The 55,958-nt window shown below is 59.7% G+C and carries 54 protein-coding genes and 1 pseudogene (1 of these 55 running past the window's edge); 31 read left to right on the top strand and 24 right to left on the bottom strand.

Features of this window, described 5'->3' with window-relative positions:
* The 9 genes from C5L12_RS10035 to dnaE all read left to right on the top strand — a co-directional run.
* Window positions 1–65, top strand: partial view of a ribonuclease J gene (locus C5L12_RS10035; RefSeq protein ID WP_105371909.1) — the end only. Its footprint begins 1,603 nt before the window's first position; the window shows 65 of its 1,668 coding nt (coding positions 1,604–1,668); its start codon lies beyond the left edge, outside the window; the stop codon is at window positions 63–65.
* Between the two features lie 24 nt (window positions 66–89).
* Window positions 90–494 carry a methylmalonyl-CoA epimerase gene (gene mce / locus C5L12_RS10030; protein WP_105371908.1) on the top strand — a complete coding sequence of 135 codons (405 nt, stop codon included), beginning with the start codon at window positions 90–92 and terminating at the stop codon, window positions 492–494.
* Between the two features lie 161 nt (window positions 495–655).
* The gene (locus tag C5L12_RS10025; protein WP_105371907.1) at window positions 656–925 is read left to right on the top strand and encodes a DUF1467 family protein; all 270 of its coding nucleotides are present in this window, start codon (window positions 656–658) and stop codon (window positions 923–925) included.
* 524 nt (window positions 926–1,449) lie between these two features.
* Window positions 1,450–2,775, top strand: a complete 1,326-nt coding sequence (proS, locus tag C5L12_RS10020) for a proline--tRNA ligase (protein WP_105371906.1) — start codon at window positions 1,450–1,452, stop codon at window positions 2,773–2,775.
* A gap of 80 nt (window positions 2,776–2,855) precedes the next feature.
* Window positions 2,856–4,163: a lipoprotein-releasing ABC transporter permease subunit gene (locus C5L12_RS10015; protein WP_105371905.1), complete on the top strand. Its 1,308-nt coding sequence runs from the start codon at window positions 2,856–2,858 to the stop codon at window positions 4,161–4,163.
* 11 nt (window positions 4,164–4,174) lie between these two features.
* Window positions 4,175–4,858: an ABC transporter ATP-binding protein gene (locus C5L12_RS10010; RefSeq protein ID WP_162712514.1), complete on the top strand. Its 684-nt coding sequence runs from the start codon at window positions 4,175–4,177 to the stop codon at window positions 4,856–4,858.
* A gap of 126 nt (window positions 4,859–4,984) precedes the next feature.
* Complete coding sequence (locus C5L12_RS10005; RefSeq protein ID WP_105371903.1) at window positions 4,985–5,803, top strand: DUF1206 domain-containing protein; 819 nt, start codon at window positions 4,985–4,987, stop codon at window positions 5,801–5,803.
* A gap of 76 nt (window positions 5,804–5,879) precedes the next feature.
* A complete protein-coding gene (locus C5L12_RS10000; protein ID WP_245422825.1) occupies window positions 5,880–6,551 on the top strand; it encodes a phosphatase PAP2 family protein in 672 nt (223 codons plus the stop codon).
* A 336-nt stretch (window positions 6,552–6,887) separates the two neighbouring features.
* Complete coding sequence (gene dnaE / locus C5L12_RS09995) at window positions 6,888–10,385, top strand: DNA polymerase III subunit alpha (RefSeq protein ID WP_105371901.1); 3,498 nt, start codon at window positions 6,888–6,890, stop codon at window positions 10,383–10,385.
* Window positions 10,386–10,389: 4 nt separating this feature from the next.
* Here the strand turns inward: dnaE and C5L12_RS09990 are convergent, their stop codons facing one another.
* The gene (locus C5L12_RS09990; RefSeq protein ID WP_105371900.1) at window positions 10,390–11,739 is read right to left on the bottom strand and encodes a L,D-transpeptidase family protein; all 1,350 of its coding nucleotides are present in this window, start codon (window positions 11,737–11,739) and stop codon (window positions 10,390–10,392) included.
* A 109-nt stretch (window positions 11,740–11,848) separates the two neighbouring features.
* Entirely contained in the window at window positions 11,849–13,141 is a 1,293-nt protein-coding gene (locus C5L12_RS09985) for a DNA polymerase IV (RefSeq protein ID WP_105371899.1), read from the bottom strand.
* A gap of 77 nt (window positions 13,142–13,218) precedes the next feature.
* Between C5L12_RS09985 and C5L12_RS09980 the strand changes: the two genes are divergently transcribed.
* Complete coding sequence (locus C5L12_RS09980) at window positions 13,219–13,800, top strand: GNAT family N-acetyltransferase (protein ID WP_105371898.1); 582 nt, start codon at window positions 13,219–13,221, stop codon at window positions 13,798–13,800.
* A 157-nt stretch (window positions 13,801–13,957) separates the two neighbouring features.
* Here the strand turns inward: C5L12_RS09980 and C5L12_RS09975 are convergent, their stop codons facing one another.
* A complete protein-coding gene (locus tag C5L12_RS09975; RefSeq protein ID WP_105371897.1) occupies window positions 13,958–14,266 on the bottom strand; it encodes a DUF3572 domain-containing protein in 309 nt (102 codons plus the stop codon).
* A 130-nt stretch (window positions 14,267–14,396) separates the two neighbouring features.
* Between C5L12_RS09975 and C5L12_RS09970 the strand changes: the two genes are divergently transcribed.
* Both C5L12_RS09970 and C5L12_RS09965 read left to right on the top strand, forming a co-directional pair.
* A complete protein-coding gene (locus tag C5L12_RS09970) occupies window positions 14,397–14,768 on the top strand; it encodes a response regulator (RefSeq protein WP_085423079.1) in 372 nt (123 codons plus the stop codon).
* A gap of 16 nt (window positions 14,769–14,784) precedes the next feature.
* Window positions 14,785–16,155: a PleD family two-component system response regulator gene (locus tag C5L12_RS09965; protein ID WP_105372059.1), complete on the top strand. Its 1,371-nt coding sequence runs from the start codon at window positions 14,785–14,787 to the stop codon at window positions 16,153–16,155.
* Between the two features lie 770 nt (window positions 16,156–16,925).
* On the opposite strand, the gene rpmG is transcribed toward C5L12_RS09965, so the two are convergent.
* The 6 genes from rpmG to topA form a co-directional block, all read right to left on the bottom strand.
* Window positions 16,926–17,093 carry a 50S ribosomal protein L33 gene (gene rpmG / locus C5L12_RS09955; RefSeq protein WP_003547442.1) on the bottom strand — a complete coding sequence of 56 codons (168 nt, stop codon included), beginning with the start codon at window positions 17,091–17,093 and terminating at the stop codon, window positions 16,926–16,928.
* Window positions 17,094–17,183: 90 nt separating this feature from the next.
* Complete coding sequence (locus C5L12_RS09950; protein WP_105371895.1) at window positions 17,184–18,368, bottom strand: MFS transporter; 1,185 nt, start codon at window positions 18,366–18,368, stop codon at window positions 17,184–17,186.
* Between the two features lie 10 nt (window positions 18,369–18,378).
* On the bottom strand, window positions 18,379–19,041 hold the full coding sequence (locus C5L12_RS09945) for an NUDIX domain-containing protein (RefSeq protein WP_425350775.1): 663 nt from the start codon (window positions 19,039–19,041) through the stop codon (window positions 18,379–18,381).
* 20 nt (window positions 19,042–19,061) lie between these two features.
* Window positions 19,062–19,514 (bottom strand): DUF983 domain-containing protein, encoded by a 453-nt coding sequence (locus tag C5L12_RS09940; RefSeq protein ID WP_105371893.1) that lies wholly within the window; start codon window positions 19,512–19,514, stop codon window positions 19,062–19,064.
* Between the two features lie 2 nt (window positions 19,515–19,516).
* A complete protein-coding gene (rnr, locus tag C5L12_RS09935; RefSeq protein WP_105371892.1) occupies window positions 19,517–21,883 on the bottom strand; it encodes a ribonuclease R in 2,367 nt (788 codons plus the stop codon).
* Complete coding sequence (topA, locus tag C5L12_RS09930) at window positions 21,880–24,537, bottom strand: type I DNA topoisomerase (protein WP_105371891.1); 2,658 nt, start codon at window positions 24,535–24,537, stop codon at window positions 21,880–21,882. The genes rnr and topA overlap by 4 nt, the downstream gene beginning before the upstream one ends.
* Before the next feature lie 242 nt (window positions 24,538–24,779).
* Between topA and C5L12_RS09925 the strand changes: the two genes are divergently transcribed.
* Entirely contained in the window at window positions 24,780–25,013 is a 234-nt protein-coding gene (locus C5L12_RS09925) for a hypothetical protein (RefSeq protein WP_425350767.1), read from the top strand.
* Here C5L12_RS09925 and dprA read toward each other — a convergent pair.
* From dprA to C5L12_RS09905, 4 genes and pseudogenes are all read right to left on the bottom strand, one after another.
* Window positions 24,966–26,108 (bottom strand): annotated as a pseudogene (dprA, locus tag C5L12_RS09920) (DNA-processing protein DprA). The gene C5L12_RS09925 and the pseudogene dprA sit on opposite strands and share 48 nt — an antisense overlap.
* Before the next feature lie 4 nt (window positions 26,109–26,112).
* On the bottom strand, window positions 26,113–26,730 hold the full coding sequence (gene plsY / locus C5L12_RS09915) for a glycerol-3-phosphate 1-O-acyltransferase PlsY (RefSeq protein ID WP_105371889.1): 618 nt from the start codon (window positions 26,728–26,730) through the stop codon (window positions 26,113–26,115).
* Between the two features lie 13 nt (window positions 26,731–26,743).
* Complete coding sequence (locus C5L12_RS09910; protein WP_105371888.1) at window positions 26,744–28,030, bottom strand: dihydroorotase; 1,287 nt, start codon at window positions 28,028–28,030, stop codon at window positions 26,744–26,746.
* On the bottom strand, window positions 28,027–28,968 hold the full coding sequence (locus C5L12_RS09905; protein WP_105371887.1) for an aspartate carbamoyltransferase catalytic subunit: 942 nt from the start codon (window positions 28,966–28,968) through the stop codon (window positions 28,027–28,029). The genes C5L12_RS09910 and C5L12_RS09905 overlap by 4 nt, the downstream gene beginning before the upstream one ends.
* Before the next feature lie 199 nt (window positions 28,969–29,167).
* Here C5L12_RS09905 and C5L12_RS09900 point away from each other — a divergent pair, with 199 nt between their 5' ends.
* The gene (locus C5L12_RS09900; protein ID WP_105371886.1) at window positions 29,168–30,820 is read left to right on the top strand and encodes an acyl-CoA dehydrogenase family protein; all 1,653 of its coding nucleotides are present in this window, start codon (window positions 29,168–29,170) and stop codon (window positions 30,818–30,820) included.
* Here the strand turns inward: C5L12_RS09900 and C5L12_RS09895 are convergent.
* Window positions 30,802–31,737: an AEC family transporter gene (locus tag C5L12_RS09895; protein ID WP_105371885.1), complete on the bottom strand. Its 936-nt coding sequence runs from the start codon at window positions 31,735–31,737 to the stop codon at window positions 30,802–30,804. The two genes, C5L12_RS09900 and C5L12_RS09895, sit on opposite strands and share 19 nt — an antisense overlap.
* Window positions 31,738–31,920: 183 nt before the next feature.
* On the opposite strand from C5L12_RS09895, the gene C5L12_RS09890 reads away from it, so the two are divergent.
* From C5L12_RS09890 to C5L12_RS09885, 3 genes are all read left to right on the top strand, one after another.
* Window positions 31,921–32,565: a TetR/AcrR family transcriptional regulator gene (locus C5L12_RS09890; RefSeq protein WP_105371884.1), complete on the top strand. Its 645-nt coding sequence runs from the start codon at window positions 31,921–31,923 to the stop codon at window positions 32,563–32,565.
* Between the two features lie 127 nt (window positions 32,566–32,692).
* Complete coding sequence (locus tag C5L12_RS28395) at window positions 32,693–32,863, top strand: hypothetical protein (RefSeq protein ID WP_165924139.1); 171 nt, start codon at window positions 32,693–32,695, stop codon at window positions 32,861–32,863.
* Window positions 32,860–33,189 carry a DUF6105 family protein gene (locus C5L12_RS09885; RefSeq protein WP_105371883.1) on the top strand — a complete coding sequence of 110 codons (330 nt, stop codon included), beginning with the start codon at window positions 32,860–32,862 and terminating at the stop codon, window positions 33,187–33,189. The genes C5L12_RS28395 and C5L12_RS09885 overlap by 4 nt, the downstream gene beginning before the upstream one ends.
* On the opposite strand, the gene ruvX is transcribed toward C5L12_RS09885, so the two are convergent.
* The gene (gene ruvX, locus C5L12_RS09880) at window positions 33,129–33,620 is read right to left on the bottom strand and encodes a Holliday junction resolvase RuvX (protein WP_105371882.1); all 492 of its coding nucleotides are present in this window, start codon (window positions 33,618–33,620) and stop codon (window positions 33,129–33,131) included. The two genes, C5L12_RS09885 and ruvX, sit on opposite strands and share 61 nt — an antisense overlap.
* 116 nt (window positions 33,621–33,736) lie before the next feature.
* Here ruvX and C5L12_RS09875 point away from each other — a divergent pair, with 116 nt between their 5' ends.
* The 5 genes from C5L12_RS09875 to C5L12_RS09855 all read left to right on the top strand — a co-directional run bounded on the left by C5L12_RS09875 (window position 33,737) and on the right by C5L12_RS09855 (window position 37,153).
* Window positions 33,737–34,441, top strand: a complete 705-nt coding sequence (locus C5L12_RS09875; protein ID WP_105371881.1) for a metal-dependent hydrolase — start codon at window positions 33,737–33,739, stop codon at window positions 34,439–34,441.
* Window positions 34,442–34,553: 112 nt separating this feature from the next.
* Window positions 34,554–34,841: an Asp-tRNA(Asn)/Glu-tRNA(Gln) amidotransferase subunit GatC gene (gene gatC / locus C5L12_RS09870; RefSeq protein WP_105371880.1), complete on the top strand. Its 288-nt coding sequence runs from the start codon at window positions 34,554–34,556 to the stop codon at window positions 34,839–34,841.
* 55 nt (window positions 34,842–34,896) lie between these two features.
* Window positions 34,897–36,378, top strand: a complete 1,482-nt coding sequence (gatA, locus tag C5L12_RS09865; protein WP_105371879.1) for an Asp-tRNA(Asn)/Glu-tRNA(Gln) amidotransferase subunit GatA — start codon at window positions 34,897–34,899, stop codon at window positions 36,376–36,378.
* 20 nt (window positions 36,379–36,398) lie between these two features.
* Entirely contained in the window at window positions 36,399–36,869 is a 471-nt protein-coding gene (locus tag C5L12_RS09860; protein WP_105371878.1) for a GNAT family N-acetyltransferase, read from the top strand.
* Window positions 36,870–36,886: 17 nt separating this feature from the next.
* On the top strand, window positions 36,887–37,153 hold the full coding sequence (locus C5L12_RS09855; RefSeq protein WP_105371877.1) for a hypothetical protein: 267 nt from the start codon (window positions 36,887–36,889) through the stop codon (window positions 37,151–37,153).
* Between the two features lie 33 nt (window positions 37,154–37,186).
* Here C5L12_RS09855 and C5L12_RS09850 read toward each other — a convergent pair whose 3' ends face one another.
* Entirely contained in the window at window positions 37,187–37,582 is a 396-nt protein-coding gene (locus C5L12_RS09850) for a hypothetical protein (RefSeq protein ID WP_205839328.1), read from the bottom strand.
* Window positions 37,583–37,807: 225 nt separating this feature from the next.
* Window positions 37,808–38,065: a YjhX family toxin gene (locus C5L12_RS09845; protein ID WP_105371876.1), complete on the bottom strand. Its 258-nt coding sequence runs from the start codon at window positions 38,063–38,065 to the stop codon at window positions 37,808–37,810.
* A 282-nt stretch (window positions 38,066–38,347) separates the two neighbouring features.
* On the opposite strand from C5L12_RS09845, the gene C5L12_RS09840 reads away from it, so the two are divergent.
* The 3 genes from C5L12_RS09840 to C5L12_RS09830 all read left to right on the top strand — a co-directional run bounded on the left by C5L12_RS09840 (window position 38,348) and on the right by C5L12_RS09830 (window position 40,936).
* Window positions 38,348–38,857 carry a GNAT family N-acetyltransferase gene (locus C5L12_RS09840; protein WP_105371875.1) on the top strand — a complete coding sequence of 170 codons (510 nt, stop codon included), beginning with the start codon at window positions 38,348–38,350 and terminating at the stop codon, window positions 38,855–38,857.
* A 68-nt stretch (window positions 38,858–38,925) separates the two neighbouring features.
* Window positions 38,926–40,428: an Asp-tRNA(Asn)/Glu-tRNA(Gln) amidotransferase subunit GatB gene (gatB, locus tag C5L12_RS09835; protein ID WP_105371874.1), complete on the top strand. Its 1,503-nt coding sequence runs from the start codon at window positions 38,926–38,928 to the stop codon at window positions 40,426–40,428.
* Between the two features lie 4 nt (window positions 40,429–40,432).
* Window positions 40,433–40,936, top strand: coding sequence for a GNAT family N-acetyltransferase (locus C5L12_RS09830; protein WP_105371873.1), 504 nt, complete (start codon window positions 40,433–40,435; stop codon window positions 40,934–40,936).
* Window positions 40,937–40,945: 9 nt separating this feature from the next.
* Here C5L12_RS09830 and C5L12_RS09825 read toward each other — a convergent pair whose 3' ends face one another.
* On the bottom strand, window positions 40,946–41,374 hold the full coding sequence (locus C5L12_RS09825; protein ID WP_105371872.1) for a hypothetical protein: 429 nt from the start codon (window positions 41,372–41,374) through the stop codon (window positions 40,946–40,948).
* A 62-nt stretch (window positions 41,375–41,436) separates the two neighbouring features.
* Here C5L12_RS09825 and C5L12_RS09820 point away from each other — a divergent pair, with 62 nt between their 5' ends.
* From C5L12_RS09820 to C5L12_RS09810, 3 genes are all read left to right on the top strand, one after another.
* Window positions 41,437–41,901: a GNAT family N-acetyltransferase gene (locus tag C5L12_RS09820; RefSeq protein ID WP_112800495.1), complete on the top strand. Its 465-nt coding sequence runs from the start codon at window positions 41,437–41,439 to the stop codon at window positions 41,899–41,901.
* A gap of 105 nt (window positions 41,902–42,006) precedes the next feature.
* Window positions 42,007–42,405, top strand: coding sequence for an NADH:ubiquinone oxidoreductase subunit NDUFA12 (locus C5L12_RS09815; protein ID WP_105371870.1), 399 nt, complete (start codon window positions 42,007–42,009; stop codon window positions 42,403–42,405).
* 75 nt (window positions 42,406–42,480) lie between these two features.
* Window positions 42,481–42,900: a DUF2155 domain-containing protein gene (locus C5L12_RS09810; protein WP_105371869.1), complete on the top strand. Its 420-nt coding sequence runs from the start codon at window positions 42,481–42,483 to the stop codon at window positions 42,898–42,900.
* Between the two features lie 3 nt (window positions 42,901–42,903).
* On the opposite strand, the gene aat is transcribed toward C5L12_RS09810, so the two are convergent.
* The 6 genes from aat to C5L12_RS09780 all read right to left on the bottom strand — a co-directional run bounded on the left by aat (window position 42,904) and on the right by C5L12_RS09780 (window position 49,953).
* Window positions 42,904–43,521: a leucyl/phenylalanyl-tRNA--protein transferase gene (aat, locus tag C5L12_RS09805; protein ID WP_105371868.1), complete on the bottom strand. Its 618-nt coding sequence runs from the start codon at window positions 43,519–43,521 to the stop codon at window positions 42,904–42,906.
* Window positions 43,522–43,533: 12 nt separating this feature from the next.
* Window positions 43,534–44,880 carry an acetyl-CoA carboxylase biotin carboxylase subunit gene (gene accC, locus C5L12_RS09800; RefSeq protein ID WP_105371867.1) on the bottom strand — a complete coding sequence of 449 codons (1,347 nt, stop codon included), beginning with the start codon at window positions 44,878–44,880 and terminating at the stop codon, window positions 43,534–43,536.
* Between the two features lie 10 nt (window positions 44,881–44,890).
* Window positions 44,891–45,355, bottom strand: a complete 465-nt coding sequence (gene accB / locus C5L12_RS09795; protein ID WP_105371866.1) for an acetyl-CoA carboxylase biotin carboxyl carrier protein — start codon at window positions 45,353–45,355, stop codon at window positions 44,891–44,893.
* A 28-nt stretch (window positions 45,356–45,383) separates the two neighbouring features.
* The gene (aroQ, locus tag C5L12_RS09790; RefSeq protein WP_105371865.1) at window positions 45,384–45,821 is read right to left on the bottom strand and encodes a type II 3-dehydroquinate dehydratase; all 438 of its coding nucleotides are present in this window, start codon (window positions 45,819–45,821) and stop codon (window positions 45,384–45,386) included.
* A gap of 133 nt (window positions 45,822–45,954) precedes the next feature.
* Window positions 45,955–46,716, bottom strand: coding sequence for a DsbA family protein (locus C5L12_RS09785; RefSeq protein ID WP_105371864.1), 762 nt, complete (start codon window positions 46,714–46,716; stop codon window positions 45,955–45,957).
* A 306-nt stretch (window positions 46,717–47,022) separates the two neighbouring features.
* A complete protein-coding gene (locus tag C5L12_RS09780; RefSeq protein WP_105371863.1) occupies window positions 47,023–49,953 on the bottom strand; it encodes an Rne/Rng family ribonuclease in 2,931 nt (976 codons plus the stop codon).
* Window positions 49,954–50,580: 627 nt separating this feature from the next.
* Between C5L12_RS09780 and C5L12_RS09775 the strand changes: the two genes are divergently transcribed.
* The 3 genes from C5L12_RS09775 (at window position 50,581) to prfB (ending at window position 55,777) form a co-directional block, all read left to right on the top strand.
* The gene (locus tag C5L12_RS09775) at window positions 50,581–51,825 is read left to right on the top strand and encodes an N-acetylmuramoyl-L-alanine amidase (RefSeq protein WP_425350774.1); all 1,245 of its coding nucleotides are present in this window, start codon (window positions 50,581–50,583) and stop codon (window positions 51,823–51,825) included.
* Between the two features lie 255 nt (window positions 51,826–52,080).
* Window positions 52,081–54,537, top strand: coding sequence for a penicillin-binding protein 1A (locus tag C5L12_RS09770; protein WP_105371862.1), 2,457 nt, complete (start codon window positions 52,081–52,083; stop codon window positions 54,535–54,537).
* Between the two features lie 108 nt (window positions 54,538–54,645).
* Window positions 54,646–55,777, top strand: a protein-coding gene (gene prfB, locus C5L12_RS09765) for a peptide chain release factor 2 (RefSeq protein ID WP_170109076.1) whose coding sequence is annotated in 2 segments (ribosomal slippage) — window positions 54,646–54,714 and window positions 54,716–55,777 — 1,131 coding nt in all. Because the reading frame shifts where the segments join, the coding sequence is not laid out codon by codon here.
* Window positions 55,778–55,958 lie beyond the last annotated feature (181 nt).

Genomic DNA, 55,958 nt, shown 5'->3' with positions numbered 1-55,958 from the left:
GCGCCGCCGCCAACGAAACATGGGGCAAGAAGCCGGTCGTCACGGTATTCGTCACGCGGCTTTAAAGGTCAGGCCGGAAGGAAGAGATCATGCTGGGACGCGTCAATCACATAGCCATCGCGGTGCCGGACCTATTTGCCGCCACCGCGACCTATCGCGACACTTTGGGGGCGCGCGTGTCCCAGTCCCAGGCTCTTCCGGAACACGGCGTCACGGTGGTCTTCGTGGAGCTTGAAAATACCAAGGTCGAGCTTCTCGAGCCACTTGGCGCGGACTCACCCATTGCCGCTTTTTTGGAGAAAAACCCGGCGGGTGGCATGCACCACATCTGTTATGAAGTGGACGATATCCTGGCTGCGCGCGACCGGCTGAAGGCAGGGGGCGCGCGTGTGCTTGGTGACGGCAATCCGAGAACCGGTGCACACGGAAAGCCGGTCATCTTCCTTCATCCCAAGGATTTTAACGGCACCCTCGTCGAACTCGAAGAGGTCTGAACTAGTACCAAGAATCCGGAAATCACAGTTCCTTTCCGCGAGTTAAGCGCCGACCCGGATTCACTTTCGCAAGCTGCGACATCCCGTCCGCCGCCGCCGTTTGAGCTTCACAAGCTTTCGTCCTATAACGCCGCCTGTTTCTTAAACTCGGGAAAGAGATCATGTCCCTGCTGACGGTCGCGGCCATCTATTTCATTCTTTGGTGGACCGTCCTCTTCATGGTCCTGCCACTTGGCTACCGCAGTCAGCAGGAAGACGGCGAAGTGACTGTCGGAACGGTCGAGAGTGCTCCTACCAAATTCCGCGGCGGTCGGGTCGTGATACTCACAACTCTGATCTCCGCTGTGCTTTACGCTGCCTATTATCTGGCTTCGACCTGGTTCGGTTTCGGGATCACCAATATTCCGAACATCGTGCCAAGCTTCGAATAGAAACTAGCGCACGAAGCATGTCATATTCCTGTTACGTTTCGTATGCATAGCGGGCGCGTCAATCGCGCCGCAGAGGCGGCTTTGGGATTTAAAGGCAAAAAAAAACAAGGCGGTTAAGCCTTGTTTCAAGTTTCGCGTGATCCTTAACCGTTGCCGGGGCAGCGAACAAGCGCGCCTAAGATCTGATCCTCCCAAGACTTGACCGCGAAATGGCAAGAATTTGAACTCCTTGCCTCTTTTGTGAGCTGAACCTAGCTCAACGGTTGGGCTTTGTCACTCGATTTTTTTGTATTTTTGACACACTTCAATAAAATTTTTTCGTTGACACAAATGTCGCGGACTTGCCATGAAATCCCCACTTTTTCGCGGTCTTCAAGCGCGGCCTCGAATCGTCGGCTTTCTCGCGATTCCTGCGGGAGCGGGTTCCCATCCTCCTCTGAAACCGCTATGTAGCCGCGCGATATCCTTACAAAATGGCCTGATTCCTCGACCGAGAAATCGGCCCGGCAACCTCGGAAATCTCGATGCGCCTTTCCCGCTATTTTATGCCCATTCTGAAGGAAAATCCCAAGGAAGCGGAAATTGTCTCCCACCGGCTGATGCTGCGCGCGGGCATGATCCGCCAGCAGAGCCAGGGCATCTATTCGTGGCTGCCGCTCGGCAAGAGGGTTCTAGACAAGGTCAACGCCATCATTCGCGAGGAGCAGAACCGCTCCGGTGCGATCGAGCTTTTGATGCCGACGCTGCAGTCAGCCGAACTCTGGCAGGAAAGCGGTCGTTACGACGCCTACGGCAAGGAAATGCTGCGCATCAAGGACCGCCAGGATCGGCCGATGCTTTATGGTCCGACCAACGAGGAAATGGTCACGGACATCTTTCGGTCCTATGTCAAATCCTACAAGAACCTGCCGCTCAACCTCTATCACATCCAGTTGAAGTTCCGCGACGAGATCCGTCCGCGGTTTGGCACCATGCGGTCCCGCGAGTTCCTGATGAAGGATGCCTATTCCTTTGATCTGACGAAGGAAGCTGCCGAACATTCCTATCGCAAGATGTTTGCCGCCTACCTGCGCACGTTCTCGCGGTTGGGGTTGCGCGCCATTCCGATGCGCGCCGATACCGGCCCGATCGGCGGCAACCTTTCTCATGAATTCATCATCCTGGCCGAGACCGGCGAGTCGGAAGTATTTTCCCACAAGGATTTCGTAAATTTCGAAATTCCCGGTGCGGAAACCGATTTTGACGATGTCGCAGGCCTGCAGGCGATCTTCGACAAGTGGACGTCGGTTTATGCTGCGACCTCCGAGATGCATGACGAGGCAGCGTTCAATGCCATCCCCGAAGGCGACCGGCTTTCCGCCCGGGGTATCGAAGTCGGCCATATCTTCTATTTCGGCACCAAATATTCAGAGCCCATGGGCGCCAAGGTGCAAGGTCCGGACGGCAAGGAACACCTTGTTCACATGGGTTCCTATGGTATCGGACCGACCCGCCTTGTTCCCGCCATCATCGAAGCATCGCATGACGAGAACGGAATCATCTGGCCGGCATCGGTGGCGCCCTTTGACGTCGTGGTGATCAACATGAAGCCGGGCGACGACGCCTGCGATCGTCTCTCCGAAACCGTTCACAGCGGGCTGACGACGATTGGCAAGGACGTACTTCATGACGATACCGACGAGCGCGCCGGGACCAAGTTCGCCACGGCCGATTTGATCGGCGTGCCGTTCCAGGTGATTGTCGGTCCGCGCTCCGCCGGCAACGGCGAGGTGGAGCTTAAGAACCGCAAGACGGGCGAGCGCGAAGTGCTTACCCTCGAAGCGGCCATGAACAAGCTCGCCAGGGCCTGATACGGCGATTTGCCGGAGCAGTTCCAGATCATCTGTCTGGAACTGTCAAAGACAGAGACTGGGCTGGTTGAGGAGACGGCATGGCGAGCGTCGCGACGAATGGTGAAGCGGAAAAGGCGGGGCGCTCCCCTTCGGCAGGCCCCTTCTCGGCCTTCGAGCGCATGGTCGCCTGGCGTTACCTCCGCTCTCGGCGACGCGAGGCGTTTATATCCGTCATTGCTGGTTTCTCCTTCGTCGGCATCATGCTCGGTGTTGCAACGCTCATTATCGTCATGGCGGTGATGAACGGTTTCCGCACCGAGCTCATTTCCCGCATCCTTGGCATCAACGGCCATATGATCGTCCAGCCGATCGACGGTCCTTTTAACGATTACGCCGAGCTGACGCGGAAATTCGCGGCCGTCCCTGGGGTGAAGATGGCTCTGCCCCTGGTGGAGGGGCAGACACTCGCTTCGGGTCGCGGCGGTGCAGGGTCTGGAGCCCTGGTTCGCGGCGTCCGTCCGGAAGATCTTGAAAAGCTGGCCGAGGTCGCCGGAAACGTAAAATCCGGCGACATGGTGGGCTTTGCCTCGGGGCAGGGCGTGCTTGTTGGTTCAAGGCTCGCGGCGCAGCTCGGCCTGAGTGCAGGCGATCAGATCACACTTATTTCGCCCGAGGGAGACGTCACTCCCATGGGCGTCAATCCGCGCGTGAAATCCTATCCCGTATCCGGCATCTTCGAGATTGGCATGTCGGAATACGATGCGACGATCATCTATATGCCGCTTGAGGAGTCGCAGCTCTATTTCAACGCCGATGGCATCGTGCAATCGATCGAGCTCTTCGTCGACAATCCGGATAATGTCGATGCATTGCGCCCGCTGGTGGAAGCAGCCGCCGGACGACAGATATTCATCACCGACTGGCGCCAGCGCAATCAGACCTTCTTCTCCGCGCTCCAGGTAGAGCGGAACGTGATGTTCATGATCCTGACTCTGATCGTGCTGGTGGCAGCGCTCAACATCATCTCCGGTCTCATCATGCTCGTGAAGGACAAGGGCAGCGATATCGCGATCCTGCGCACCATGGGCGCGGGGGCCGGCGCAATCATGCGGATCTTCTTCATGACCGGGGCTGCGATCGGCATCGTCGGTACGATCGCAGGCGTGGTGCTCGGCGTCGTCGTCTGTCTCAACGTCGAGTCGATCCGGCAGTTCTTCTCGTGGTTGTCTGGCACCGTGCTCTTCGATCCGGAGCTTTATTTCTTGAGCCAGCTGCCGGCCGAGATGAGCTTTAGCGAAACCCTGTCGGTCGTGATCATGGCGTTGGTGCTCTCCTTCATCGCGACGATCTTCCCTGCATGGCGGGCTTCGAAGCTCGATCCAGTCCAGGCCCTTCGGTACGAATAGGACCCGCATCCTTGGCACGTAAACCCGTCCTGCAACTCTCTGGCGTCGAACGTATTTACGGCCAGGGCGAGACCACGCTTTCGATCCTCAAGGGGGCTGACTTCGAGCTTAGAAGCGGAGAGACCGTTGCCCTGGTTGCACCGTCCGGCACCGGTAAATCGACCCTGCTGCATCTTGCCGGTCTGCTGGAACATCCAGACGGTGGCGAAGTCTTCATCGCCGGCCAGCCCTGCAACGATCTGAGCGACGACGAACGCACAGCCATCCGGCGCAACCAGATCGGCTTCGTCTACCAGTTCCATCATCTTCTGCCTGAATTCTCGGCTTTGGAAAACATCATGATGCCGCAGCTCATTGCGGGTCTTGCCAAGACCGAGGCCAAGGAGCGGGCAAGCCAGCTCCTCGACTACATGCGCATAGGCCACCGGGCCGACCACCGTCCGGCGGAGCTTTCCGGCGGCGAGCAGCAGCGCGTGGCAATCGCACGAGCCGTGGCGAACGCGCCGCGCGTGCTGTTGGCAGACGAGCCGACGGGCAATCTCGATCCGAAGACGGCATCATACGTTTTCGAGGCGCTTGAAGCACTGGTGCGCCAATCAGGTCTGGCTGCCCTGATCGCCACTCACAATCATGATCTTGCTCAACGCATGGACCGCCGCGTGACGATCCAAGGCGGCAAAGTCGTGGAAATGTGACGAACCTCCGGTCGATCCGGAGGTCTTTTGTCGACCCTCGCCGGACCGTTGACCTCACCACTTCCTGACGGCCGGGTGGAACAGGGATCGCATACATGCGTTGCATCTGCCTCATGGAGGAGCCGGATGCTGAAGGAAGCGAAGTTCGAACGGCTGGCACGCTTTGGTTATGCTGCTCGCGGTATCGTTTATGTTCTCATTGGTGGCATGGCGCTGTTGACGAGCTTTGGCGGCGGGGAGCCCGACAGCAAGTCTGCTCTGCAGCTCGTACTGGAGCAGCCGCTCGGTGCGATCTGGCTGGCGCTGATCGGCATCGGGCTGATTGGTTTCGTCCTGTGGCGGTTGGTGCAGGCAGTCTTCAACACCGACCGGCACGCCTCCGATGCCAAAGGTTATGCGGTACGAGCCGCGCTTTTCGTCAGTGCAGCCACCTATGCCAGTTTGGCGTTTTATGCCCTGGGGCAGGCATTGCAGGTGGGGCTTGGCGGCAGCCAGTCGGGCGACGAAAAAAGCTGGGCTGCATGGTTGATACAGCAGCCCTTCGGTCCCTATCTGGTGGGGATGGTGGCGATTGCCATCATCGCGGCCGGAGTGGCACAGATCGTAAAGGGAATGAGAAAGAGTTATTTGAAATATTTCGGCGCGGATTGGGAGCGGAGGTCGCTCCTGAACGGCATCTGCATGTATGGACTCGTGGCGCGGGGTGCGGTTTTTCTGATCCTCGGCGGATTTTTCCTTTATGCAGCATTCGCGGTTGACCCGTCGCAAGCGGGAAGCCTGGCAGACGCGCTCGCCTGGATACGCCAGCTGCCATTCGGTTCCATTTTGTATGCCTTGGTGGCTCTTGGTCTTTTCGCCTTCGGCGCCTATGGCCTGATCGAGGCCCGCTTCAGGAACATCGCATCGCCGACGCTTTCCGACGCGCGTCATGCGCTCCCGGTCTGAGACCAGCACAAGGTACAACAGGAAGGAGAACATGGTCTTCCATTCTCGGATGAGACAGAGAATCGTCGAAAGGTTCATGACCTTCGAGCCAATCGGTTTGATGATGTTCGCATTTCTGGCGGGCGGTCTATTTCTCTTCTTCAACCTGACAAGCGAGGTCGTTGAAGGCGATACACGTGCGTTTGACGAGCGTATTCTGCTCGCCCTGAGGACGACAACCGACCTGTCGATACCGGTGGGTCCCTATTGGCTCAGCCATGCCTTCGATGACATCACCGCGCTCGGCGGCACCACGGTGCTCTCGCTGATGACTATCATGGGGACCACTTACCTTCTGCTCGCCAGGCAAAGGGCGATCGCGATCTTCATGTTCCTGTCGATCCTCGGCGGATGGCTGGTCAGCAACGCCTTGAAGCTTGGCGTCGCGAGACCGAGGCCGGATATCGTGCCTCATCTGATCGAAGTTCACGACCTCAGTTTTCCGAGCGGTCACGCCATGCTTTCCGCCGTTACCTATCTGACGCTCGGAGCACTCCTGTCGCGAGCGCAGCAGTATCGCTCCACCCGCATCTTCCTGATCGCCGCCGCTATATTTCTTACTCTCCTAATCGGCTTCAGCCGGATTTATCTGGGCGTCCACTACCCCACCGATGTGCTGGGCGGCTGGTGCGGCGGTGCCACATGGGCTGTCGGTTGCTGGATGATCGCCCGCCGCTTCATTTCTGCAAAGCCGTCCGCAAACGCCTGATTGGCCGCGCAAGCGTGCGAAAGGGGCGCATATACCAGCCTCTTAACTATAATTTAAAATCCGCAATTCCCGTTTTGTTCCTCTGTTGACTCTCAAACAAAATGAGAACAAATTGAAAACATAAAGGAACAAGGGAGACGACGATGACTGACCTTCTTCGTGACATTGCCGCATTTGCTTCCATCGCCACCTTCGTGGCCAGCCTTTCCATGATCGTCATGGCAATGTGACATCCGGGCCTGTCTCCGAAAGACGTTGAGCAAGGAAATCCGATCTGGACTCTCTGGACGCCGCACTGGAAAATGACCCGATTCAGGAAATGGGTATGGCGCGGACATGGCAGATTTGACGCAGATGGGATCGGGTGCCGAAGGGCAAGGGGATTCCCCGCAATTTGTGCACCTTCGGGTTCATTCTGCCTATTCGCTCCTTGAAGGAGCGCTGCCTCTTAAGAAGATACTCTCCAAGGCGATAGCGGACAATCAGCCCGCGATCGCCATCACCGACACGAACAATCTCTTCGTTGCACTGGAATTTGCCCAGAAGGCAATCGGCGACGGGTTACAGCCGATCATCGGCTGCCAACTGTCGATCGATATGGAAGATCAGTCGGATGAACGGCGAAACAGCCACCAGCAACTCGCCAAGCTGCCGGCGATCGTCGTGCTGGCGGCAAATGCCGTCGGCTACGAACGTCTCGTTGACCTCATCAGCCGCGCCTATCTCAGCGGTGAGGGGCATCACTCCACCCATATCTGCCGCTCCTGGTTGGAGGAGGGCGGCACCGAGGGCCTCATCGCCCTGACCGGCGCCGGTACCGGCCCGGTGGACGTAGTCCTGAAAGAAGGCAACGCAACGCTTGCCGAAGCAAGGCTGCTCAAGCTCAAGGAGATATTCGGCGACCGGCTGTATGTCGAACTGCAGCGCCACGGCGCCTACGACCGGCGCCACGAGCACAAGGTCGTGACGCTTGCCTACGACCATGACCTGCCGCTGGTCGCCACGAACGAAGCCTTCTTTCCGTCCAAAGCCGACTACGACGCCCATGACGCGCTGATGGCGGTTGCTCACAATGCCATCGTTTCCGACGACAGCCGTTTCCGCCTGACACCGGACCACTATCTGAAAAGCCGTGCCGAAATGTCCGCGCTGTTTGCCGACCTGCCGGAGGCGCTGGAAAACACCGTCGAAATTGCCAGGCGTTGTTCGTTCGTTCTGAAGACACGCAACCCAATCCTGCCGCGCTTTACTGGCGCCACCGACGATCCGGCAGAAGCCGAACGTGCCGAGGCGGACGAACTTCGTCGTCAATCGATCGAAGGTCTGGAAGAGCGTGTAGCCACGCTGGGTATGACACGCGGCTTCACCGAACAAGATTATCGGGAGCGACTGGATTTCGAGCTCAGCGTCATCGAGAAGATGAAGTTTCCAGGCTACTTCCTGATTGTTGCCGACTTCATCAAATGGGCGAAACAGCAGGGCATTCCGGTTGGGCCTGGCCGCGGTTCGGGTGCGGGCTCGCTTGTCGCCTATGCGCTGACCATCACCGACGTCGATCCGCTGCGCTTCTCGCTTCTGTTCGAACGCTTCCTCAATCCCGATCGCGTCTCGATGCCGGACTTCGACATCGACTTCTGCCAGGATCGCCGAGAAGAGGTGATCCGCTACGTGCAGCAGAAATACGGCCGTGAGCAGGTGGCGCAGATCATCACCTTCGGCTCGCTGCAGGCGCGTGCCGCCCTTCGCGACGTCGGCCGCGTGCTGGAAATGCCCTATGGGCAGGTCGACAAGATCTGCAAGCTGGTGCCGAACAACCCGGCCAATCCGACGCCGCTTTCCAAGGCGATTGAAGAGGAGCCGAAGCTGCGGGAGGAGGCCGAGAAGGAACCGGTCGTCGCCCGCCTGCTGGACATCGCGCAGAAGATCGAGGGCCTTTACCGTCACGCTTCGACGCATGCTGCCGGCATCGTTATCGGCGACCGGCCGTTGTCCAAGCTCGTGCCTATGTATCGAGACCCGCGCTCGGATATGCCGGTGACCCAATTCAACATGAAGTGGGTGGAGCAGGCGGGTCTCGTAAAGTTCGACTTCCTCGGCCTGAAGACCCTGACGGTGCTGAAAACGGCGGTGGATTTCTGCAGGAAACGGGGCATCGAAGTCGAGCTGGAAAAGATCCCGCTCGACGATCAGAAGACTTACGAGATGCTGTCGCGCGGCGAGACGGTCGGCGTATTCCAGGTGGAAAGTGCCGGCATGCGCAAGGCGCTGATCGGTATGCGGCCGGACTGCATCGAGGATATCATCGCACTTGTGGCGCTCTACCGTCCGGGACCGATGGAGAATATCCCGACCTATAACGCCCGTAAGCATGGCGAGGAGGAGATCGAATCGATCCATCCGATGATCGATTATCTGCTCAAGGAGACGCAGGGCGTCATCGTCTACCAGGAGCAGGTCATGCAGATCGCCCAGGTCCTGTCAGGCTATTCGCTCGGCGAGGCCGACCTTCTGCGCCGGGCCATGGGTAAGAAGATCAAGGAGGAAATGGACAAGCAGCGTGCCCGTTTCGTCGACGGTGCGGTGAAGAACGGCGTTTCCAAGCCGCAGGCCGACAATATCTTCGATCTCCTGGCCAAGTTCGCCAATTACGGCTTCAACAAGTCGCATGCTGCCGCTTACGCGATTGTCTCTTACCAGACCGCCTATATGAAGGCGCATTTCCCCGTCGAGTTCCTTGCCGCATCGATGACCTACGATATGGCAAACAGCGAGAAGCTGAACGACTTCCGCCAGGATGCCGGTCGGCTCGGGATTACCGTCGTTCCGCCGTCCGTCCAGACCTCCTTTCGGCATTTCGAGACGGGTGAGAACAAGATCTACTACGCACTCGCGGCTCTCAAGGGCGTGGGCGAAGCGGCCGTTGACCATATTACCGCGGTACGCGGCGATCGGCCGTTCAAGAGCATCGAGGACTTTTGCCTTCGCATCGATCCAAAACAGATCAACCGGCGCGTGATGGAGAGCCTCATCTCCGCCGGTGCGTTTGACTGCTTTGGAACAGACCGTGCCGAACTCATCGGCGGTCTTGATCGCATCATCGGTTATGCGCAGCGCGCGCAGGAGGAGAAGGTTAGCGGCCAGTCCGATTTCTTCGGATCCTCAGCGAGTGCCGGCCCGGAGAAGCTCATCCTGCCGCAGTTCAATCCCTGGACGCCATCGGAAAAGCTGATGCGCGAGTATCAGGTCCTGGGCTTCTATCTGTCGGCTCACCCTCTTGATTCTTACGCCGCCGTGCTCGCCAAGATGCGTGTCCAGACATTCGCGGAATTTTCCGCTGCCGTGAAGAAGGGTGCGACGGCCGGCCGCCTGGCCGGCACGGTAACGAGCAAGCAGGAGCGTAAGACGCGCACCGGCAACAAGATGGGCATTGTCGCTTTTTCAGATTCGTCAGGCCAGTTCGAAGCCGTGCTGTTTTCGGAAGGATTGGCGCAGTATCGAGATCTCCTCGAGCCGGGCAAATCCCTGGTGATTACCGTGCAGGCGGAAGAGCGGCCGGAAGGCATCGGGTTGCGGATTCAGACGGCCCAGTCTCTTGAAGAGAAGTCGGTGCAGATGCAGAAGGCGCTGCGTGTCTATGTCCGGGATTCCGGTCCGTTGAAGGCGGTTGCACGGCACCTCAACGCCAGGGGCGACGGCCTCGTCTCCTTCGTCGTCATCAAGGATGATGGCAAGCGGGAGATCGAGGTGGAGTTGACGGAGAAATATCGCATTTCCCCCGAGATAGCCGCAGCGCTCAGAACAGCGCCGGGCGTTCTCGACGTGGAATTGGTTTAGGCCTTCAATACAGCCCGATCCCGCGGGGCTTCAAGGCAGCGGATGTCTGACGCACCGGGCGGACCTTCGTAACGGATGCCTGGGCCGCTGCTTGGCGCTGCGGATGGGTGACAGTGACGAAATCCGTCCCCTTGCCGGTCTCCGGCCCGATACCCTGGTCGTTGATCGTTACCGATGTGCCGTCGGTCATAAGCGTCTCGATCCGGTCGCGAATATCGGCGGGGATCTCGATCCGATCGAGCGCGCTGGCAGCGGTTGCCGGTGCGGAGCGATCTACGGTGACAGTGATGCCGAGCCGCCGCTCGGTCGCCTCGCCGAGTTGATTCGGCAGCGTCAGAGCGGTCCATTCGGCCGTTTCGGCGTTACGCTCCACCTTGTCCACCGTGAAGAAATGGGTGCCGAGCGCGATTTCGGGATTCTTGATGCCGACAGGTGCTTCGAACAGCGGCTCAAAATTCCGCCGAACCATGATCTGACCTGCCGGCGGCTGGGGTTTGCCGGCCGTTTCGTAAAGGGCGGTCAGAAAGTCAGGTGTCAGCAACGGCCCCTTTTGGGAAAGCCCCTTCCAGCGCTTGAATCCGGCAATGGCTTGTCGGGTAAGCGGCCCTGAATACCCGTCCGATCCGCCTGTCTCGAAACCCAGATCCTGAAGCAGCAGCTGGGCATCCATCAGCGTCTCCCGTTCACCTCGACGGGTGATCAGGATCCGGAGCGGTGCAGCGTCAGGGTCTGTGGCGGCGATTGCAGGGGCAGGGGCTGGATGGGGGGTGGCAGGATTGCCCGGCACGATGTTCATGGCCACTTCGACGGGCCTATCGCCCGCGCGGATCGCAGAGGCGCGCAGCTCCACGTCGGACATCAAGGGACCAGTCGGAAGGGGTTTGAGGGGGCGGAACAGACCGGCATGGTCTATCCGCTCGGGCTCGACCGGCGCGTCGGTGATGATCACATGCGCGCCCTGCTCGGTCATCTGGAAGAGGGATTTCGCAAATGCGCCTGGCATGCGAACGCAGCCATGCGAGGCCGGATAATTGGGCACGCTATTGGATTCGTGAAGCGCAATGCCCGACCATGTCAGCCGCTGCATCCACGGCATCGGCGCATTCGAATAGAGATTCGACTCGTGATACTTGCGCTTTTCGAGGATCGAGAAGATCCCGCTCGGTGTCGTATGTCCGGCCTTGCCGGTCGACACCTTGGAGGTGGTCACGACGTCGGCTCCGTCATAGACGACCAACTGCTGCTTGTCCTTGGAAACGATGATCTGAAGTGTGCGGGCGCCTTCCGCCAAAGCCGGATGCGACAGCATGGTCGCAGACAAGAGCCCAATTCCGAACGCAATACGACGCAGCATGTCTCGACCCTATACGCAATACACAGGCGGCATATTAGCTAACGAGGTTTAACGAAGATTTTCCGCGGGTCGAAAAGTTCGAATGTGGTGGTTGAAAACGGATCACATTTCATTGATCCCGACGGCGGTCTCCGAAGGTGTAACCGGTCTCCACCGCCGCCTTGCCGAACTTGTCGCGCAGCTTGTCCATCGCCGCCTCCGCTGCGGCGCGGCGGCCGGATTGGCGGTCGACGAGGTCCGGCGGATCGGCAAGGGCCGGATCGGTGAGGTCGGTGACCCCGATTCCGATCAATCGAAACTTGGTACCGTCGGTTTCTCTTTCCATCAAGGAGAGGCCTGTGCGGAAGATCCGATCCGCAAGCTGCGTCGGATCCTCGAGCCGCCGATTGCGCGTCCTGCCCTTGAAGTCGGCAGTCTTCATCTTCAGGACGACGGTTTGCCCGGCGATTCCATGTTTCTTAAGGCGTGTGGAGACCTTTTCCGAAAGCCGGCGCAGGATCGGCACGAGTTCATCGTGGCTCGAAATATCGTCAAAGAACGTCGTCTCGGCAGAGACGCTCTTTGCGGCCTCGTTGGGATGCACCTCGCGGTCGTCTATGCCTCGCGCCAGGCGATAAAGGCGCTGCCCCATGCTCCCGTACCGGCGCATCAGGTCGCTTTCCTCCATACTCTGAAGTTGGCCGATGGTGCGGATGCCGTCGGCCTCCAGGGTGGCATTGAACGCCTTGCCAACCCCCCAGATGGTCGTCACCGGCCGGGTCTTGAGAAATTCCAGGGCTTCTTCCCGGCCGATGACGGAAAACCCGCGAGGCTTGTCGAGATCGGAAGCGACCTTGGCGAGAAACTTGCAATAGGAAAGACCGATCGAGATGGTAATGCCGAGTTCGCTCTGCACCCGCGTAGCGAGCCTGGCGAGCGTGCGGGCCGGCGGATCGTGATGCAGCCGCTGCGTTCCAGCCAGTTCGAGAAAGGCTTCATCGATGGAAAGTGGCTGAACCAATGGCGTCAGATCCATCATCATCTGCCGCACCTGGCGCCCCACCTGGACATATTTCTCCATATTCGGCCGGATGACGATCGCATCCGGGCACAGTTCCAGCGCCTTGAACATCGGCATGGCAGAGCGAACGCCGTTGATCCGCGCGATATAGCAGGCAGTCGAGACGACGCCTCGCTTGCCTCCGCCGATGATCACCGGCTTGTCCGCAAGGTCTGGATTATCGCGTTTTTCGATCGTCGCATAAAAGGCATCGCAATCGATATGCGCCAGCGTCAGCCCATAGAGTTCCTTGTGATATAGGAGGCGGGGGCTGCCGCAACTGCGGCACCGGCGCGTTTGCGCCTTCTGCTCCGCAAGGCAGTCGCGACAGAAGCCGGATGTCGTATCAGGCGTGGGCGTCATGGCAGAGAACAAAGGTTGAACACCGCGACGTTAAGGCCTAAGCTCGCGAGTCACAAGGGGCGGTGTGGAGGTTTGGCGTGGATATCGATCTTCATTTCGAGCCTGTGGCAGCGGAGCGCTGGGAGGATTTCGAAATGCTCTTCGGCCCGCAGGGTGCCTTCTGCCACTGTTGGTGCGTCGCTCTGCGCCTGCCGCATGCGGTGCGCACCAAGATGCAGCCGCAAGAGCGGAAGGATCATATCCACAACCGCATAAATGCTGGTCCGCCGCCCGGCATTCTGGCCTACGCGGATGGCGGGCCGGTCGCCTGGGTACAGGTCGGACCGCGCCATGATGTGCCGCAGTTCAATTCGCCGCGTACTGTCTCGCGCCCGCTGGACGAGGCGGATGCAACCGATCCCTCTGTCTGGGTGGTCAGCTGTTTTTTTCTGACGCCGAAGCTCAGGGGCAAAGGGCTGAGCCACCGCCTGCTGTCGGGTGCCATCGACTATGCGCGCGGGATGGGAGCGCGGTTCGTCGATGCCTGTCCGATCGATCATGTTAAGCAGTCGAGATCGGTGACGCTGTGCATCGGCTCGACGGCGATCTTCGACGCCGCCGGCTTCGAAGTGGTAGCCCGCCGCAAGGATGGCCGGCCGCTGATGCGGCTGGAGCTTTGACGTCGGGCGGCCTCGGAACGGATGTAGGTCCGCACGAGTTTACCGCATGACATCCGTCGATCGCTCGCCCAGCGCCTTCCAGCAGGTTTCGGAGCGGGACGATTGCAGCGGTGAGTCGAGCATCTTATGGAGAGGAGGGACGCAAGCGGTTGGTCATTCAGTATTCGCTGGAATCGAGGCTGGTCCCGGCGTAGTGCTGCCAGGCCGCCGCCACGGTTTCCGGCCTGGTATCCGTTGCCTGGCAGAACGCAAGCAATGTGGGCTCGTGCCCCATCAGGAAGTCGATCATGCCCGCAAGAAAGCCCGGATCGTTGACAGCATGGCGCATTTGATTGGGCTGCAGGCCCGATAAAGCAAGGAAGCGCCCGAGCATCTCCGGCTCGTTGGCGAGCCAGCCGAGCACAGCGGCAGCCGTTTCCTCCGCATTGGCCGCGCTGGTGTTGGTTCTTGTCGGTTCGCGCCGCATCGTCTGAAGGTTACCTTTTCTTCAACCAAATCGTCTTACTATGCCTAAAATAAGGCCTGTGGAATCGACCGTTGGCAGAGCTTATATACAGAAGGCACGCTTGCAAGGCGGGATTAAGGAACGGATCGCTATGCCCAAACGGGTCATGATCGTCGAGGACAACGAGCTGAACATGAAGCTCTTCCGCGACCTGATCGAAGCATCGGGATACGATACCATCCAGACCCGCAATGGCATGGAGGCACTCGACCTTGCCCGCAAGCATCGGCCGGACCTTATCCTCATGGACATCCAGCTCCCGGAAGTTTCGGGTCTCGAAGTCACCAAGTGGCTGAAGGAGGATGATGAGCTTCATATTATCCCTGTGATCGCCGTAACTGCCTTCGCGATGAAGGGGGACGAAGAACGCATTCGTCAGGGCGGCTGCGAAGCCTATGTCTCCAAGCCGATTTCGGTCCCGAAATTCATAGAGACGATCAAGACTTATCTGGGTGACGCGTGAAATCGGATCGGATGGCATGACCGCACGCCTGTTGGTAGTCGACGATGTTCCTGCAAATGTGAAGCTGCTCGAAGCGCGGCTGCTCGCCGAGTATTTCGATGTGCTGACGGCAGATGACGGGTACAAGGCGCTTGCGATCTGTGAAAGCACCCATGTCGATCTGATCCTGCTCGACATCATGATGCCCGGCATCGATGGTTTCGAGGTCTGCGAGCGGCTGAAGGCCAATCCGCGGACTGCCCATATTCCGGTCGTCATGGTCACTGCGCTCGACCAGCCTTCCGATAGGGTCCGGGGCTTAAAAGCCGGCGCCGACGATTTCCTGACCAAGCCGGTCAATGACCTGCAGCTCATTTCCCGCGTAAAAAGCCTGGTAAGATTGAAAGCACTGACGGACGAGCTGCGTATCCGTGCCGACACCGCCCACAATATCGTGCTTGAAGATGTATTGAAGGGGGTAGACGGTCGTGAGGAGCCTGCCCAGGTCCTGCTGGTCGATGGACGTGCAAGCTCTCAGGAGCGGATCGTCAAGGCATTGAAGCCGATTGCCGAAGTCATCGCCATGTCCGACCCGCAGGCGGCACTCTTCGAAGCCGCGGAAAATCCGGTCGACCTGGTCATCGTCAACGCCAATTTCGACGAATACGATCCATTGCGTCTCTGCTCGCAGCTTCGCTCACTGGAGCGTACCCGCTTCCTCCCGCTATTGCTGGTGACGGAGCTGGGGGCCGACGACCTGATCGTTCGGGCGCTGGATCTGGGCGTCAATGACTATATCGTACGGCCGCTTGACCCGAACGAGCTGATCGCCCGCGTCCTGACGCAGATCAAGCGCAAGCGCTATAACGATCGCCTGAGGATGAGCGTCCGCCAGACGATCGAACTTGCTGTAACCGACGGGCTGACCGGCCTCAATAACCGCCGCTATCTCGACAACCACCTGAAGGTGTTGTTCAACCGCGCCGCGGCGCGGGGCCGGCCACTCTCCGTTTGCATCACCGACATCGATCGCTTCAAGTCCGTCAACGATACCTACGGGCATGATGCCGGAGACGAGGTGCTGAGAGAGTTTGCTGCGCGCATACGCTCTACTGTGAGGGGAGCCGATCTTGCCTGCCGGTACGGCGGCGAGGAATTTGTGGTCGTGATGCCCGATACCGATGCCGTGGCCGCGACCGCTATCGCCGAGCGCCTGCGCGGCATCATCGAAAGCCAACCGTTCTCTCTGAAGAGTGCGGGGGCTGCCCTCAACGTCACTGCGTCGCTCGGAATCGCGTGCAACACGTATGGAGCCGAAACTCCGGAACAACTCTTGAAGCAGGCCGATCGGGCGCTCTACGAAGCCAAGAACGGCGGGCGCAACCGAGTGGTCGCCGCCGCAGCATAAGAGAATCATTTAATTCTAAAATATGTATTTGAACGCCTATGGATTTTCGATTTCGGCAATCACTGCTGTTCATCCCTCATTATTTGCCCCTCGCGTAGGGTTTTTGGGGATTAAAGTTTGCCCAGAAAAAGACCTTGCTAGGAAGACCATAAATCTTCTGATTGAACAGCTTTGAGAAGTCTTAAGCTGTATCGCCCATCCGTTTCCAAAGTGGAATGAAACTAGCGGGCTGACGCAGCTTCACGTTTTTTGCGCGGCGCAGAAAAAACACTCTGACGCTAAAGCTTATTCTTGGAAAGGCCGATAGTTTTTCGAAAATTACCTGACTAGAAAAGGTTGATTTTCATCAATTGTTGATGGGCTTCTCCAGGAAGTCAGATGACGCGGAGATGTTCCAGCGTGAATTTTAACCAACAAGGTATGTGGATTGAACGCCGAGTTAAGAATCTGTTGATTTTCTTTTCGTTTTGAGCAATTTTGGCCGCAACCGAAACTATGGGTTCCCTAAAGGGATCGTCATACCCCATGATGTTCAGGTCCGCCGCATCTCCTGGGTCGTGGGGTCGGTCGACTGGCAGGCATACCAAAGCGGTTCCTCGTGCCGTGATTGCAAGCTGGTCGACCCCCATTTAAAAGCGCCGCTTCCATGTCATGGGAGCGGCGCTTTTCTTTTATGCGAGTGCGTCGAGTAGCGAAGGCCGAACCTTGGCCAAAAGAAAAGGCGCCTGAAGCCTGACGGCCGGCGCCTTCTGACAACCTCGGATCAAGGTTTACTTGATCTTGGTTTCCTTGAATTCAACGTGCTTCTTGGCAACCGGGTCGTACTTGGTCTTTGTCATCTTGTCCGTCATCGTGCGGCTGTTCTTCGTCGTGACGTAGAAGAAACCGGTGTCAGCCGTCGACAGCAGCTTGATCTTGATGGTCGTAGCTTTCGCCATGGTCGTTCTGCCTCTAAAAAAATGAAGCCGTGGACGCGGGTGAGCTCCACGGCAAAATCTGGCGCGAAATTACAAATCGCGCCCGAAAAGTCAACCTCGTTTTGATCGGAAAAGTAAGCGGCAGCCCGAAACCACCACATAGAAGCCGAAGAAACCGGCCAGTGCCCACGCAAAACCGTCATTGCCGCCGACGTCCATCGCGGCCCCGATGCTCTGCGGTCCCGCAACCGTACCCACCGCGTAGCAGAAGATAAAGGCCGCATTGGCGGCTGCAAGATCCGGGCCGCTCAGCCTTGCGCCCAAGTGCGCCAGGCCCACCGTATAGAGCCCAGACACACAGCCGCCCCAGAAAAACAGGACGACGGCCATCAGGATCCAGTTCTCGATCAGCAAGGGGAGCGCCAGCGAGCCTGCAACTCCCAGCGCGGCCATGGCGGTCAGAAGCGGTCGGCGGTCACGCATTTTATCGGAAATCAGGCCAAGGGGAATTTGAAAGGCCATGTTGCCGATTCCCATTACCGTGAGAAGGATCGCGGCCTGCTGCTCGCTCAATTGCTCGCGAAGCGCATAGATTGGGAAGAGAGAGAGGCCGCCTGCCGAAACTGCCCCGAAAGCGAAGACGGCTGCGGTCGCGGTAGGCACCAGAAAAATATAGTGGAAGAAATGCCGGTCGGGTTTGGTGTCGAGCACCGGGCTTTCGTGCCGGGCGATGAAGATCGGGATCACCGCGAGCATGATGATGCCGGCACCCACCAGGAAGGGCAGGATCCCATCGCTGCCGAGCGCCGAGAAGAGCAAGGGGCCGCTCGCAAAGCCGATGGCCAGGACAGTTGCATAGATCCCCAGCACAAGCCCGCGTCGCCGCGGAGGTGCGGCCTCGTTGATCCAGAATTCCGATAGGATGAAGAGGGTGGTGGTCGCGCCATGAAACGTAAATCGAAGCGGGAACCACATCCAGAAGGCGTCGGCGTAATAAAAGCCGATGGCGCTCAATGCCGCCAGGACGACGGCGAATATCATGGTCCTTGCGACGCCGTAGTCATGCGCGAGTTTGGTCGTGACGGGGGCGGCAAGCATTGAAGCGACGCCCGCCATGGCCGCGTTGAGCCCGATCAGCGTTGAGGGAATGCCGCGCTTCTCCAGGATAATGCTGAGGAGCGGCAGACCGAGCCCGATGGCAATCCCCACTGCGCTGATGGCGGCGATAGCGGCGATGAGCGACGGCCAATGGATCCGCTCGACATGGCCGTTGGCGTCGGTCGTCGGCTGGGGCATTCGATATTCCTTACAGTCGGCTGCGGACGAATCGTCCATGGCGCATGAAGTAGAAGGACACCGGATTTCCGAACGACAAAGAGGGATCGGCTATCATGAGATTTTTCACGTCCTCCAAGACCGTCTTCGTAATGGCCGGGAGTTTCAGACCGGAAAGGTCGGCGATGTCAAGCCAGCGCACGTCCTGAAGTTCGCTGGAATCTCCCAAACTCGTCATGTCGAAGACAGTCTCGTCCGAAAAGGCAAGGAAGAAGCGCGTGTCGTAGCGCCGTACGTTGCCGGGAGGAGTGATCGCGCGTGCGACATAACGCAGACGTGAAAGGTCCGGCGCCATCCCGCTGCCGATTCCCGTCTCCTCACGAAGCTCCCTCAGTGCGGCAAGCGCAAGCGCCCGTGCGCGATTTGGGGTCAAGCGGGACGATGTGCCGAGAAGGAGTTTTTCCAGAACAAGCGTATCGAGATCGGCGCTGAAGGGCAGGGCATGATCCCGTGCATCCCGCCGTCCGCCGGGAAAGACATAGACATCCGGCATGAAGACATGGCCGCTGCCGCGCCGGCCCACCAGGACGCGGGCACCGCCTGCGCAGCGATCGATCAGGATGAGCGACGCTGCATCTTTCGGCCGCACGCCGGCGACGGGCGCATGCTTCAGCGAGTCCATTGCCGACGGCATCTGTTCCTCGGCAGAGGATATCATGCGATCGGCCCGCCGCGGCCGGGATCTGCTACCCCGCCGTCTTCACCGCCGAAGCCGTGCATCCTCAGCGCCCATTGCAGGCCGATGACACCGCCTTTGATCGGCTGAATGGTCAGCAGCGCGGCGAGCACGGCAAGCGGCACCCAGATCGCAAGGTGCACCCATGGGGAAACGAGCAAGACCATGTCGGTCAGCATATAACCTGTAAGCAGAACGTGCCCGACGACGACAATGACGAGATAAGCCGGCAGGTCGTCGGCGCGGTGATGAGAAATGTCCTCGCCACAGGCAGCACAGGCATCCACCGGTTTCAAAAAGGCTCGAAAAAGACGGCCGGTCCCGCAGTTCGGACAGCGGTTCAGCATACCCCGTTTTATCGAGCGCCCGAGCGGCCTCCCGGCTTCCACGGCGCTTCCATACCAGACCGTCTGCTCGTCCTGTCTTTCCATTCCTATCTCCTCCGGCCGCTGCGTGGCGGCCGCGTACCGGGCTTTGCCCGGCCGCTGGATCGGTCGCGCCGTCCCGACTTGTGGAAGGAGCGGGTCGCCGTGGGCAGTTTTTTACCCTCGCTCAGCATTTCGAACTGGAGCGAGCCGGCAAGCGGGATGGCTTGCACGAGCTTCACATCGACGGTATCGCCGAGTTGATAACCGAGCCCAGTCCTCTCGCCCGACAGCGCCTGATGCGCCTCGTCGTAGATGAAGTAGTCGTTGCCGAGGGTAGATATAGGGATGAAACCGTCGGCACCATAGGCCGGAAGCGAGACAAATAGTCCCGCCTTCGTGACGCCGGAGACGCGGCCTTCGAATTCCTCCCCGACCCTTTCACTGAGATGATAGGCAATCAGCCGGTTTATCGTGTCACGCTCTGCCGCCATGGCGCGGCGCTCGAACGTTGAAATTTCCGCAGCAATATCGTCGAGCTGTGCCTCTTCGTCCGGCGTAATCCCGCCTTCGCCGAGACCCAGGGAGCCGACCAGCGCACGATGCACGATCAGATCTGCATAACGGCGGATCGGTGAGGTGAAATGCGCGTATTTCATCAGGTTGAGGCCGAAATGGCCGATATTCTCGGGGCTGTAGATGGCCTGGCTCTGGGAGCGCAGCACCATCTCGTTGACCATGCTCTGATGCGGCGTATCGAGCGCGCGGGCGAGGATGCCGTTGAAGGAATTGGCCCGCATCTGCCCGCCTTTGGCCATCGAAATGCCGATCGTAGCCAGAAACTCCCTCAGCGCCTCCTGTTTGGAAAGAGCCGGCGTGTCGTGAACGCGATAGACGAGCGGCTGGCGCTTCTTCTCAAGGGTCTCGGCCGCAGCGACGTTAGCCTGGATCATCATCTCCTCGATGAGCTTGTGCGCGTCGAGGCGTTCCGGAACATGAACACGGTCGACCGTGCCGTCCGGCTTCAAGATGATCTTGCGTTCGGGCATGTCCAGTTCGAGCGGCTGACGGCGCTCCCGGCCGCGTTTCAGGATGCGATAGGCGTGCCACAGGGGCTGGAGGATCGGCTCCAGCAGTGGCCCGGTCTTATCGTCAGGCTTTCCGTCGATCGCCGCTTGCGCCTGCTGGTACGAGAGCTTGGCGGCGCTCTTCATCATGACACGATGGAACGTGTGGCCGGATTTTCGGCCTTCCTTGGAGAAAACCATGCGCACGGCGAGTGCCGGCCGATCCTCGCCTTCACGAAGCGAGCAGAGATCGTTCGAGATGCGTTCAGGCAGCATCGGTACGACGCGATCCGGAAAATACACGGAATTGCCGCGCTTCAGCGCTTCCCGGTCGAGCGGCGAACCGGTGCGGACATACCAGGAAACGTCGGCTATCGCGACCGTGACGATCACGCCGTCCGGGTTGTCAGGGGAGGGGTCCGGTTCGGCGTAGACGGCGTCGTCATGGTCCTTGGCGTCGGCCGGATCGATGGTGATGAGCGGAAGATCGCGCCAATCTTCCCGTCGGGACATGGTCGCGGGCTTGGCGGCTTCTGCCTCATTGAGAACCGCCTGAGGGAAAATATGCGGGATACCGTGAGAATAAATGGCGATCATCGAGATCGCCTTCTCCGACCCGACGGAGCCGACAACGGATAGCACGCGGGCGCGGGGAAGACCGAAACGGCCTGAACGGACGACTTCCGTCTCGACCAGGTCTCCGTCCTTGGCGTCGCCGATGTCGGTGCTCTCGATCACCATTTCCTCGCCCCGCCGGTCGGTCGGCAGCAGGCGCAGTTCACCATCGGCGAGCTTTTTGACGACGCCGAGCGAGGCACCGCGGCGCTTGTCGATAACCTTGATGATCCGGGCAGTGTAGGCGGGGCCGGAGCGGTCTTTGTTCGCGAAGATTTTTGCCAGCACTCTGTCGTTGAGGCCTGCGGCCGGCGTCTTGCCCTTGCCACGGTTTTCCGAAGGCTGGCGGATGAGAACAGCGGGTGCGGCGCCCTGTTCTTCCGGCCATTCGGCGGGACGACCGATCAATTCGCCATCCTTGTCGCGAGTGGTGATGTCGAGCACCGTCACCGGGGGCAATGCGCCGGGGCGTGTCAGCGACTTGCGGTTCTTGGTGAGAAGGCCTTCATCCTCCAGCGCCCGCAAAAGATCCTTCAGCTCGACTCGGGTTTCTCCCTTGAGGCCGAAGGCTTTGGCAATCTCCCGCTTCGAAGCCTTGTCGGGGTTTTCGGCGATGAATTCGAGCAGGACCTCCCGGGGCGGCACCGCGCCGTGAATGATCACGCGCTTCTCGCCGGCGGAAGAGGTTGTCGCGCCGACAGTTCTGTCCTGTCGTTTACCGTGGTGTTTCGATCTGTCGCGCGGTTCTCTCACGTTCCCGTCTTCTTCGCCTTGGGCGCCGCCTTCTTGGCAGGCGCTTTTGCCTTTGCCTTCGGCACAGCTTTCTTGGCGCCGGTGCCCGCCTTGGCGGCTGCCTTTTTCGGCGTGGCTTTGCCTGCAGGCGCCTTGCCGCCCTTTTCAACAATCAGCGCGAGCGCCTGTTCCAGGGTGACCCCTTGCGGGTCCATGCCCTTCGGCAGAGTGGCATTCACCTTGCCCCAGTTTACGTAAGGGCCGTAGCGGCCGTCACGCACCGTGATCGATCCTCCATCGGGATGGTCGCCCAGCTCCTTCAGAGCCGCAGGTGTTCCTCGGGTTCTCCCGCCGGGACCCTTGCTCTGCTTCTCCGCAAGCACCGTCACGGCCCGGTTAAGTCCGATGGTGAAGACGTCCTCGATAGATTCAAGATTGGCATAGGTGCCGTCATGCAGGACGAAGGGACCGTAACGGCCAAGGCCGGTCGAGATCATCTTGCCGCTTTCGGGATGCTTGCCCACATCGCGCGGCAAGCTAATCAGAGCGAGCGCTTTCTCGTGATCGATCTCCTCCGGCTTCCAGCCCTTCGGCAGCGACGAGCGTTTGGCATCCTTGCCCTCGCCACGCTGGATATAGGGACCGAACCGGCCGGAACGCAGCGTCAGTTGCTCGCCGGTATGCGGGTCGGCGCCCAGTGCCTTCGGTTCGTTCAGGCCGTTCGCTTCCGCCTCCGCGCCTCCTTCGGAGGAAAGCTGGCGCGTATAGTTGCATTCCGGGTAATTCGAGCAGCCGACGAAGGCGCCGTATTTGCCGAGTTTCAGCGATAGTTGGCCGGTGCCGCAGACCTGACAGATGCGCGGGTCGCTGCCGTCCTCCCGTTTTGGGAAGACGAGGGGCGCCAAAGCCTCGTTCAGCGCATCGAGCACGTTGGTGACACGCAGCTCCTTCGTGTCTTCGATCTGAGCGAAGAAATCCTGCCAGAATTCGCGCAGGACTTGTTTCCAATCGAGTTCACCGGCGGAAATCTTGTCGAGCTTCTCTTCAAGGTCGGCGGTAAAGTCGTATTCCACGTATTTGGTGAAGAAGCTCTCGAGGAAGGCGGTTACGAGCCGGCCCTTCGCTTCGGGAACGAGCTTACGTTTGTCGACCGTCACGTATTCACGGTCGCTCAACGTCTTCAGTGTCGCGGCATAGGTGGAGGGTCGACCGATACCGAGCTCTTCCATCTTCTTGATCAGTGATGCTTCCGAATAGCGGGGCGGCGGCTCGGTGAAGTGCTGGCTGGCATTCACCTTGCTCTTGTCGAGCTTTTCGCGCGCATTGATTTCGGGAAGCCGGCCGTCGTCTTCATCATCGTCGCCCTTTTCACCATCCTCGCGTTGGTCCATATAGGCGCCAAGGAAGCCGTCGAAGCGAATGACGGAGCCCACCGCTCTGAGACCGGCCCGCTGGCCGTTGTTGTCCGCAAGGATCTCGACCGTGGTGCGCTCGATTTCGGCGGATGCCATCTGACTTGCGATCCCGCGCTTCCAGATCAGTTCGTAAAGCCGGGCCTGGTCGGCATCGAGGTAGCGGCGCACTTTGTCCGGCGAGCGGTTGAAATCGGTCGGGCGAACGGCTTCGTGCGCTTCCTGGGCGTTCTTGGCTTTGGTGGAATAGAAGCGGGGCTTTTCCGGCAGATATCGGTTTCCGAATTGGTCGGCGATAGCATGACGGGCGCCTTCAATGGCTTCGGGCGCCATCTGCACGCCGTCGGTACGCATATAGGTGATGAGACCGACGGTTTCGCCGCCTATATCCACGCCCTCATAGAGCTTCTGCGCGACCTGCATGGTGCGCGAGGCATTGAAGCCGAGATTGGAGGACGCAGCCTGCTGCAGGGTTGAAGTGGTGAAGGGCGGGCCAGGATTGCGTTTGACGGGCTTTGCCTCGACCGTGTCAACGACATAGCTGGCGCCGTCGAGGAGCGTCTTCAGCCGATTGGCGTCCTCGCCGTTCTTGATGGAGCGGTTCTGCAGGCGTTTCCCGTCGGCGGAAACGAGGCGGGCCTCGAACTCGTCCCCGCGCGGAGTGCGCAGCAAGGCGGACAGGTTCCAGTACTCTTCCGAGACGAAGCGTTCGATTTCCGATTCCCGGTCGCAGACGAGCCGCAGCGCGACGGATTGAACGCGGCCCGCCGAGCGTGCGCCCGGCAGCTTGCGCCAGAGAACCGGCGAAAGATTGAAGCCGACGAGATAATCTAGCGCACGGCGGGCGAGATAAGCATCGACCAGAGGCACGTCGATGTCGCGCGGATTGGCCATGGCATCAAGCACGGCTTTCTTGGTGATGGCGTTGAAGACGACCCGCTTGACCGGCTTGTCGCCTATCACTCGCTTTTTCTTCAGAAGATCGAGCACATGCCAGGAGATAGCTTCACCCTCGCGATCAGGGTCGGTCGCCAGAAACAGCCCGTCCGAACCCTTCACCGCGTCGGCAATATCCTTCATGCGCTTCTGGGACGCACCATCGACCTCCCAGGACATTTCGAAATCCTGGTCGGGAAGCACGGACCCGTCCTTGGCCGGAAGATCGCGCACGTGGCCGAAAGAGGCGAGAACCTTGTAGCCGGAACCGAGATACTTATTGATCGTCTTGGCTTTGGCTGGAGATTCTACAACAACAACATTCATCTTTTTTCTCTGAATAGAGGCTTCGCCCAGCAGCAGTCGCGGCCAGGCGGAAATCTTGACCTCCCGACATGGAGGGCGTTTGCCCCGCGGTCAAGAGGTGATCGACAAAATCGGGATACAACGGAGTACAACCTAAAGAAGATGTTCAGGTTGATGCAATCTTAAATAAATGCTATACGGTCGGTTGCACATGCTGCTATGCGTGGCATCCAACCCGCCGCGTGGCTCGAGGGGAATGTAACGTGGTCACTCAAAATGAGATGAACGGTCGGCGTGAGGAGAATACCAGGGAGAATAGTGCCTATATCCGGCAGATGCTTGGTGAATTGAGGCAGGTTGCTCTTGGGGAAGGGGCAGATATGCTCTGCTATCTCATCGAAATGGCCTATATCGAGGCGGGGGATGTTCAGGCCAGGCGCCGTCCCAGGTCATTCCTCCATCGCGAGCGAGACAAATCCCCCAATGTGTCGGTGTAGACGGCCGGCCAGGTCCAGCTCAAGCAAGATCAGGTAAACGCAGGAGGCGGGCAGTCCCGTATGCCGGATGATGTCATCCACCTCCACCGGCGTCGGTCCGAGCGCGGAAACGAATCCTTGCGCGGTCGTCGTCATCGGGCGGTAGCATGCTGCCGCTCGTCTTGTCCGGTTCTTCCACGACCGATCCGTCGAAAAGATCAAGCTCGGAAAGTGGCGCCAGGGCCTCGATGACGTCGGTCGAGGCGGTGGTCACGATAGCGCCCTCTTTAAGCAGGTCGTTTGTGCCGTGACACCTGGGGTCGAGCGGCGAGCCGGGAACGGCAAAGACCAGTCGACCGAAATCGGTGGCAATCCGCGCGGTGATGAGTGAGCCCGAGCGCTCTGCTGCTTCCACCACGACGACACCCAGCGAGATGCCGGCAATCAGTCGGTTGCGACGGGGGAAATCCCCTGCGCGGGGTTCCCAGCCGAAGGGCATTTCGCTCACTGCCAGGCCGGCGCGGTCGGTGATCTCGTCGAGAAGCGGACTGTTTTCCGGCGGGTAAGGCTGGTCGAGCCCTCCGGCAAGCACCGCAATCGTTCCGGTATCGAGACTGGCGCGATGCGCTGCGGTGTCGATCCCCCGAGCGAGGCCGGACGTGACTGTATAGCCTGCGCGACCGCAATCGCGGGCAATCATTGCCGCGCACTTGGCGCCAGCAATCGAGGCATTGCGTGACCCCACGACACCGACTGACGGGCGCGTTGCCGCCGAGAGGTGACCTTTGACGGCCAATTGCGGTGGGGCGCCATCGATTTGGCGAAGAGCTGGCGGGTAATCTGGTCGGCGATGCCGATAAACCGTGCGCCGTGGCGACGGGCGGCGTCGAGCTCGCTTTCTGCTTCCGCGACCGTGGCGATGCGGATCGCTCTCGCCGCACCACCGCGTTTGGAAAGTTCCGGCAACATGGCGAGAGCGTTTTCTGCGGAGCCGCAATGATTGATGAGGTCGCGAAAGGTCGCGGGGCCGACATTGTCGGAACGGATCAGCTTGAGCCAGGCGATTCTTTGTCTTTCCGTCAGCGCAATGCCAGTCAGCCTTGCGCTGCCGTCCATATCGTTATCCCTTTTGGCCGATCTTGCTTTCCGTACCGGCCATCAACCGCTTGATATTGGTTTCGTGCTTCCACCAGGAGATGACTGTCATGATCGCCATGATCAGTGCAATCTTCGGCTCATCTATGAACCACAGCACAACCGGGATGACGAGAGTTGCAACCAGAGCGGACAGCGAGGAGTATTTGCTGAGCTTCGCGGTTGCAAGCCAGATCGCAGCGAAGACGAGAACCATCATCGGCGCCACGCCGAGCAGGGTGCCGATATAGGTGGCGACGCCCTTGCCGCCCTTGAAACCCAGCCAGACGGGGAAGAGGTGCCCCAGAAAGGCTGCAAATCCCGCCAGCAGCCCCGCTTCTTCACCGAAGAAATACCAACCGATCACGGCCGCGGCCGTGGCCTTCAGAGCATCGAGCAAAAGAGTTGCCGCCGCGAGCTTTTTGTTGCCGGTGCGCAGAACGTTTGTCGCGCCGATATTGCCGGAACCGATCGACCGGATATCGCCGAGGCCCGCCGCTTGGGTGAGGATGAGGCCGAAGGGAATGGAGCCTAGCAGGTAGCCGAAGACGAGCACTGCAATTGCGATAGGCAGCGTGATCTGCCAGTTGAATAGCTCACTCAAGCATCGTCCCCCATCAAAGCGAATGTACGCATTTGCCCGCCACGTAGGTCGCCATGGCGCGACCTGAGAAACGCGCGTCTTCAAAAGGCGTGTTCTTCGAACGGGACAAAAGCATATCCTTCGATACGATCCAAGGCTCGTCGAGATCGATGAGCGTGATATCAGCTTTGGCCCCCGGTTTCAGCGTACCGGCGTCGAGGCCGAAAATCTGCGCCGGACGGGTCGACATGGCGTCGATCAGGCGCATCAACGGCACCCGGCCGTCGTGATGCAGCCGGAGGGCCGCGGCGAGCATCGTCTCAAGCCCGATCGCGCCGTCGGCGGCATCCGCAAAAGGAAGGCGCTTGGTGTCGACGTCCTGCGGGTCGTGCGAGGACACGATGATGTCGATCGTGCCGTCGGCAATTGCATCGGCCATCGCAACGCGATCGTCCTCGGAGCGCAGCGGCGGCGAAAGCTTGAAGAACGTCCGGTATTCGCCGATGTCGTTTTCGTTGAGCGACAAATGATTGATCGATACGCCGCAGGTGACCTTCGCGCCGCGCGAGCGAGCGACACGGACCGCCTCAGCCGATTCCGCCACGGAGATCTTGGCCGCATGATACTTCGCACCGGTCAGGCCGGCGATTCGTAAATCGCGCTCGAGCGGAATGATCTCCGCTTCCTTCGGCACGCCCGACAGACCGAGCCAACTCGCGAACAGACCCTCGTTCATGACCCCGTTGCCGAGATATCGTTCCCGTAATTCGAGAGCTATGACCGCATCGAATTCCCGCGCATAGGTCATGGCGCGGCGAAGAAGCAGGCTGTCGGAAAGGCCATGGCGACCGTTGGTGAAGGCAACCGCACCGGACTGCTGCAACAGCCCGATCTCGGTCATCTCTTGGCCGGCAAGTCCTTTGGTCAGCGCTGCGGCCGGATGAACGTTGACCAGCGCCTTGTCGCGCGCCGTCTTCTGTACGAACTCGATCAGCGCGATATCGTCCAGCACCGGATGGGTGTCCGGCATCATGATGAAGGAGGTGACGCCTCCGGCGGCTGCCGCACGGCTCGCCGATTCGATCGTCTCGGTGTGCTCGGCGCCCGGCTCGCCGACGTAAACGCGGGCGTCAACGAGTCCCGGCGTCGCGACAAGACCCAGGCAATCCTTGATCGTTGCGCCTTCCGGCGCGCCCTGGTTCTGAGCGTCCTTGCCGGCGGCGAGGATGCGGCCGTCGTCGCCGATTAGAATCGTGCCGGTCTCATCAAGATTACGTGAGGGGTCGATGATGCGGAGGTTCTTCAGAACAGTCGCGGTCATGCGCGCTCTCCCTGGTTATGCGAGACGAGCAAGGTCTCCATCACCGCCATGCGCACCGCGACCCCCATTTCCACCTGTTGCTCTATGACGCTCTGCGGTCCGTCCGCCACTTCGGAGGCAATCTCAACGCCGCGGTTCATCGGGCCGGGATGCATGACGAGTGCGTCCTCTTTGGCCGCCTTGAGTTTTTCCGCGTCGAGACCGTAGAAGCGGAAATATTCGCGCACGGAGGGTACGAACGCCCCGGCCATGCGCTCTCGCTGAAGCCTGAGCATCATTACCACATCGGCATCCTTCAGGCCTTCCTCCATCGAGTGGAAGACCTCCACGCCCATCTCCCGGATGCCGGAGGGCAAAAGCGTCGACGGCGCGACCACCCGAACCCGAGCGCCCATCGCGTTGAGCAGAAGGATATTGGAGCGGGCGACGCGCGAGTGCAGCACGTCGCCACAGATCGCCACGATGATGCGCGACAGCTTTCCCTTGGCGCGGCGGATCGTCAACGCGTCGAGCAGGGCCTGGGTCGGGTGTTCGTGCTGACCATCGCCGGCATTGACGACCGAGCAGGCCACCTTCTGTGCAAGCAGTGCGGCCGCACCCGCCGAGGAATGGCGCAGCACCAAAACGTCGGGACGCATCGCATTGAGCGTCATCGCCGTGTCGATCAGGGTCTCGCCTTTTTTTACCGACGAATTGCCCACCGACATGTTCATCACATCGGCGCCAAGCCGTTTGCCGGCGAGTTCGAATGAGGATTGGGTGCGTGTAGAGGCCTCGAAGAAGAGATTGATTTGCGTGAGGCCGCGTAAGGTCGACGTCTTCTTTTCCCGCTGGCGGGAAATCTTCACGGCCTCATCGGCCTTGTCGAGAAGAAAGGTGATGTCCTGTTCGGTAAGGCCCTTGATGCCAAGGAGATGGCGATGGGGGAAGAAGACCATAAGATCATGTCTCCGCTTGCGTTCGGCGGTCTATAAGGTCTGATGGTGAAGGTCGCAAGCGGCAGAAGAGTTATCTCACCACTTGTTCGGGCCGTGCCGGCAGATCTTCTCTGCCCCCGTCGCGGCCTTTTGTGCAGAACGACCGAAATCGTTAAAGGCTGCCGTTTCCAGACTCTGTAACTTCCGCTAGAACCGCCTCATGAACCAGATATCGCGCGCCGAAGAAAAATTTGTCGAACTGAACCAGCCGAAACCCTGGTCGGGGATCAATGCGTATCGATCCGATCCGTTGGTTGTCGACCTGACGAGTGGCCTGCATCGTACGGTTCGGGAGGAATACGACCAGCTGGGCCGTTACGTGACTTCGCCGGAGGCGCAGGAACTTGCGCGCATGGCGAACGAGAATCCGCCGAAGCTCAAGACCCATGGCCCGCGTGGCGAGCGGCTGGACACCGTGGAGTTTCACCCGGCTTGGCATGCGCTGATGCGCCGCTCGATGCAGGCGGGACTGCATTCCTCCGTCTGGGAAAACATACCGGAAGCCAAGGGCCATGAGCACAAGGCGCGCGCAACGCGCTTCTATCTGACGGCGCAGCTCGAATGCGGCCATCTTTGCCCGCTGACGATGACCAGCGCCTCGGTCGCGGCCCTGATGGCCTCTTCGCGCGTCCAGAAGGAATGGGCGCCGAAGATCCTGTCGCGCAAATACGATTCGACGAATCGCCCGGCGCTGCAGAAAACCGCCGTCACACTTGGCATGGGCATGACGGAGAAACAGGGCGGTACGGATGTACGCGCCAATCGTTCGACCGCCGAGCGGGTGGGAGAGGGCATTTACCGGCTTTCCGGCCACAAGTGGTTCATGTCGGCACCGATGAGCGACGGCTTCGTCATGTTGGCCAAGACGAACGAGGGCATCGGCTGCTTCCTTGTTCCGCGTCTTCTGGAAGACGGATCGGCGAACGGCCTGCAGTTTCAGCGGCTCAAGGACAAGCTCGGCAACCGCTCGAACGCGTCGTCGGAAGTCGAATTCACCGATGCCTTCGGTTATCTGCTCGGCGATCCGGGCGCCGGTATCCGCACCATCCTCGACATGGTGACGCTGACGCGGCTCGATTGCGCCCTGGCATCCGCTGGTATTATGCGGGCTTCGCTGGCCGAGGCGGTGCACCATTGCCGGGGCCGCGGTGTCTTCGGCAAAAAGCTGATCGACCAGCCTTTGATGACGCGTGTATTGGCCGACATGGCCCTGGATGTCGCAGCGGCGACGGCACTCAGTTTCAGGCTGGCCGATGCCTTCGACCGCGCCGCCTCCGATCCGGCGGACGCTGCCTTTGCCCGTGTCATGACCCCTGTGGTCAAATACTGGAACTGCAAGCTGGCGCCCTCGCTCATCTACGAGGCGATGGAGTGCCTGGGCGGCAACGGTTATGTCGAAGAGAGGCCGATCGCTCGTCACTACCGCGAGGCTCCGGTCAACGCGATATGGGAAGGCTCCGGCAACGTAATGGCGCTCGACGTGCTGCGTGTGCTGTCGCGCGGCAAGGACCTGTTCAACACGGTGCTCGCCGGTTTCGAGCGCGATCTCGGTGCGTCCGGCAGAAAGACGGTGGAGGTGCTCCGCGCCGCCATGGCGCTCTGCGAAACCGATGAGGGGGCGGCGCGCCTCCTGGTCGAGCAGCTGGCTCTCGCAGCCGGTGCATCCGAACTCATGCGCCTCGGCGCGGGCAAGATCGCCGATGCGTTTCTTGAAACCCGATTGGCGGGCGGCTGGCGTTCGACCTACGGCATGCTTGATGCGAGATTCGATGCCCGCTACATCATCGATCTTCTTTATCCCGCGGCAAGCTGACTGGCAGCGATCATCACCAGCGGGATGGTGAAGAACGAGGCGACCGTCTGCACCGTTGCGGTGGCGGCATAAAGGTCCGCGTCGCCGCCCATCTTCTTGGCGAGCAGATATCCGTTCATGGCCGTCGGCACACTTGCGCTCAAGGCGAGCAGCACGAGCGTTTCGCCGCCGACATGGCAAAGAATTGCCAAGCCGACCATGACTGCCGGGAACATCAAGAGCTTCAGCGCGGTGCCGAGCATCACCATGGCGCCTGGCTTGAGGGCATCGGCGATCCGCAGACCGGCGCCGACGGCGATCAGGCCAAGGCTTAGTGATGCCTGCGAGACGAGCCCGACCGTCACCATCAACGGCTGATAGATCGGGATGTGCAGAAGATTGACGACGATGCCGGCAACGCTGCTGAAAATCAGCGGATTGGTCACGATGCGAAGGGCAAATATCCGATATCCCTGCCATCGACCGGAAAACCAGAGCAGCACCGAGACGTTGATCAGGTTGATGGGCACGATGATCGCTGCCATGATGACAGCGATTATCGCAATCCCCTCAGTTCCAAAAACTTTCTGACCGATTGCAAGAGCGACAAACGCATTCCAGCGGGTCGAGCACTGGAAAAGCGAACTGAAGGCCGGCGCGCCAACGCCGGCTCGGCGAAGGACTGGCCAAAGAGCCAGAACCAGGCCCGCCATCAGTATCACCGCGCCGTTCGATACCGCGCCGATCAATCCTATATCGATTTTCGTGAAGTCTGCGGTCGCCAGCGTATAAAAAAGCAGGGCCGGAAACAGGACGTAGTAGCCCAGTTGCTCAAGCCCGTCCCAAAGCGTCGCATTGATGAAGGAACTTCGCTTCAAGGCCGCACCGAGTAACACCAGAAGGAAGATCGGCAGGATACTTTCGAATATCAGGAGCATTTGCCAGTAAGGGATCGAGGAGGTGTTCCCCTCGTTAGTCCCTCGCAAGCCCTTGTGCAATCAGACAGTTGCTGAACGGCATATCATAATGCGCCGCAATCTTGTGCATGGCTCTTCGGACGGCTTGCAGTGCCCGGAGCCCCGCTTTATCGCGATGACAAGCTCAATTGGTACAGGCGACAGATGCTCCAGATCCCCGAAGTCACGGCGCAGGCAAGTCCGGCTGCAAAAGTGCGCAATCGCGCCAGCACGGAACGCGCGATCTTTCTCGCTGCGCGTGATCTTCTGGCGGAACAGGGATTCCAGGGCTTCGGCATCAATGCCATCGCCCGCAAGGCCGGTTGCGACAAACAACTTATCTACCGCTACTACGGCGGCCTCGAAGGTTTGATCGAGGCAATCGGCGCTGATCTCGGCACCTGGGTCAAGGAACGGATACCGGAAGACACCGGCGGCATGTTCCTGCTGACCTATGGCGACCTGATGGAGAAGCTTGCGATCTATTTCATGGAGGCGCTGCGCGACGATCCACTCGTCTGCAAGATCGTTGCCTGGGAGGTCTCGCAGGACACGCCGCAGGTCCGCCGCCTCTCGGAAGCCCGAACGAAGGCTCTCGGCAAATGGCTGGACCGGATGCGGGGATCGCTGACACCGCCAAAGGGTGTCGACGCCACGACCACCAACGCGATCCTGTTTGCCGCAATCCAGCATCTTGTGATTTCGGCCGCCGTGAGCGGGCAGTTCGCCGGCGTTGCGCTGCGCACCAACAAGGATTGGGACAAGGTCGCGGGCGCCATCTCCCGCCTGGTCCGCGCCATCTATGGCTGATCGACTTTTCCACAGTCCCGCCTCTTCGAATTAACCATGCGCCGCGGTTTCCGTTGCGGTAAATCTCTGGCCCTCTAAGTTTGACGTTAACGCATCATTAACCAAAGATGATCGGGACGCGGACGACATGGGAACTGCAGTAAGGGGTAAGGCATTGCTGGTCGCCATGACCGCAATCTTCGCCATGCTGGCACTGAATATTGCCGTTCCGGCTGTGGTTTTGAGTGTCATGGCGCTAACGAGATGGCTCATGGCGCCGGAGATGTATCCGGTCGAGCCGAGGGGGAGGACCGCATGAAGTGGTTCCTGATTTTATGGGCCGGGCCTGTCTTGCTGCTGACCAGCTGGTACGGGCTCTCCTACTACGACATGAGCTTCGGCTTCTTCATGCTGACGCGTCAGACGCATGATCTGGTCTTTCAGATATACGGGCATGTCCTGGGCATACCGCCGGAGACCATTCCCCCGCTGGTGGCCCGTGCCATCGCATTCGACAGTCTGATCGTTTTTGCGATCATCGGGTTCCGCAAGCGCCGGCAGATTGCTGCCTGGTGGCGTCAGCGTCAGACGTCACGGGAGGAGATTTCCCTGCCGAGCGAGGAAAGTCTGTCGAGAGCTCCCTGAAGAATGAAGCTTGCCGCAGCGGAATCGATCCGCTCGGCCCGCTTTGCCCGGGAAACATCCATTTCAAGAAGCGCCCGCTCGGCCGCGACGGTGGAAAGCCGTTCGTCCCAGAAGACAAAGGGAATGGGGGTCTTTTCGCCCATGGAACGCACGAAGGCCCGGGTTGCCTGGACGCGAGGCCCGGACGAACCGTCCATGTTTACCGGCAGGCCGATGATGAAAGCCGCCACCTTTTCCTTTTCCGCGAAATTCAGCATCAGTTCCGCGTCCTTGGTGAATTTCACCCGCCTGATGACCGGGCGAGGAGAGGCGAAACGCCGGCCGATGTCCGACATGGCAAGCCCGATCGTCTTGGTGCCGAGATCGATGCCGGCGATTGCCTGTGCGGGCTCGAGGGCTTCGGCCAGTTCCTCGATCGTCATCACTGCCATTTGCTCTCCGTTCCCTGTGGTGAAGCGGCCGCTGGTTCCTCGCGCCGCCCCTTTCCTTTAGCTCCATATCAGCTATCTGTCGTTACCATGTTGACCCGTATAGCAGGAGTAATTTCATGAAGCTGACCTGGCTCGGCCATTCCGCCTTTCGCCTAGAAACCGCAAAGGCGAAGATACTGATCGACCCATTTTTCACAGGGAATCCCGCCTTTAGCGGGCAGGATGCAAAAGCCGCGGCAGAGGGAGTGACCCATATTCTGCTGACCCACGGCCATGGCGATCACGTCGGCGATACCGTCAGGATTGCTAAGGAAACCGGCGCAACGGTTCTCGCCAATGCCGACCTTGCCGCATGGCTCGGTAGCAAGGGCGTCGAAAAGCTTGAAATGGGCAATACCGGTGGAACGGTGGCCTTTGACGGCTTTACCGCCACCTTCACTCAGGCGCACCATTCTTCTGCGCAGATCACCGAGGACGGCGTTTCCCATAGCCTCGGCAATGCAAATGGACTGATGCTGCATTTTGACGACGAACCGTCCGTGCTGCATATGGGCGATACCGACATTTTCACCGATATGGGGCTGATCAACGAACTGCACCAGCCGGATATCGGCATCGTGCCGATCGGAGACCGGTTCACCATGGGCGGAGCCGTCGCCGCGCTTGCCTGCCAACGCTTCTTCGATTTCAAGCACGCCATTCCCTGCCACTACGGAAGCTTCCCCATCATCGACCAGACGCCGGAAAAATTCGTCAAAGGCATGGAAGGCACCCGCACCCGCGTGGAAACGCCGTCCGTGGGGGGCAGCCTGAGCTACTGAGGCTTGGTCGAGCGGGGAGGGGCTGCGCGTTGAGCTGGGGCGCGTTATCCTGTTGCGAAGGGCGGGCGTGGCCATTATAGCGGGGAGGATTTTTCTTGCCCGGAGTTATGCCATGTCCGTCGATCTCGCCACTGTGAAGCGCGTTGCGCGCCTTGCCCGCATTGCGGTCACCGAGGAAGATGCCAATCGCATGGTCGGCGAGCTGAACGGTATCCTCGGCTTTGTCGAGCAGCTCGGCGAAGTCGACGTCGCCGGTGTCGAGCCGATGACTTCCGTGACCCCGATGGACATGCGCAAGCGCACCGACAATGTCACAGATGGCGACAAGGCGGACGACATCGTGGCCAATGCGCCGTCCACCGACTACAATTTCTTCCTGGTGCCGAAGGTCGTCGAGTGAGCGCGGACAGCGCCGCTTCTCTCCTTTTCACGTATTCGAACATTTTGAAGAGACCATGACCGAACTCACCAGCCTCACCATTGCCGAAGCCCGCGAAAAACTGAAGGCCAAGGAATTGACGTCCGTCGAGCTGACGAAGGCTTATCTCGATGCGATTGAAGCGGCAAACGGCGTGCTGAACGCCTATGTGGCCGTCACGCCGGAAAAGGCCCTGGATATGGCCAAGGCTTCGGATGAGCGCCGAGCTGCCGGCCAGGTCGGCGCTCTGGAGGGCATTCCGCTCGGCATCAAGGATCTTTTCGCCACCCGCGACGTCCATACTCAAGCCTGCTCGCATATCCTCGACGGTTTCAAACCGAAATATGAATCGACCGTGTCTCAGAACCTCTGGGACGATGGCGCCGTCATGCTGGGCAAGCTCAACATGGACGAGTTCGCCATGGGCTCCTCCAACGAGACGTCGCATTACGGTGCGGTGATCAACCCATGGAAGGCCGAGGGCTCCAATCAGCAGCTGGTGCCGGGCGGCTCGTCCGGTGGTTCGGCCGCGGCCGTTGCGGCACATCTTTGCGCCGGCGCGACGGCGACCGATACCGGCGGCTCGATCCGCCAGCCGGCAGCCTTCACCGGCACCGTGGGCATCAAGCCCACCTATGGCCGCTGCTCCCGCTGGGGTATCGTCGCTTTCGCCTCTTCACTGGATCAGGCAGGCCCCATTGCCCGTGACGTGCGGGATGCCGCGATCATGTTGAAATCCATGGCAAGCGTCGACGCCAAGGACACGACCTCGGTCGATCTGCCAGTGCCGGATTACGAGGCCGCGCTCGGCCAGTCGCTGAAGGGCATGAAGATCGGCATTCCCAGGGAATACCGTGTCGACGGCATGCCGGATGAAATCGAAAAGCTCTGGCAGCAGGGCATCGCCTGGCTGAAGGATGCCGGCGCCGAGATTGTCGACATTACCCTGCCGCACACCAAATACGCACTTCCGGCCTATTACATCGTGGCACCGGCGGAAGCCTCTTCGAACCTCGCTCGCTACGACGGCGTGCGCTACGGCCTGCGCGTCGACGGCAAGGACATCGTCGACATGTACGAAAAGACTCGCGCCGCCGGCTTCGGTACGGAAGTCAAGCGCCGCATCATGATCGGCACCTATGTTCTGTCTGCCGGTTACTACGATGCGTATTACCTGCAGGCGCAGAAGGTCCGCACCCTCATCAAGCGCGACTTCGAACTCGTCTTCGATGCCGGCGTCGATGCCATCTTGACGCCCGCTACCCCGTCCTCCGCTTTCGGTGTCGCCGACGAGGATCTGGCTTCCGATCCGGTGAAGATGTATCTGAATGACATCTTCACCGTGACCGTGAACATGGCTGGCCTGCCGGGCATTGCCGTTCCCGCCGGTCTGGACCACAAGGGCCTGCCGCTCGGTCTGCAGCTGATCGGCAAACCCTTTGAGGAAGAAACGCTGTTCCGCACTGCCCATGTCATCGAACAGGCCGCCGGTCGGTTCACGCCGGCAAAGTGGTGGTAAGCGGTCTTAAAATCCGGAAAATGATAATCGCCGATCACCACGTGGTCGGCGAAGTCGGTTTTGCGGCCTGGTCCGCCAGTGATGCGTTCGAGGAGAGTTATCTCGATCCCGAGGTAGTTGCCCGGGTAAAACATGAGTTCGCGATCTTTCCGTCAGAAGGTGGCGCCGAGATCCATGTCGCGGAGCTGGATGGAGAGATTGTCGGTTGGGGCGCGCGCGAAAACGCACCGAATTATGTGTCGGATCTTTGGGTTCGCCCGGATCGCCAGGGCCGCGGTGTCGGTCGGTCGCTGCTCCTTCATCTTTGCGACGTGATCGCAGCGGAAGGTCTTCGGACGGTTCGCCTCGATACCCATGCAAAGAATTTCGGCGCCATCCGTCTCTATGAGCGTTGCGGCTTTGCTATTGTCTGGCGCGGTTTTGAACATTCCAAAGCCATGGGCGTCGAGCTGGAAAAGGTGCATCTGGAAAAGATGCTTGGCCGCCCTTAACGGAGGAGGAAACGGTCATGGTGAACTCAGATTTGGCAAAATTGGTCGCGGCCTTCGACCGTCTTGCGGCTGCCGGCTTCACAATGGGCGCGGATTGGCAGGCGGTCCATGAAATCTGCCAGGCTCACGAGGGCGAAAAGCCCTTCGACTGGGGCCACGCGCTCTGCCATCGCATCGAAGGCGACGACTGGAATGCGGACTACTGGTATCGCCGCGCCGGTAAAGCACGTGTGGGAACGGTCGCCGAGGAATGGTCGGCGATGAAGGCGGATTTGCTGGCTTGATAGGCGGTGGGCCCAGATGCCGCCGTTATCTTCTCATCTATCCCAGCGGGAACGCGGACGGTCCCGGTCGTCGTCGCGGCGGTCGTTGCTGTCCGAGGACGTATCCCCCTGTAGCCGGTCAAGCACCTGCAGGAGGAGATCGGCGCAGTCTTTCGCCGGCTCTCCGTCTGGGCAGCGAAGATCGATGGTCGTACGGCCTGTCTCGATCCGGAAGCGCGCCCCTCTCTCACGGAGCGGAGGATGCATCCGCCATTCGCCTTTGACCGTATCCTGATCCTGTTCGGCCGGTGCTGCGGGCGGTGGCGCGTCGCGGGGAGGCGCATCCGCCTGGGGCGGGGAACTCGGTGGCGTCTCAGGGGTCTGTTGAGCATAGGGCACGCTCGCCGAAAAGGAGAGGGCGGCGGCTGTGGTGAGGGCAAGCAGTTTCATTTGGAGGCCTCCAGATCCAGATGCTCGATCAACACGACCGGGGTTGGTTTGTTCCCAGTCTTTCTGGGACGAGTTGCCGGTTCTTGGAGGGCGGTTGAGATGACGCCTTTTGTAGTGCAGGAATGGGTGGCGAACGAGAGCATGGTTAGGCCGCCGATGGCGGACCGGGACGCAGCTCGCAGTGGATATCCCGCGCCAATATCGACGCGGGATATCGGTTCCTGACTACCGGTTGTCCTGTTCGGCTCTCACCAGCACCAACCCCCTTTCGGTGATGCGGTAAGGCTTGCCAGCTTTGGATCGGATCGCCTTCTTCTGCTTGAGCTTGCGGAAAGTGATCAGATCGATGCGGGAGAAAACCCAGCCTTCGCGGGTAAAGAGCTGCAGCTTTTCGATCTTGCGGTTTTCGTCGCGGGTGATTTCGATCCTGCCGCCCTGGGCGAGCAGGTGGAGGATGCGCTGTTCGGCGCGGGAGATATCCATTGGTTTTGATGTCCGGATAGGCGCTCGCTCGCGAGCGCACAAAAACGTTGCCGGCGCTTTGGTTGGCGTCGGGGCTCTCGTTTTTGCCTGGGCCGGCGCGGCTTACGTCGCTGACCGGCCCTTCAGAAGGTCTCTACGGAAGAGAACATTAAAACTCCATCGGTACGAATTCGCTGCTAGCACGTTTTCCCCAAGCGTCAAGCTGCATTATGCAGTCCGGCCGATGTTCTGCTGGCAAAAGGCAAGACTCAGTGTTCTACTGGCGCAACAACAGGGGGTGCCATGGCCAGCATTCGCAATGCGCGTGAAGATGAAGTGGATACCCTTGCGGAAGTGGGATTTCGCGCTTGGGAAAAGGCCATGATCTCGATCGGCGAGATGACCGATATGCGGGAAAGCGCCTTTTCCGCCTTCCAGAATTTCACCCATTCCTCGTGGCTCACGATTACGATCGTAGAGCAGGGCGGCAATGTCGCCGGTTGGGCTGCGCGCGAGAAGCTGGACGAGTTGATTTCCGATTTCTGGATCGATCCGGCATTTCAGGGCCAGGGGCTCGGTAAGCTGCTTCTGGAAGAGATCGAGGCGCAGATCGTCCATCAGGGATTTGAGGTTGCGCGGGTCGAAACCCACGCCCGCAATACGGAGGCTGTCGGCTTCTTCGAAAAGCACGGCTATTCGGTCAACTGGCTGACTGTGGCCTATTCGCCCAAGATCGACCGGGATGTGCAATCGGTAGGGCTCTCCAAGCGTCTCGTGGTGGAAGCGCCAGATACCTATGGACCGAGCTTCTAAAGCTTGCGCCTCATCGCCATTTGCTCTACCTCCAGACAACATAATCGAGACCATTTCACGAGCATCAGATGACCATTGTTGACGTCCGCACGCCTGACCCGAAACGCTTCATTCCCGGTGCAACCGGCGACTGGGAGGTTATCATCGGCATGGAGGTGCACGCCCAGGTTCTGTCCAATTCCAAGCTCTTTTCGGGCGCCTCCACCGAATTCGGCAAGCCTGCCAATTCCAACGTATCGCTGGTCGATGCCGCCATGCCCGGCATGCTGCCGGTGATCAACGAAGAATGCGTCAAGCAGGCGGTACGCACCGGCCTCGGCCTCAAGGCGCAGATCAACAAGCGCTCCGTTTTCGACCGCAAGAACTATTTCTATCCGGACCTACCGCAAGGTTATCAGATCTCCCAGTACAAGGATCCGATTGTTGGCGAGGGCAAGATCGTCATCTCGCTTGGCCCGGACCGCCAGGGGCAATTCGAGGATATCGAGGTCGGCATCGAGCGCCTGCATCTGGAGCAGGACGCCGGCAAGTCGATGCATGACCAGCATCCGACCATGTCTTACGTGGACCTGAACCGTTCCGGCGTGGCGCTGATGGAAATTGTCTCCAAGCCCGACATGCGCTCGTCCGACGAAGCCAAGGCCTATATGACCAAGCTGCGCTCGATCGTGCGTTACCTCGGCACCTGCGACGGCAACATGGACGAGGGTTCGATGCGCGCCGATGTCAACGTTTCGGTCCGCCGTCCGGGCGCGGAATTCGGTACCCGTTGCGAGATCAAGAACGTCAACTCGATCCGCTTCATCGGCCAGGCGATCGAGTATGAAGCGCGCCGCCAGATTGCCATCCTCGAGGACGGTGGATCGATCGACCAGGAAACTCGCCTCTTCGATCCGGGTAAGGGCGAAACCCGCTCCATGCGCTCCAAGGAGGACGCACACGACTATCGTTACTTCCCCGATCCGGACCTGCTGCCGCTCGAATTCGACGACGCCTTCATTGCCGAATTGAAAGAGCATCTTCCCGAACTGCCGGACGATAAAAAGGCACGCTTCGTACGCGACCTCGGCTTGTCGATTTATGATGCCTCGGTTCTCGTTTCGGAAAAGGCGATCGCCGATTATTTCGAAGCCGTTGCCGAGGGCCGCGACGGCAAGATCGCCGCGAACTGGGTCATCAACGACTTGCTTGGCGCCTTGAACAAAGCCGGCAAAGACATTGATGAGACTCCGGTTTCGCCCGCTCAGCTCGGCGCGATCATCGATCTCATCAAGTCCGAAACTATCTCCGGCAAGATCGCCAAGGATCTCTTCGAGATCATCTGGAACGAGGGCGGGGATCCAGCCGAGATTGTCGAAGCCCGCGGCATGAAGCAGGTGACCGATACCGGCGCGATCGAAAAAGCTGTCGACGAGATCATTGCCGCCAACCCGGATCAGGTTGCCAAGGTGCAGGCAAAGCCGACGCTCGCCGGCTGGTTCGTCGGCCAGGTCATGAAGGCGACCGGCGGCAAGGCCAACCCGCAGGCTGTCCAAGCCCTCGTAAAAGCCAAACTGGGCATAGAAGAATAGACCCATGGTCTACTTCGTACGCACCGCCGGAGAACGGGATGTGGAGCAAATCCGCAGCTTGTTGGCGGAAACGTTTCATGCCACCTACGATCCATTTTACGGGTCCGAACGGGTGCAGAAGATGATTGATGGCTGGCATTCCCTTGCCGCCATTCGATCGCGAATTCAAAAAAGAGAAGGCGAATTCCTGGTTGCCGACAACGGCAAGGGCATCGGCGGCATCGGTTACGCCGCCGTGTATCCGAAGATGGCCAAGACGGCGATGCTTCACCAGCTTTACGTCAGGCCCTCCTGCCAGAGCGAAGGCATCGGGCGCGATATCTTTGCCGAACTCGAAACCTGTTTTCCGGATGCGGAGATCATGCGCGTCGAGGTGGCGCTGCAAAACGTCCGTGCGATTTCTTTTTACACCAGGCTCGGATTTTCCGAGGTCGACCGCATGGAGGAGTGGGGAGCTCCCAATTCCGGTCTGCCGGCGGTCATCCTGGAGAAGCGCCTGCCAGCCTAAAAAATCGGCTCACTCGGCGGGAGGCTCGAGTGCCTTGCCGTCCTCGTTGTAGATCGTGACTACACTGCATTCGATGAGATCTTTGCGCCGTTTGCGATCACAGACGGATTTGGAAGCCTGCAGTGCTGTTTCCTTGCTGTCGAAACCGCAGTGCACTTCATGCCAATGCGGTCCATCTTTCTGTTGTACGAAGATGTCGATGCTCCAACCGGCGGGAAAACAAGCGGTCGTTTCGAGACAATCCTCCGCCGTGCCGCCACCGTCGACGCATTGCTTCTTTGCGCAGTCCAGCGCTTTGCGGATCGACTTGCCGACGCAGGTGCCGCTGCTCATTTCAGGCGCCTGGGAAAAGGCGATCGCGTTGCGGGCCTGAGCGTTGGTGATTGTGAACGCGGCTACTCCCAGTAAGAATAATACCGCCGCAAGCCTTTGTCCCATTACCCGATCCCTCTATGGTCCCCGTACCGATCATTGCTGATTCTTGTCGGAAAGGAAAACAGGTGACGGATAATCTGCTGATCCGCCGGGCACGGGAAACGGATCTTGCCGCACTCATTGCCCTCTTTGCCGCAGACGCTATCGGCGGCCACGCAGACACGACGGCGGACGAGGCTTTCGAGGACTATCTGCGCGCTTTCCACATGATCGACGCCTCCCAGAACGAGCAGCTTTTCGTGGCTGAACGTGGGGGCGAAGTGGTGGGTACCTTTCAGGTCCTCTTCAACCGCACCCTGACGGGCAGGGGATCGCTTTCGATGATTATAGAAGCCGTGCAGACGCGAGCCGACATGCGCGGCCAAGGGATCGGTGCGCAGATGATCGGCTACGCGATCGAAGAGGCCAGGCGCCGCGACTGCCGGTCCGTCCAGCTCACCTCCAATATGGCGCGCGTCGATGCGCACCGTTTTTACGAGCGCCTCGGCTTCGCCAAGAGCCATTTCGGCTTCAAGATGCGGCTCAAATGAGGGCTGCGACAACGGGAATCACTGGACATCCCTAAGATCAAGCGGCATAAGCGGATCAGCCATGTCTATGGTACCTCACTTGTTTGCCAAGCCGACGGAATATTCATGAAAAACCTCCTGTTGCAGATTTTCACCTGGTGGAATGGACAGACGATCGGGACGCGGTTCTTCACCTGGCGTCACGGCAAGAAGGTTGGTGAAGACGAGTTGGGCAACGTTTATTACGAAGGCCCTCTGACATCCTGGGGGCCTCCCAAGCGCTGGGTTATCTACAAGAACTATGCCGAAGCCTCCGCCATTCCGCCGGGGTGGCACGGTTGGATGCACTATCGCACCGACATTGCCCCATCGCAGGAAGACTACAAGGCGCGTGACTGGCAAAAGTCCCACAAGCCGAACATGACCGGTACGCCGCTCGCATATCGTCCCAAGGGCTCGCTTGCTGCGACCGGCGAACGTCCCCGCGTGACCGGCGACTATGACGCCTGGACCCCCGGCAACTGACACCTGTTTTGGCCATAATCGGGCCTTAGGCGTCGACTCTGACATGTTGTCGAGACGGGACACGGAATGACACGGATGAAGCTTTCCCCACGAAAAGTGATCGCCGGCACGGTGATGGCGGCAGTCTCCGTTTTTGCGGGGGAAGCGGCTTTTGCTGCGCGTATCTCCAATCCTGTGGCCGTATTCAAGGGCATCGACAAGATTACCGGCCGCATCACGACCTTCGACGTCTATGTCGACGAGACCGTGCAGTATGGCGCGCTTCAGGTGACGCCGAAGGTTTGTTATTCGCGCGACGATACGGAAGCACAGAAGATAGACGGCTTTATAGAAGTCGATGAGATCACGCTAGACCGCAAGATCCGGCGCATCTTCACCGGCTGGATGTTTGCCGACAGCCCCGGCCTGAATGCCGTCGAGCACCCGATCTATGACGTTTGGCTGACCGGCTGCAAGCCGAGCTCGGACGTGCCGCCGCCCAAGGCGACGAACTAGGCGTCAAAACTCTTTGTCCGGCACATCGACCGCTTTCTTGAGAAGCTTGAGATACTCATCCTTGGGGATGTCGATCGCACCGAAAGTCTTCAGGTGTTCGGTGGTGAACTGCGTGTCGAGCAGCGTAAAGCCCTTTGCTCTCAAACGTTCGACAAGATGAACAAGGCAGATCTTCGAGGCGTTGGTGCGCCTGGAAAACATGCTTTCCCCGAAAAAGGCTGAACCTAGCGATACGCCGTAGAGACCACCCACCAGCTCCTCGTCTTCCCACGCCTCGACACTGTGCGCATGCCCCATCCGATGAAGCTCCGTGTAGAGTTTGCGAATGGTGGTGTTGATCCAGGTGCTTGGTCGATCTTCAGCGGGTTCGGCGCAGTAGGCGATCACCCGCTCGAAGGCCGTGTCGAAGCGAATATCGAACGGCCTCTTTCGGACCGTTTTGGCAAGGCTTTTCGAGATATGAAAACCGTCAAGGGGCAGGATGCCGCGCATTTCCGGTTCGACCCAGAAGATTTCCGGGACGTCGGAGGATTCGGCCATCGGAAAAAGGCCGATGGAATAGGCACGCAGCAGTATGTCCGGAGTGATCGCCGGGTAATATCTGCCGCGCCGCCCTGCCATTCAGGTCTTTCTCTAGTGCGCTTTGTCCCCGGCCAGATAATCCTCCAGCCAGTGGATGTCGTAATCGCCGTTGGCTATGTCCGGGTTTGAAACGAGGTCCTGGAACAACGGCAGGGTTGTCTTGATGCCGTCCACAACGAACTCGTCCAGAACGCGGCGCAGACGCATCATGCATTCGACGCGGGTTCGCCCGTGCACGATGAGCTTGCCGATCAGGCTGTCGTAGTATGGTGGGATACGGTAGCCCGCATAGGCGCCGGAATCGACGCGCACGCCGAGGCCCCCGGGGGCATGGAAATGGGTGATCGTCCCGGGTGACGGTACGAAGGTACGCGGGTCTTCGGCATTGATGCGGCATTCGATGGCATGACCGGAGAAGACGATGTCTTCCTGCTTTACCGATAGTCCGCCGCCCGATGCCACTCGGATCTGTTCATGGACGAGATCGATCCCGGTGATGGCTTCCGTGATCGGATGCTCCACCTGCAGGCGGGTGTTCATCTCGATGAAATAGAACTCGCCGTTCTCGTAGAGGAATTCGATGGTGCCGGCGCCGCGGTATTTCAGCTTTTTCATCGCATCGGCGCAAATCTGCCCGATTTTCATCCGCTGTTCGACATTGAGGGCAGGCGAGTTAGCCTCTTCCCAAACCTTCTGGTGCCGGCGCTGCAGCGAGCAATCCCGTTCGCCGAGATGGATCGCATTGCCTTCGCCGTCGCCGACCACCTGGATTTCGATATGGCGCGGCTTGCCGAGATACTTCTCCATATAGACCGCGTCATTGCCGAACGCGGCCAAAGCTTCGGAGCGTGCCGTGGAGACGGCTTCTTCGAGATCCGCTTCCGTCTTGGCGACCTTCATGCCGCGACCGCCGCCGCCGGCTGTGGCCTTGATAAGCACGGGGAAACCGATCTTGCGGGCGATCTCCAGAGCGTTCTCCGGCTTGACCTCGCCATCGGAACCCGGAACGACGGGAATGCCAAGTTCCTGCGCGGTCAGCTTGGCGGTGATCTTGTCACCCATGATGCGGATGTGCTCGGCTGTCGGGCCGATGAATGTGATGCCGTGCGCGTCGAGGATATCGGCGAACTTGGCGTTTTCCGACAGAAAACCGTAGCCCGGATGAACGGCGTCGGCGCCGGTGATTTCGCAGGCCGCAACGATCTGATGGATGTTCAGATAGCTCTCTCGCGACGGCGGCGGGCCGATGCAGACGCTTTCGTCGGCAAGCCGCACATGCATGGCGTCTGCGTCTGCGGTGGAGTGGACCGCGACGGTGGCGATGCCCAGTTCCTTACAGGCGCGAAGCACGCGAAGTGCAATCTCACCGCGGTTGGCTATGAGGATCTTGGAAATCATGGACCGGGCCTTACTCGATGATCACGAGTGGCTGGCCATACTCGACAGGCTGCGAGTCGTTGACCAGGATCTCCGTGATTTTGCCGGAGCGCGGCGATGGGATCTGGTTCATCGTCTTCATGGCCTCGATGATCAGCAGCGTCTGGCCTTCCTTGATGGTAGCGCCCACTTCGATGAAGGCGCGGGCGCCCGGGGCGGCTGCGAGATAGACGGTGCCTACCATCGGCGCCGTCACGGCGTTTTTGTTGTCCTGCGGTGCCGGAGCTGCAGGGGTCGGCGCTGCGGCGACGGCCGAAGGAGCAAATGCCGGAGCGGATGCGATTGGTGCCTGAACATACTGTGTCGTTCCGGCGCGCGAGACCCGGATGCGCAGGTCCTCCTGCTCGACTTCGATTTCGGTCAGGTCGGTCTCGTTGAGGATGTTCGCGAGGTCGCGGATCAATCCTTTGTCGATCCCATTCTTCTTCTCAGACATGGCAAACCCTATTGTTCTGTTTATCTTGTCAGGCGGTAATGGATTTCAAGGCGTGAAGCGCAAGAATGTAGCTTGCGGTACCAAAGCCGCAGATCACGCCCTTTACAGCCGGTGCGATCATCGAATGGTGACGGAATTCCTCCCGTGCATGCACATTCGAAATATGAAGTTCCACCACGGGAACGGAAATGGCCTTGATCGCATCATGCAACGCAATCGAAGTGTGGGTATAGGCGCCCGCGTTTATCGCGACGCCCACGGCCTTCTCGCCGGCTTCGTGGATCCAGCCGATGAGGTCGCCTTCATGATTGCTCTGGCGAAAATCGACATCGAAACCCAGATCCCGACCAGCCGCGATGCAGTCGTTTTCAACATCCGTGAGTGTCTTGCCGCCGTAGATGCCGGGCTCGCGCTTTCCCAGCATGTTGAGGTTGGGGCCGTTGAGGACGAAGACCGTCTTGCTCATCAGTGATCTGTTGTTCCATCCAGAAATTCAGGGCCACCTATAGACCGGCAAGCGCGCAAGGAAAAGCCCCCGGCATGCCGAAAGCCGGGGCGTCCACTGCGACGCAACATTTGATGAGTAATATGGCGCGCGCTCAGCAGGTTGCCTTGCCGCAGGCGCGGACGTTGGCGACTTTTTCCTCGATCACTTCGGAGCCGACGGCACCGAAGACAGCCTCGTCGCCGAGGATATAGGTCGGGGTGCCGGTAATGCCGATGCTGTTGGCGAGCTGGTAGGCTTGCCGCACGATATCGTCGTTCGGCGTCTCTGTCATGGATTTGCGGATTGCCGCCTCGTTCAATCCGAGGGAGGTGGCGACCGCAATTGCGGTGGCTTCCGACGCGTGCTCTTCGCCGCCGAGCAGCGTGCGATGGAACTGGGCATATTTTTCCGGTGCGAGAAGGCGCACCGCATTGGCCACACGGTGCGCGGCAAGTGAATCCGGTCCAAGAATCGGGAATTCCTTCAGGATGAAGCGGACATTTTTATCCTTGGCAAGAATGTCATCCATGTCGCTGAGCGCACGCTTGCAGTAGCCGCAATTGTAGTCGAAGAACTCAACGACCGTGACATCGCCCTTTGGATTGCCGAGTGTGATGTCGCTCGGGGAGGAAAAAATCTGCTGGCGGTTGTCGGCAATGCCCCTCATGGACTGCTCGACGCGCTTCGACTGCTGTTTCGCTTCCAGCGCGTTCTGCGCCTCAATGAGAATCTCGGGATTCTCAATGAGGTATTCGCGGATGAAAGCGCCCATCTCCTTTTTCTGCTGCTCATCCAATGCGACGGCCGGCGCGGCAGAAAAAACAGCCAATGCCAGCATCGAACTGGTGGCGAGCGTTTTCAAGGTGTGGGTCATCCTTATCCTCATTGGTCGGCGCAAGCGAATCCTGCGACCATTGTTTCGGTTTGCGCCCAAAATAAGCCAGGCGTACCTTTCGAAAAGCCGCAAAATCACATCTCGGCAATTTGGACTCATCACAACTGCGTATAGGCGGGCTTCTCGAAGCCGGAAAATTGATTCGTCTTCAACACGATAGCGAGTTTTTCGGAATCGATCCCTTATCCGGTTGATTCAGTTTCTCATGCGCGATTCGGACGCCGCCAACGCAAAACGGCCGCGTCTGGCGCGGCCGTTGTCTTCAAAAGTTATCACTCTGGCAGATCAGAAGAAGCCGCGGCGCTGCCACCAGCCGGCCTTCTTCGGCTTTGCGGCGTCGCCATCGGTTTCCTGCGCGGCGGCCGGATCCGAACTCTTCACGACAGCTTCGGACGAGGAGGAGATATTCGATGCGCGGTTAGCCCGCACCGGCTTTGCGTCGTCGGCATCCGCTTGCTCTACCTCGTCAGGCGCGATGTCCTGCACGGCTGTTGCCGCAGGTGCCGGAGGCTCTTCGCCAAGCGCGGCTTCGACCTGTTCCACCATAGTCTCGACCGGCGGCGATACGTCCTCGATAGCCGGAGCGTCTACCACGGTCGCTTTTCCACGACGCGACCGCCGGGGTTTTGTCGGGGTTTCAAGAGCCGGAGCTGCTTCCGGTTCGGCGGCGACGGTGACCGCCTCAGCCGGCGCCTCTTCAGAGACTTCGACGGCAACTGCCGTTTCGTCGCTCTCAACTTCATCCGTATCGCCGGCATCGTCGGCGCTCAATTCACTGCCTTCGTCGTCGCCATTGCGGTTGCGACGACCGCCACGCTTGCCGCGGCGGCGGCGCTTGCGGCGGTTGTTTTCATCGGTGTCCGCGGCAGCATCGACTTCGGAGACTTCCGCGACGTCGTCTTCGCCTTCGTCGCCATCTTCGTCGTCGCCAATGACATTCTCGCTGCCGCCCTGTGCTGCCTGGGCGTCCGTGCTCCGTTCGCCATTGCGGTTGCGGCGGCGGCGGCGGCGCTTGCGCTTGCGGCCATTCTGGTCGTCGCCCTGCGGAGTACGCTCGGCGCTGGCGGCAGCAGGCTGCGAGGCCGAGGCCGCGATCTCTTCCTCTTCGTCCTCGTCGGCTTCGATGATGACGTCGTCATCATCCTCTTCGACGGGGATGGCGGCGAACTGCATCAGGCTTTCGATCTTGACCGGGTTCTCCACGGGCTCGCCGCGGTCGATCGCGAAATGGTTCGAGCCGATGCTGACATCCGACTCGATGAAGATCGAGACGCCGAAGCGGTTCTCGTAATCGACGACTGTGCCGCGCTTGTGATTCAGGAGATAGAGCGCGATGTCCGGCGTCGTGCGGACGTTGATGTCATGCGTGGTATTCTTGAGGAGATATTCCTCGACGCCACGCAGCACATGCAGCGCGACCGACGACTGTGAGCGCACGTGGCCGGTGCCGCCGCAATGCGAGCAGATCTGGGTCGTCGATTCCAACACCGAGGCGCGGATGCGCTGGCGCGACATTTCGAGCAGGCCGAAATGGGAGATGCGGCCGACCTGAATGCGGGCGCGGTCGTTCTTCAGGCAATCTTTCAGCTTCTTCTCGACAGCGCGGTTGTTGCGCTTTTCTTCCATGTCGATGAAGTCGATGACGATCAGGCCGGCAAGGTCGCGCAGGCGAAGCTGGCGCGCCACTTCTTCGGCGGCTTCGAGGTTCGTCTGGAGCGCCGTTTCCTCGATGGAATGTTCGCGGGTCGAGCGGCCGGAGTTGACGTCGATGGCGACCAGCGCCTCCGTCTGGTTCATGATCAGGTAGCCGCCGGACTTCAGCGTCACCTGCGGCTGCAGCATGCGATCAAGCTGCGCCTCGATGCCGGAGCGCGAGAAGATCGGATGCAGGTCGCGATAGGGCTGGACCACCTTGGCATGGCTCGGCATCAGCATCTTCATGAAGTCTTTCGCTTCACGATAACCTTCTTCGCCGGACACGATGATCTCAGAAATGTCCTTGTTGTAGAGGTCGCGGATCGAGCGCTTGATCAGCGAACCTTCTTCATAAACGAGGCAGGGTGCGGTCGAGTTCAATGTCAGCGTGCGGACGTTTTCCCACAGGCGCATCAGGTACTCGAAGTCGCGCTTGACCTCGACGCGGGTGCGGTTGGCGCCGGCGGTGCGCAGGATGACGCCCATGCCCTGCGGCACGTCGAGTTCGCGGGCGATTTCCTTGAGGCGCTTGCGGTCCTGCGGCTGGGTGATCTTGCGGGAAATGCCGCCGCCGCGCGCCGTGTTCGGCATCAGCACCGAATAGCGGCCGGCGAGCGAAAGATAAGTCGTAAGGGCGGCACCCTTGTTGCCGCGTTCTTCCTTGGCGACCTGCACAAGCAGGATCTGGCGGCGCTTGATGACTTCCTGGATGCGGTACTGCTTGCGCGGCTTGCGGACGATCCGGTCCGGAACTTCTTCCATCGCGTCTTCGGCGCCGACCGATTCGATAACTTCCTTCTCACCGTGATCGTCGTCATCGTCGTCGTCCACGTCGTCGCGGCCGCGACGGATATCGACATCTTCCGAAATCGAATCGGTATCGACCATCGCAGCCATTTCGCCAGGCGTGGATCCTTCGTCGTCGCCGCCGGTCTCGCTGGACGAGGGGACGTTACCTTCGCTCGGCGCATCCTCGGAGGCTGTTTGAGTTTCCTCCGCAGCGGCTTCGACCGGCTTCTTGCGGGAGCGACTGCGCTTCGGCTTGGCTTTCGGCTTTTCGCTCTCTTGTTCCGCGGCCGCTTCGTTCGGGCTGGCTTCGGTTGCTTCCGATCCGGCTTCGCTGACAGGTTCATCCGCCGGGGGCGGAGCGGAAGCAATGCCGATATCCGGCTGCTCCTGTTGGGCGAGATCGGTCGCCGGGTCGGCTGCCTCGGCTTCTGCAATCCTGCGCTGGTCTTCCGCCTCCTGCTGCATCAGGGCCTGACGGTCGGCAAGCGGGATCTGGTAATAGTCCGGATGGATTTCCGCGAAGGCCAGGAAGCCGTGGCGATTGCCGCCATAATCGACAAAGGCGGCCTGCAATGAGGGTTCGACCCTCGTTACCTTTGCCAGATAGATGTTGCCGCGTATCTGCTTCTTATGCTGCGATTCGAAATCGAATTCCTCGATCCGGTTGCCGCGAACGACGACTACGCGCGTCTCCTCTTCGTGAGACGCATCGATAAGCATTTTGTCTGCCATTGAAATTCTGCTCCTCGGCGCCGCCGGGAGGGTGCAGTAGAGCCTGCCGCGAGGACTGGGCCGTCATGCAGTACGGTCGTTGCGCCGGATAAATATGCTCCCGTCAGGCGCGGCTGTGACGGCAACCGGAAAGATGACGGGGCTCCTCGCTCCCTCAGTCCTTCCAGGTTCTGAAATTTGTGCCGTGACATCAAAGACCAAACGAGAATGACGATACTATAGGCCTGAAAAGGCCCGATGAATGTGCTCCGTATGAGCGGTGGGTGGCATGCCACCCGGGATTGTTCCGGCCACCGCCGGATGGATCGAGTATCAGGACAAAGTGTAACGACGGCGGATGACTGCCGGTCTTCGGCGCCAGTTTCCACTGTGGCTGGCGGCCTATCGACAGACTATCCCGTCAACACTTTAACCCTCATTCGCGTTGTATGGTTTATCTGTCACAATAGCAAGGGAAAAGCCAAGTTTGCCATATTCTGGATGGAATTAGCGCTCTTATGGGTGGCATGGAACGGGTGAATGATTCGCGTGTCCGGAGGGGTAAACTCCTTCCGAAGCGGGCGCTTGGCGGCGGATCTTATCGGCAGGTGGCGGGTCTTTGATGCGGGTTTCGAGTTGAGGGCGAGTGTGAAGCCAAGGGCGGTCGTAGCCTATAACGGTCGGCCGAAGCGGGCGTTGGCGCGAATCATTCCTGCACTGCTCTTTCTAATGGTCGTTGCAGTCGCCTTGCCGTTGCTGCCGGCGCATGCCTCGACGCAGACCCTTCTGGCGTTCAGCGCACGGGTCGCAGGTGACGACGCGCGCACCCGCATCGTAATCGATTTCGAGAAGAAACCGGAATTTTCCGTTCATTATGTCGCTGCACCCGAGCGGGTGATCGTCGAGTTGCCCGCAACAGCGTTCGGCTTTCCCGCCGAGGATCTTTCCGCCCGTGGGCTCTTCAGGGACATTCGCTACGGTACGATGGACGAATCGAGCGCCCGCATCGTGCTGACGGCGAAGAAGCCGGTTAAGCTGGTGCTCGCCGAAACGCAGCCGAATGAAAACGGCACCTTTCGTCTGGTGCTGGACGCGGAGATGACCTCGAAGGAGATCTTCAGCGACCTCGTGAAGACGCAGGATTGGCAGATGCCGGTCGAACCTGCGCCGAACGCCTTGGCCACGGGTGAACAGGACAATGTTTTCACGGTTGCAGTCGATGCCGGACATGGCGGAATCGACGCCGGCGCGACCGGGGCGGCGACCAAGACGTCGGAAAAGACGATCACGTTGGCTTTCGCCAGGATGCTTTCCGAGCGGCTGAACAAGATAGCGGGCATCAAGGCATTCCTGACCCGCGACGACGACACCTTCCTGTCGTTGTCCGAGCGCGTTACGCTCGCTCGCCAGGGACATGCGGACCTTTTTGTTTCACTGCATGCCGATACGCTGGCGCAGAAGGATATCCGCGGCGCAACCGTATATACTTTGTCCGACCGGGCCTCCGACCGCATGGCCGAAAATCTCGCGGCGCGCGAAAACCTCTCGGACGAACTCGCAGGTTTCAGCATCCACAGCGGTCCGCCGGAAGTGGCCGACATTCTGCTCGATCTGGCGCGGCGCGAGACGCAGGCCTTTTCCGTCGCGCTCGCCTCGAATGTCGTTGAATCCTTCGAAGGTCAGATCGGTTTGATCAACAATCCGCATCGCTATGCCGGTTTTCAGGTTTTGCGCGCCCCCGATATTCCCTCCGTCCTGCTCGAGCTGGGCTTTCTTTCCAATACCGAAGACGAGAAGCTCCTGCTCGATGAAGCCTGGCGTACAAAGGTCACCGATCGCCTTGCCGAGGCTGTGCGACGCTATCGGGACCGGGCGCTGGCAAACGGCGGTTGAGACAGGCTGTTCCGTGGCCTGCCTGCCACAGGACCCTGGCGAATGTCTGCGGAACCGCACGGCCTGATCCAAAACGGATGTCGGAGCCCTATTTTACTCACATTCCGGCGATTATTCGGTAGGTGTGAGAATGCAATTTATGACGGACGTTTGATCCGCTTCCACCTTGCGTTGCCGCAATCACCGTGCAAAACGCGTCAAACCATGCGATGGTGCGTTTCGTGCGCCGAATGAAAGCTGAACGGTAGCTTCGATATGATCAGATTGATTGGTTATCTCTTTGGATTGGCTTGCGTCCTGTTTTTGGTCGTAGCCGCCGGTGTGGGTATCTACCTCACAGGAATGACCAAGGGATTGCCGAATTACGAGGTGCTGGCGTCCTACGAGCCGCCGGTTGCAACGCGTGTTCACGCCGGCAATGGCGCGTTGATGGCAGAATATGCACGAGAGCGACGGTTGTTTTTGCCCATCCAGGCGGTTCCCGATCGCGTGAAGGCGGCGTTTCTCTCGGCGGAAGACAAGAATTTTTACAACCACCCGGGCATCGATATTACCGGCCTCGGCCGTGCGATCCTGACCAACCTCCAGAATTTCGGTTCGGGCAGGCGCCCAGAGGGTGCTTCCACAATCACCCAGCAGGTCGCGAAGAACTTTCTTCTGACTGCCGACCAGACCATCGACCGCAAGGTCAAGGAAGCCATTCTATCGTTCCGCATCGAGCAGACCTATTCGAAGGACAAGATTCTCGAGCTTTATTTGAACGAAATCTTCTTCGGCCTTAACTCATACGGCATTGCCGGCGCCGCACTGACCTATTTCGACAAATCGGTAACGGAATTGACCACGGCGGAGGCGGCCTATCTTGCCGCGCTTCCCAAAGGGCCTGCCAACTATCACCCGTTCCGCCGCGAAAAGCAGGCGCTCGAACGCCGCAACTGGGTCATCGATCGTATGGCGGAGAATGGTTACATCACCCAGGCCGATGCGGACGATGCCAAGAAGCAGCCGCTTGGCGTCAAGCAGCGGCGTACGGGCACGCATCTCTTCGCATCCGATTATTTCTCTGAAGAGGTTCGCCGCCAGATCATTGAGCGTTACGGCGATAAGTCGCTTTACGAAGGCGGTCTGTCGGTGCGCACCTCGCTTGATCCCGATCTTCAGGTCATCGCGCGTCGGGTCCTCCAGGAGGGTCTCCTGGATTATGACGAACGTCGCGGTTTCCATGGCCCTGCCGCTCAGATCAGCGTGACGGGCGACTGGGGACCTGAACTCGCCAAGCTGCCGACGCTGCGCGATGTGCCGGAATGGAAGCTTGCCGTCGTCACCGAGGTTTCAGCCAAATCGGTGTCGATCGGGCTACAGCCTTCGACTGATGCCGGCGGCAAGGTTGATCCTGCCCGCGAGACCGGCGTGATCGCGGCAGACGATATGAAGTGGGCGTTTCGCGATGCCTCCGGCACCCGCAAGACGGCGAAGTCGCCGGAGGGTGTGCTGAAGCCGGGCGATGTCGTTTACGTCGAACCGATCAACGAGGCATCGAAGACCTACCGGTTGCGTCAGCCGCCGAAAGTGCAGGGCGGTCTGGTCGCGATGGACCCGAATACGGGCCGCGTGCTCGCCATGGTCGGCGGATTTTCCTATTCCCAATCCGAGTTCAACCGCGCCACCCAGGCGATGCGCCAGCCGGGCTCCTCGTTCAAGCCTTTCGTTTATGCAGCGGCGCTCGACAACGGTTATACGCCCGCGTCGGTCATCATGGACGCTCCGATTGAAATCGTCTCTGGCGGCCAGGTCTGGCGGCCGGAAAACTACGGCGGCGAATCCGCCGGCCCCTCAACGCTGCGCACGGGCATCGAAAAGTCGCGAAACCAGATGACGGTGCGCCTGGCGCAGGACATGGGTATGGAGCTCGTTGCCGAATATGCCGAGCGCTTCGGCATTTATGACAAAATGATGCCCGTCCTGGCCATGTCCCTAGGCTCCGGCGAAACGACCGTGATGCGGATGGTTTCCGCCTATGCCGTGTTTGCCAATGGCGGAAAGCAGATCAAGCCGACCGTGATCGACCGCATCCAGGACCGTTACGGCAAGACGATCTTCCGCCACGAAGAGCGCACCTGCGAAGGCTGCAACGCCAATGATTGGGCGAACCAGGAGGAGCCGACCGTGGTGGATAACCGCGAACAGGTTCTCGACCCGATGACCGCCTATCAGATCACTTCGATGATGGAGGGCGTGGTTACACGTGGTACGGCCGCCGGCAAGATCCCGGTCAAGGATCGCCCGGTTGCCGGCAAGACCGGCACCACCAATGACGAGAAGGATGCCTGGTTCGTCGGTTACACGCCGAACCTGGTCGCCGGCCTCTATCTCGGCTTCGACACGCCGGCCCCTCTCGGCAGGGGCGGCACAGGCGGGTCTCTATCCGCTCCGATCTTCGGCAAGTTCCTGGCCGAAGCCGCCAAGCTGACGCCGGCCGAAAAGTTCCATGTTCCGGAAGGCATGCAGTTCGTCGCCGTGAACCGCAAGACCGGCATGGCTGCAATGGAAGGCGAACCCGATACGATCGTCGAGGGCTTCAAGCCCGGCACTGGCCCGGCTGACGTCTTCCAGGTCATCGGCGAAGGGGAATACCTGACCCAGGACCAGATCTTCAACAACTCGCCCCAGGCTCAGCAGGCCGTGACTTCGGGCATGCCGGGTCTCTTCTGACCCGTCGATGACGGATAGCGATCGGGCCCGGGCTTTACATCCGGGTCCGGTGCAACTATGTCCTCGTCACCGAGAAACACCCAAAATGAAGAGTGAAAAGCAAGCGCCATGCGTGCGGAAATCATCAATATAGTCGACGAAATCAAGCAGGCCATAAGCCTGCTGAGGAGGCATCTTTGACTGGGATCAGGCGGTAAGACGACTGGACTGGTTGAACAACAAGGCTGAGGATCCCAACCTCTGGAACGATGCGGCGGAAGCGCAGAAGCTGATGCGCGAGCGTCAGCAGCTCGATGACGGCATCAACGGAGTGAAGGCTCTCGACCAGCAGCTTAACGACAATATCGAGCTCATCGAACTCGGCGAGGAAGAGGGCGACGAGGCGATCGTCAAGGAAGCCGAAGATGCGCTGAAGGCATTGAAAGTCGAAGCCGGACGCCGTCAGGTGGAGGCAATGCTTTCCGGCGAGGCGGACGGCAACGACACCTATCTCGAAGTCCATTCCGGCGCCGGCGGCACCGAGAGCCAGGATTGGGCGAACATGCTGCTTCGCATGTACACCCGCTGGGCCGAACGTCAGCGCTTCAAGGTCGAACTTCTGGAAGTGCATGACGGCGAAGAGGCCGGCATCAAGTCCGCGACGATCCTCGTCAAGGGCCACAATGCCTATGGCTGGCTGAAGACCGAATCGGGCGTTCACCGCCTGGTCCGCATTTCGCCCTATGACAGCAATGCGCGCCGCCACACATCCTTCTCCTCGATCTGGGTTTACCCGGTGGTCGACGACTCGATCAACATCGATATCAACGAGAGCGATTGCCGCATCGATACCTATCGTTCCTCCGGTGCAGGCGGCCAGCACGTCAACACCACCGACTCCGCCGTGCGCATCACGCATATTCCCTCCGGCATCGTCGTTCAGTGCCAGCAGGAGCGGTCACAGCACAAGAACCGTGCCAAGGCCTGGGACATGCTGCGGGCCCGCCTCTACGAAGCGGAGCTGAAGAAGCGGGAAGAGGCTGCGAACGCGGAAGCCGCGTCAAAGACGGATATCGGCTGGGGGCATCAGATTCGCTCTTACGTGCTTCAGCCCTATCAGCTGGTGAAGGATCTGCGCACAGGCGTGGAAAGCACGGCGCCCGGCGATGTGCTGGATGGCGATTTGAACGAGTTCATGGAGGCAGCGCTCGCACACCGCATCAGCGGCAAGGCGGATGTGGAAGTGGCCGACGTCGACTGACGGTTCGTCTTCACGAGACAAAAAAGCGGCCGGGCTTCAAAACCCGGCCGCTTTCGTTGTGCGCCCAGCATGGGCGCATTCTTGTGGGTGGAAGTCCCACCGTAAGCTGGTCATGGCGAGCGAAGTGAAGCGCAACTGCGGAAGGGCGACCGACCGTGGGGAGGAAGCGTGGATCGAACCT

Source organism: Neorhizobium huautlense, from assembly GCF_002968575.1.
Lineage (GTDB): Bacteria > Pseudomonadota > Alphaproteobacteria > Rhizobiales > Rhizobiaceae > Neorhizobium > Neorhizobium huautlense.
The sequence above is the reverse complement of the archived record's forward strand: the minus strand, read 5'-3'. Positions and strand labels throughout refer to the sequence as shown.

Excerpts from the sequence above, each read along its gene's own strand:
- mce (WP_105371908.1), top strand. The coding sequence starts at position 90 with ATGCTGGGACGCGTCAATCACATAGCCATCGCGGTGCCGGACCTATTT.
- C5L12_RS10025 (WP_105371907.1), top strand. The coding sequence starts at position 656 with ATGTCCCTGCTGACGGTCGCGGCCATCTATTTCATTCTTTGGTGGACC.
- proS (WP_105371906.1), top strand. The coding sequence starts at position 1,450 with ATGCGCCTTTCCCGCTATTTTATGCCCATTCTGAAGGAAAATCCCAAG.
- C5L12_RS10015 (WP_105371905.1), top strand. The coding sequence starts at position 2,856 with ATGGCGAGCGTCGCGACGAATGGTGAAGCGGAAAAGGCGGGGCGCTCC.
- C5L12_RS10005 (WP_105371903.1), top strand. The coding sequence starts at position 4,985 with ATGCTGAAGGAAGCGAAGTTCGAACGGCTGGCACGCTTTGGTTATGCT.
- C5L12_RS10000 (WP_245422825.1), top strand. The coding sequence starts at position 5,880 with ATGACCTTCGAGCCAATCGGTTTGATGATGTTCGCATTTCTGGCGGGC.
- dnaE (WP_105371901.1), top strand. The coding sequence starts at position 6,888 with ATGGCAGATTTGACGCAGATGGGATCGGGTGCCGAAGGGCAAGGGGAT.
- C5L12_RS09990 (WP_105371900.1), bottom strand. The coding sequence starts at position 11,739 with ATGCTGCGTCGTATTGCGTTCGGAATTGGGCTCTTGTCTGCGACCATG.
- C5L12_RS09985 (WP_105371899.1), bottom strand. The coding sequence starts at position 13,141 with ATGACGCCCACGCCTGATACGACATCCGGCTTCTGTCGCGACTGCCTT.
- C5L12_RS09975 (WP_105371897.1), bottom strand. The coding sequence starts at position 14,266 with ATGCGGCGCGAACCGACAAGAACCAACACCAGCGCGGCCAATGCGGAG.
- C5L12_RS09970 (WP_085423079.1), top strand. The coding sequence starts at position 14,397 with ATGCCCAAACGGGTCATGATCGTCGAGGACAACGAGCTGAACATGAAG.
- C5L12_RS09965 (WP_105372059.1), top strand. The coding sequence starts at position 14,785 with ATGACCGCACGCCTGTTGGTAGTCGACGATGTTCCTGCAAATGTGAAG.
- rpmG (WP_003547442.1), bottom strand. The coding sequence starts at position 17,093 with ATGGCGAAAGCTACGACCATCAAGATCAAGCTGCTGTCGACGGCTGAC.
- C5L12_RS09950 (WP_105371895.1), bottom strand. The coding sequence starts at position 18,368 with ATGCCCCAGCCGACGACCGACGCCAACGGCCATGTCGAGCGGATCCAT.
- C5L12_RS09945 (WP_425350775.1), bottom strand. The coding sequence starts at position 19,041 with ATGCCGTCGGCAATGGACTCGCTGAAGCATGCGCCCGTCGCCGGCGTG.
- C5L12_RS09940 (WP_105371893.1), bottom strand. The coding sequence starts at position 19,514 with ATGGAAAGACAGGACGAGCAGACGGTCTGGTATGGAAGCGCCGTGGAA.
- topA (WP_105371891.1), bottom strand. The coding sequence starts at position 24,537 with ATGAATGTTGTTGTTGTAGAATCTCCAGCCAAAGCCAAGACGATCAAT.
- C5L12_RS09910 (WP_105371888.1), bottom strand. The coding sequence starts at position 28,030 with ATGACCGCGACTGTTCTGAAGAACCTCCGCATCATCGACCCCTCACGT.
- C5L12_RS09905 (WP_105371887.1), bottom strand. The coding sequence starts at position 28,968 with ATGGTCTTCTTCCCCCATCGCCATCTCCTTGGCATCAAGGGCCTTACC.
- C5L12_RS09900 (WP_105371886.1), top strand. The coding sequence starts at position 29,168 with ATGAACCAGATATCGCGCGCCGAAGAAAAATTTGTCGAACTGAACCAG.
- C5L12_RS09895 (WP_105371885.1), bottom strand. The coding sequence starts at position 31,737 with ATGCTCCTGATATTCGAAAGTATCCTGCCGATCTTCCTTCTGGTGTTA.
- C5L12_RS09890 (WP_105371884.1), top strand. The coding sequence starts at position 31,921 with ATGCTCCAGATCCCCGAAGTCACGGCGCAGGCAAGTCCGGCTGCAAAA.
- C5L12_RS28395 (WP_165924139.1), top strand. The coding sequence starts at position 32,693 with ATGGGAACTGCAGTAAGGGGTAAGGCATTGCTGGTCGCCATGACCGCA.
- C5L12_RS09885 (WP_105371883.1), top strand. The coding sequence starts at position 32,860 with ATGAAGTGGTTCCTGATTTTATGGGCCGGGCCTGTCTTGCTGCTGACC.
- ruvX (WP_105371882.1), bottom strand. The coding sequence starts at position 33,620 with ATGGCAGTGATGACGATCGAGGAACTGGCCGAAGCCCTCGAGCCCGCA.
- C5L12_RS09875 (WP_105371881.1), top strand. The coding sequence starts at position 33,737 with ATGAAGCTGACCTGGCTCGGCCATTCCGCCTTTCGCCTAGAAACCGCA.
- gatC (WP_105371880.1), top strand. The coding sequence starts at position 34,554 with ATGTCCGTCGATCTCGCCACTGTGAAGCGCGTTGCGCGCCTTGCCCGC.
- gatA (WP_105371879.1), top strand. The coding sequence starts at position 34,897 with ATGACCGAACTCACCAGCCTCACCATTGCCGAAGCCCGCGAAAAACTG.
- C5L12_RS09860 (WP_105371878.1), top strand. The coding sequence starts at position 36,399 with ATGATAATCGCCGATCACCACGTGGTCGGCGAAGTCGGTTTTGCGGCC.
- C5L12_RS09855 (WP_105371877.1), top strand. The coding sequence starts at position 36,887 with ATGGTGAACTCAGATTTGGCAAAATTGGTCGCGGCCTTCGACCGTCTT.
- C5L12_RS09850 (WP_205839328.1), bottom strand. The coding sequence starts at position 37,582 with ATGAAACTGCTTGCCCTCACCACAGCCGCCGCCCTCTCCTTTTCGGCG.
- C5L12_RS09845 (WP_105371876.1), bottom strand. The coding sequence starts at position 38,065 with ATGGATATCTCCCGCGCCGAACAGCGCATCCTCCACCTGCTCGCCCAG.
- C5L12_RS09840 (WP_105371875.1), top strand. The coding sequence starts at position 38,348 with ATGGCCAGCATTCGCAATGCGCGTGAAGATGAAGTGGATACCCTTGCG.
- gatB (WP_105371874.1), top strand. The coding sequence starts at position 38,926 with ATGACCATTGTTGACGTCCGCACGCCTGACCCGAAACGCTTCATTCCC.
- C5L12_RS09830 (WP_105371873.1), top strand. The coding sequence starts at position 40,433 with ATGGTCTACTTCGTACGCACCGCCGGAGAACGGGATGTGGAGCAAATC.
- C5L12_RS09825 (WP_105371872.1), bottom strand. The coding sequence starts at position 41,374 with ATGGGACAAAGGCTTGCGGCGGTATTATTCTTACTGGGAGTAGCCGCG.
- C5L12_RS09815 (WP_105371870.1), top strand. The coding sequence starts at position 42,007 with ATGAAAAACCTCCTGTTGCAGATTTTCACCTGGTGGAATGGACAGACG.
- C5L12_RS09810 (WP_105371869.1), top strand. The coding sequence starts at position 42,481 with ATGAAGCTTTCCCCACGAAAAGTGATCGCCGGCACGGTGATGGCGGCA.
- aat (WP_105371868.1), bottom strand. The coding sequence starts at position 43,521 with ATGGCAGGGCGGCGCGGCAGATATTACCCGGCGATCACTCCGGACATA.
- accC (WP_105371867.1), bottom strand. The coding sequence starts at position 44,880 with ATGATTTCCAAGATCCTCATAGCCAACCGCGGTGAGATTGCACTTCGC.
- accB (WP_105371866.1), bottom strand. The coding sequence starts at position 45,355 with ATGTCTGAGAAGAAGAATGGGATCGACAAAGGATTGATCCGCGACCTC.
- aroQ (WP_105371865.1), bottom strand. The coding sequence starts at position 45,821 with ATGAGCAAGACGGTCTTCGTCCTCAACGGCCCCAACCTCAACATGCTG.
- C5L12_RS09785 (WP_105371864.1), bottom strand. The coding sequence starts at position 46,716 with ATGACCCACACCTTGAAAACGCTCGCCACCAGTTCGATGCTGGCATTG.
- C5L12_RS09780 (WP_105371863.1), bottom strand. The coding sequence starts at position 49,953 with ATGGCAGACAAAATGCTTATCGATGCGTCTCACGAAGAGGAGACGCGC.
- C5L12_RS09770 (WP_105371862.1), top strand. The coding sequence starts at position 52,081 with ATGATCAGATTGATTGGTTATCTCTTTGGATTGGCTTGCGTCCTGTTT.